Source organism: Kitasatospora sp. NBC_01539 (assembly GCF_045040525.1).
Taxonomy (GTDB): domain Bacteria; phylum Actinomycetota; class Actinomycetes; order Streptomycetales; family Streptomycetaceae; genus Kitasatospora.
This window is the reverse complement of sequence record NZ_CP109390.1, coordinates 1,830,891-1,886,596: the sequence shown is the minus strand read 5'-3', so window position 1 is coordinate 1,886,596 and position 55,706 is coordinate 1,830,891. Positions and strand designations below refer to the sequence as shown.

General features: G+C 74.2%; 55 protein-coding genes and 1 riboswitch (2 of these 56 cut by a window edge). Of the genes, 32 read left to right on the top strand and 23 right to left on the bottom strand.

Features of this window, described 5'->3' with window-relative positions:
- On the top strand, nt 1-419 hold the 3' portion of the coding sequence (locus OG335_RS08005; protein WP_405010329.1) for a hypothetical protein. Its footprint begins 205 nt before the window's first position; the window shows 419 of its 624 coding nt (coding positions 206-624); its start codon lies beyond the left edge, outside the window; its stop codon occupies nt 417-419.
- Between the two features lie 55 nt (nt 420-474).
- Here the strand turns inward: OG335_RS08005 and helR are convergent, their stop codons facing one another.
- The gene (gene helR / locus OG335_RS08000) at nt 475-2,622 is read right to left on the bottom strand and encodes an RNA polymerase recycling motor ATPase HelR (RefSeq protein ID WP_405010328.1); all 2,148 of its coding nucleotides are present in this window, start codon (nt 2,620-2,622) and stop codon (nt 475-477) included.
- A 518-nt stretch (nt 2,623-3,140) separates the two neighbouring features.
- Between helR and OG335_RS07995 the strand changes: the two genes are divergently transcribed.
- Nucleotides 3,141-4,577, top strand: a complete 1,437-nt coding sequence (locus OG335_RS07995; protein ID WP_405010327.1) for a GuaB1 family IMP dehydrogenase-related protein — start codon at nt 3,141-3,143, stop codon at nt 4,575-4,577.
- A 145-nt stretch (nt 4,578-4,722) separates the two neighbouring features.
- On the opposite strand, the gene OG335_RS07990 is transcribed toward OG335_RS07995, so the two are convergent.
- The 5 genes from OG335_RS07990 to OG335_RS07970 form a co-directional block, all read right to left on the bottom strand.
- Complete coding sequence (locus OG335_RS07990) at nt 4,723-5,415, bottom strand: DUF5995 family protein (protein WP_405010326.1); 693 nt, start codon at nt 5,413-5,415, stop codon at nt 4,723-4,725.
- Nucleotides 5,416-5,597: 182 nt separating this feature from the next.
- A complete protein-coding gene (sulP, locus tag OG335_RS07985) occupies nt 5,598-7,331 on the bottom strand; it encodes a sulfate permease (RefSeq protein ID WP_405010325.1) in 1,734 nt (577 codons plus the stop codon).
- A 634-nt stretch (nt 7,332-7,965) separates the two neighbouring features.
- Nucleotides 7,966-8,697, bottom strand: coding sequence for a hypothetical protein (locus OG335_RS07980; protein ID WP_405010324.1), 732 nt, complete (start codon nt 8,695-8,697; stop codon nt 7,966-7,968).
- Nucleotides 8,698-8,857: 160 nt separating this feature from the next.
- The gene (locus OG335_RS07975; RefSeq protein WP_405010323.1) at nt 8,858-10,966 is read right to left on the bottom strand and encodes a hypothetical protein; all 2,109 of its coding nucleotides are present in this window, start codon (nt 10,964-10,966) and stop codon (nt 8,858-8,860) included.
- Nucleotides 10,963-12,783: an HSP90 family protein gene (locus OG335_RS07970; RefSeq protein WP_405010322.1), complete on the bottom strand. Its 1,821-nt coding sequence runs from the start codon at nt 12,781-12,783 to the stop codon at nt 10,963-10,965. Before OG335_RS07970 ends, OG335_RS07975 begins: the two co-directional genes overlap by 4 nt.
- Before the next feature lie 233 nt (nt 12,784-13,016).
- On the opposite strand from OG335_RS07970, the gene OG335_RS07965 reads away from it, so the two are divergent.
- Nucleotides 13,017-13,772, top strand: coding sequence for an SDR family NAD(P)-dependent oxidoreductase (locus tag OG335_RS07965; RefSeq protein ID WP_405010321.1), 756 nt, complete (start codon nt 13,017-13,019; stop codon nt 13,770-13,772).
- A gap of 1 nt (nt 13,773) precedes the next feature.
- A complete protein-coding gene (locus OG335_RS07960; RefSeq protein WP_405010320.1) occupies nt 13,774-14,838 on the top strand; it encodes an S-adenosylmethionine:tRNA ribosyltransferase-isomerase in 1,065 nt (354 codons plus the stop codon).
- Here OG335_RS07960 and OG335_RS07955 read toward each other — a convergent pair.
- Nucleotides 14,816-15,400 (bottom strand): HPP family protein, encoded by a 585-nt coding sequence (locus OG335_RS07955; RefSeq protein ID WP_405010319.1) that lies wholly within the window; start codon nt 15,398-15,400, stop codon nt 14,816-14,818. The two genes, OG335_RS07960 and OG335_RS07955, sit on opposite strands and share 23 nt — an antisense overlap.
- A gap of 5 nt (nt 15,401-15,405) precedes the next feature.
- Complete coding sequence (locus tag OG335_RS07950) at nt 15,406-16,275, bottom strand: universal stress protein (RefSeq protein ID WP_405010318.1); 870 nt, start codon at nt 16,273-16,275, stop codon at nt 15,406-15,408.
- 628 nt (nt 16,276-16,903) lie between these two features.
- On the opposite strand from OG335_RS07950, the gene OG335_RS07945 reads away from it, so the two are divergent.
- Complete coding sequence (locus OG335_RS07945; protein ID WP_405010317.1) at nt 16,904-17,611, top strand: Type 1 glutamine amidotransferase-like domain-containing protein; 708 nt, start codon at nt 16,904-16,906, stop codon at nt 17,609-17,611.
- A 95-nt stretch (nt 17,612-17,706) separates the two neighbouring features.
- Here the strand turns inward: OG335_RS07945 and OG335_RS07940 are convergent, their stop codons facing one another.
- Entirely contained in the window at nt 17,707-18,129 is a 423-nt protein-coding gene (locus tag OG335_RS07940; protein ID WP_405010316.1) for a nuclear transport factor 2 family protein, read from the bottom strand.
- A 94-nt stretch (nt 18,130-18,223) separates the two neighbouring features.
- Between OG335_RS07940 and OG335_RS07935 the strand changes: the two genes are divergently transcribed.
- Nucleotides 18,224-18,802, top strand: coding sequence for a TetR/AcrR family transcriptional regulator (locus tag OG335_RS07935; protein ID WP_405015334.1), 579 nt, complete (start codon nt 18,224-18,226; stop codon nt 18,800-18,802).
- On the opposite strand, the gene OG335_RS07930 is transcribed toward OG335_RS07935, so the two are convergent.
- Nucleotides 18,793-19,458 carry an MSMEG_1061 family FMN-dependent PPOX-type flavoprotein gene (locus OG335_RS07930; RefSeq protein ID WP_405010315.1) on the bottom strand — a complete coding sequence of 222 codons (666 nt, stop codon included), beginning with the start codon at nt 19,456-19,458 and terminating at the stop codon, nt 18,793-18,795. The genes OG335_RS07935 and OG335_RS07930 overlap by 10 nt on opposite strands.
- A gap of 420 nt (nt 19,459-19,878) precedes the next feature.
- On the opposite strand from OG335_RS07930, the gene OG335_RS07925 reads away from it, so the two are divergent.
- The gene (locus OG335_RS07925) at nt 19,879-20,220 is read left to right on the top strand and encodes a hypothetical protein (protein WP_405010314.1); all 342 of its coding nucleotides are present in this window, start codon (nt 19,879-19,881) and stop codon (nt 20,218-20,220) included.
- A gap of 116 nt (nt 20,221-20,336) precedes the next feature.
- On the opposite strand, the gene OG335_RS07920 is transcribed toward OG335_RS07925, so the two are convergent.
- Nucleotides 20,337-20,915: a dihydrofolate reductase family protein gene (locus tag OG335_RS07920; RefSeq protein WP_405010313.1), complete on the bottom strand. Its 579-nt coding sequence runs from the start codon at nt 20,913-20,915 to the stop codon at nt 20,337-20,339.
- Between the two features lie 118 nt (nt 20,916-21,033).
- Nucleotides 21,034-21,363, bottom strand: coding sequence for a divalent-cation tolerance protein CutA (cutA, locus tag OG335_RS07915; RefSeq protein ID WP_405010312.1), 330 nt, complete (start codon nt 21,361-21,363; stop codon nt 21,034-21,036).
- A gap of 270 nt (nt 21,364-21,633) precedes the next feature.
- Nucleotides 21,634-21,761, top strand: a riboswitch (FMN riboswitch).
- A gap of 161 nt (nt 21,762-21,922) precedes the next feature.
- On the opposite strand from cutA, the gene OG335_RS07910 reads away from it, so the two are divergent.
- From OG335_RS07910 to OG335_RS07870, 9 genes are all read left to right on the top strand, one after another.
- Nucleotides 21,923-22,585 (top strand): riboflavin synthase, encoded by a 663-nt coding sequence (locus OG335_RS07910; protein ID WP_405010311.1) that lies wholly within the window; start codon nt 21,923-21,925, stop codon nt 22,583-22,585.
- A 56-nt stretch (nt 22,586-22,641) separates the two neighbouring features.
- Nucleotides 22,642-23,229 carry a nicotinamide riboside transporter PnuC gene (locus OG335_RS07905; RefSeq protein WP_405015333.1) on the top strand — a complete coding sequence of 196 codons (588 nt, stop codon included), beginning with the start codon at nt 22,642-22,644 and terminating at the stop codon, nt 23,227-23,229.
- Entirely contained in the window at nt 23,226-24,488 is a 1,263-nt protein-coding gene (locus OG335_RS07900; RefSeq protein ID WP_405010310.1) for a bifunctional 3,4-dihydroxy-2-butanone-4-phosphate synthase/GTP cyclohydrolase II, read from the top strand. Before OG335_RS07905 ends, OG335_RS07900 begins: the two co-directional genes overlap by 4 nt.
- 61 nt (nt 24,489-24,549) lie before the next feature.
- Entirely contained in the window at nt 24,550-25,035 is a 486-nt protein-coding gene (gene ribH, locus OG335_RS07895) for a 6,7-dimethyl-8-ribityllumazine synthase (RefSeq protein WP_405010309.1), read from the top strand.
- Between the two features lie 76 nt (nt 25,036-25,111).
- Entirely contained in the window at nt 25,112-25,384 is a 273-nt protein-coding gene (locus OG335_RS07890) for a phosphoribosyl-ATP diphosphatase (RefSeq protein ID WP_405010308.1), read from the top strand.
- A 59-nt stretch (nt 25,385-25,443) separates the two neighbouring features.
- The gene (gene hisG / locus OG335_RS07885) at nt 25,444-26,292 is read left to right on the top strand and encodes an ATP phosphoribosyltransferase (RefSeq protein ID WP_405010307.1); all 849 of its coding nucleotides are present in this window, start codon (nt 25,444-25,446) and stop codon (nt 26,290-26,292) included.
- A 93-nt stretch (nt 26,293-26,385) separates the two neighbouring features.
- On the top strand, nt 26,386-26,844 hold the full coding sequence (locus OG335_RS07880; RefSeq protein WP_405010306.1) for a PH domain-containing protein: 459 nt from the start codon (nt 26,386-26,388) through the stop codon (nt 26,842-26,844).
- A 188-nt stretch (nt 26,845-27,032) separates the two neighbouring features.
- Nucleotides 27,033-28,391: a hemolysin family protein gene (locus OG335_RS07875; RefSeq protein ID WP_405010305.1), complete on the top strand. Its 1,359-nt coding sequence runs from the start codon at nt 27,033-27,035 to the stop codon at nt 28,389-28,391.
- Nucleotides 28,388-29,431 carry a hemolysin family protein gene (locus tag OG335_RS07870; RefSeq protein WP_405010304.1) on the top strand — a complete coding sequence of 348 codons (1,044 nt, stop codon included), beginning with the start codon at nt 28,388-28,390 and terminating at the stop codon, nt 29,429-29,431. Before OG335_RS07875 ends, OG335_RS07870 begins: the two co-directional genes overlap by 4 nt.
- 99 nt (nt 29,432-29,530) lie before the next feature.
- Here the strand turns inward: OG335_RS07870 and OG335_RS07865 are convergent, their stop codons facing one another.
- The 3 genes from OG335_RS07865 to OG335_RS07855 form a co-directional block, all read right to left on the bottom strand.
- Complete coding sequence (locus tag OG335_RS07865) at nt 29,531-30,247, bottom strand: YoaK family protein (RefSeq protein WP_405010303.1); 717 nt, start codon at nt 30,245-30,247, stop codon at nt 29,531-29,533.
- A 76-nt stretch (nt 30,248-30,323) separates the two neighbouring features.
- Nucleotides 30,324-32,348 (bottom strand): AAA family ATPase, encoded by a 2,025-nt coding sequence (locus OG335_RS07860; protein ID WP_405015332.1) that lies wholly within the window; start codon nt 32,346-32,348, stop codon nt 30,324-30,326.
- A gap of 400 nt (nt 32,349-32,748) precedes the next feature.
- Complete coding sequence (locus OG335_RS07855) at nt 32,749-33,336, bottom strand: uridine kinase (protein WP_405010302.1); 588 nt, start codon at nt 33,334-33,336, stop codon at nt 32,749-32,751.
- A 174-nt stretch (nt 33,337-33,510) separates the two neighbouring features.
- On the opposite strand from OG335_RS07855, the gene OG335_RS07850 reads away from it, so the two are divergent.
- Entirely contained in the window at nt 33,511-34,674 is a 1,164-nt protein-coding gene (locus tag OG335_RS07850; protein ID WP_405010301.1) for an acyl-CoA dehydrogenase family protein, read from the top strand.
- A gap of 40 nt (nt 34,675-34,714) precedes the next feature.
- Here the strand turns inward: OG335_RS07850 and OG335_RS07845 are convergent, their stop codons facing one another.
- Nucleotides 34,715-35,131, bottom strand: coding sequence for a hypothetical protein (locus OG335_RS07845; RefSeq protein WP_405010300.1), 417 nt, complete (start codon nt 35,129-35,131; stop codon nt 34,715-34,717).
- 240 nt (nt 35,132-35,371) lie between these two features.
- Here OG335_RS07845 and OG335_RS07840 point away from each other — a divergent pair, with 240 nt between their 5' ends.
- The 6 genes from OG335_RS07840 to fxsA all read left to right on the top strand — a co-directional run bounded on the left by OG335_RS07840 (nt 35,372) and on the right by fxsA (nt 41,480).
- A complete protein-coding gene (locus tag OG335_RS07840; protein ID WP_405010299.1) occupies nt 35,372-35,812 on the top strand; it encodes an Lrp/AsnC family transcriptional regulator in 441 nt (146 codons plus the stop codon).
- A 31-nt stretch (nt 35,813-35,843) separates the two neighbouring features.
- Nucleotides 35,844-37,442 carry an amidohydrolase gene (locus tag OG335_RS07835; RefSeq protein ID WP_405010298.1) on the top strand — a complete coding sequence of 533 codons (1,599 nt, stop codon included), beginning with the start codon at nt 35,844-35,846 and terminating at the stop codon, nt 37,440-37,442.
- Between the two features lie 150 nt (nt 37,443-37,592).
- Entirely contained in the window at nt 37,593-38,183 is a 591-nt protein-coding gene (locus OG335_RS07830; RefSeq protein ID WP_405010297.1) for a TetR/AcrR family transcriptional regulator, read from the top strand.
- A 38-nt stretch (nt 38,184-38,221) separates the two neighbouring features.
- Nucleotides 38,222-39,031 (top strand): phosphatase PAP2 family protein, encoded by an 810-nt coding sequence (locus tag OG335_RS07825; RefSeq protein WP_405010296.1) that lies wholly within the window; start codon nt 38,222-38,224, stop codon nt 39,029-39,031.
- Nucleotides 39,032-39,255: 224 nt separating this feature from the next.
- Nucleotides 39,256-40,863 (top strand): apolipoprotein N-acyltransferase, encoded by a 1,608-nt coding sequence (gene lnt / locus OG335_RS07820; protein ID WP_405010295.1) that lies wholly within the window; start codon nt 39,256-39,258, stop codon nt 40,861-40,863.
- A gap of 50 nt (nt 40,864-40,913) precedes the next feature.
- Nucleotides 40,914-41,480, top strand: a complete 567-nt coding sequence (gene fxsA / locus OG335_RS07815; RefSeq protein WP_405010294.1) for an FxsA family membrane protein — start codon at nt 40,914-40,916, stop codon at nt 41,478-41,480.
- Between the two features lie 201 nt (nt 41,481-41,681).
- On the opposite strand, the gene OG335_RS07810 is transcribed toward fxsA, so the two are convergent.
- The 3 genes from OG335_RS07810 to OG335_RS07800 all read right to left on the bottom strand — a co-directional run bounded on the left by OG335_RS07810 (nt 41,682) and on the right by OG335_RS07800 (nt 44,183).
- A complete protein-coding gene (locus OG335_RS07810; RefSeq protein WP_030276069.1) occupies nt 41,682-42,056 on the bottom strand; it encodes an RNA polymerase-binding protein RbpA in 375 nt (124 codons plus the stop codon).
- Nucleotides 42,057-42,298: 242 nt separating this feature from the next.
- On the bottom strand, nt 42,299-43,900 hold the full coding sequence (locus tag OG335_RS07805) for an FtsK/SpoIIIE domain-containing protein (RefSeq protein WP_405010293.1): 1,602 nt from the start codon (nt 43,898-43,900) through the stop codon (nt 42,299-42,301).
- Nucleotides 43,901-43,988: 88 nt separating this feature from the next.
- Nucleotides 43,989-44,183 (bottom strand): hypothetical protein, encoded by a 195-nt coding sequence (locus OG335_RS07800; protein ID WP_405010292.1) that lies wholly within the window; start codon nt 44,181-44,183, stop codon nt 43,989-43,991.
- A 310-nt stretch (nt 44,184-44,493) separates the two neighbouring features.
- Here OG335_RS07800 and OG335_RS07795 point away from each other — a divergent pair, with 310 nt between their 5' ends.
- Nucleotides 44,494-44,898 (top strand): ankyrin repeat domain-containing protein, encoded by a 405-nt coding sequence (locus tag OG335_RS07795; RefSeq protein WP_405010291.1) that lies wholly within the window; start codon nt 44,494-44,496, stop codon nt 44,896-44,898.
- 33 nt (nt 44,899-44,931) lie between these two features.
- Entirely contained in the window at nt 44,932-45,417 is a 486-nt protein-coding gene (locus OG335_RS07790; RefSeq protein WP_405015331.1) for a GNAT family N-acetyltransferase, read from the top strand.
- 443 nt (nt 45,418-45,860) lie between these two features.
- Here the strand turns inward: OG335_RS07790 and OG335_RS07785 are convergent, their stop codons facing one another.
- Entirely contained in the window at nt 45,861-46,391 is a 531-nt protein-coding gene (locus OG335_RS07785; protein ID WP_405010290.1) for a DUF3761 domain-containing protein, read from the bottom strand.
- A 184-nt stretch (nt 46,392-46,575) separates the two neighbouring features.
- On the opposite strand from OG335_RS07785, the gene OG335_RS07780 reads away from it, so the two are divergent.
- The gene (locus OG335_RS07780; RefSeq protein ID WP_405010289.1) at nt 46,576-46,941 is read left to right on the top strand and encodes a DUF6059 family protein; all 366 of its coding nucleotides are present in this window, start codon (nt 46,576-46,578) and stop codon (nt 46,939-46,941) included.
- A gap of 152 nt (nt 46,942-47,093) precedes the next feature.
- A complete protein-coding gene (locus OG335_RS07775) occupies nt 47,094-47,465 on the top strand; it encodes a hypothetical protein (RefSeq protein WP_405010288.1) in 372 nt (123 codons plus the stop codon).
- Nucleotides 47,466-47,519: 54 nt separating this feature from the next.
- Here OG335_RS07775 and OG335_RS07770 read toward each other — a convergent pair whose 3' ends face one another.
- Nucleotides 47,520-48,293, bottom strand: coding sequence for a GntR family transcriptional regulator (locus tag OG335_RS07770; protein ID WP_405010287.1), 774 nt, complete (start codon nt 48,291-48,293; stop codon nt 47,520-47,522).
- 218 nt (nt 48,294-48,511) lie between these two features.
- Between OG335_RS07770 and OG335_RS07765 the strand changes: the two genes are divergently transcribed.
- Genes OG335_RS07765 through OG335_RS07745 form a run of 5 tightly spaced genes read left to right on the top strand, consistent with a single transcriptional unit; the run spans nt 48,512 to nt 54,690 of the window.
- A complete protein-coding gene (locus OG335_RS07765) occupies nt 48,512-49,780 on the top strand; it encodes an extracellular solute-binding protein (protein ID WP_405015330.1) in 1,269 nt (422 codons plus the stop codon).
- 15 nt (nt 49,781-49,795) lie between these two features.
- Nucleotides 49,796-50,707 carry a carbohydrate ABC transporter permease gene (locus OG335_RS07760; protein ID WP_405010286.1) on the top strand — a complete coding sequence of 304 codons (912 nt, stop codon included), beginning with the start codon at nt 49,796-49,798 and terminating at the stop codon, nt 50,705-50,707.
- A complete protein-coding gene (locus OG335_RS07755) occupies nt 50,704-51,639 on the top strand; it encodes a carbohydrate ABC transporter permease (RefSeq protein WP_405010285.1) in 936 nt (311 codons plus the stop codon). Before OG335_RS07760 ends, OG335_RS07755 begins: the two co-directional genes overlap by 4 nt.
- Before the next feature lie 35 nt (nt 51,640-51,674).
- A complete protein-coding gene (locus OG335_RS07750; RefSeq protein WP_405010284.1) occupies nt 51,675-53,198 on the top strand; it encodes a beta-N-acetylhexosaminidase in 1,524 nt (507 codons plus the stop codon).
- 55 nt (nt 53,199-53,253) lie between these two features.
- Complete coding sequence (locus OG335_RS07745) at nt 53,254-54,690, top strand: cellulose binding domain-containing protein (protein ID WP_405010283.1); 1,437 nt, start codon at nt 53,254-53,256, stop codon at nt 54,688-54,690.
- 133 nt (nt 54,691-54,823) lie between these two features.
- Here OG335_RS07745 and OG335_RS07740 read toward each other — a convergent pair whose 3' ends face one another.
- Together OG335_RS07740 and OG335_RS07735 are read right to left on the bottom strand one after the other, a co-directional pair.
- Nucleotides 54,824-55,099 carry a DUF2087 domain-containing protein gene (locus tag OG335_RS07740; RefSeq protein ID WP_405010282.1) on the bottom strand — a complete coding sequence of 92 codons (276 nt, stop codon included), beginning with the start codon at nt 55,097-55,099 and terminating at the stop codon, nt 54,824-54,826.
- Between the two features lie 46 nt (nt 55,100-55,145).
- A protein-coding gene (locus tag OG335_RS07735; RefSeq protein WP_405010281.1) for an SDR family NAD(P)-dependent oxidoreductase crosses the window boundary here: on the bottom strand, nt 55,146-55,706 show its 3' portion. It continues 294 nt past the right edge of the window; only the last 561 of its 855 coding nucleotides appear in the window; its start codon lies off the right edge, out of view; it ends in the stop codon at nt 55,146-55,148.

The window sequence follows — 55,706 nt, the reverse complement described above, 5'->3', positions numbered from 1 at the left end:
TCGGCGCCGGGCTGCGGGTGGAGCGACGGCTGCGCGGGGTGCGGGAGCACGCGCCGCACGCACCGCGGGCGGTGCTGCGGGTGCACGCCGTGGTGGTGACGGCCGTGGCGCCGTTGTGCGCGCTCGTGCTCTTCACGGGCGCCGACGTCCCGCCGCCCGCGGTGGTGCCGTCGGTGCCGCCGGGGTTCACGCTCGGTGAGCAGGGCGTGGGCTGCGGTTCGGGCTCCTGCTGGCGGGAGGCGGCCGTCGCGGGGCCGGCGGGCATGCCGTCGGAGGAGGTCGTCCGGCGGCTCGGCCTGCAGGACGACCACTGCCACGCGAACGGCTGGCTGCTCGACCGGCGCCCGCTCTGCACCGGCGCGGTGATCAACGGCGGCAGCATCCGGCTGTACGTCTCGCTGGGCGACCTGATCGGCTGAGGGCGGGGACGGATCCCCCGCCCCCGCCCCCATTCTCCCGCCCCACCGGCAGCCGTCAGGGGCTCGTGAGCACCACGAGCTGACGGGTCGCCCTGGTCATCGCGACGTACCGGTCGACGGCGCCCTCGACGCCCGTGCCGAACGACTCCGGGTCGACGAGCACGACCAGGTCGAACTCCAGGCCCTTCGACAGCTCCGGGGTCAGCGACCTCACCCGGGACGTCGCCCGGAACGAGGGGTCGCCGATGACGCACGCGATCCCGTCGGAGTGCTCGGCGAGCCAGGTGCCGAGGATCGCGTCCAGGTCCTCGGTGGACCCGTGGACGACCGGCAGGCCGCTGCTGCGCACGGAGGTCGGCACGTTGGCGTCCGGGAGCACGGCGCGGACGACCGGTTCGGCCTCCGCCATGACCTCCTCCGGCGTCCGGTAGTTGATGCTCAGGGAGGCCACCTCGATCCGTCCGAGCCCGATCCGCCCGAGCCGCTCCTGCCACGACTCGGTGAACCCGTGCCGGGCCTGGGCGCGGTCGCCGACGATGGTGAAGCTGCGGGACGGGCAGCGGAGCAGCAGCATCTGCCACTCGGCGTCGGTCAGCTCCTGGGCCTCGTCCACGACGATGTGCGCGAACGGGCCGGCCAGCCGGTCCGGGTCGGCGGCGGGCAGCGCGGTGTCGTCGACCAGGCTGTCCTGCAGGTCCTGCCCGCGCAGCATGGTCACCGCGCCCTCGCCGTCGTCGTCCGCCTGGAGCAGCCGGTCGATGACGTCGGCCATGCGATCGCGTTCCGCGGCGACGGCGGCCCTGTGCCGGACCTTCCGCCGGGCCGCCTCCGGGTCGCCGAGCCGCTGCCGCGCCGCGTCGAGGAGCGGCAGGTCGGACACCGTCCAGGCCTGCGGCTCCTTGCGCCGCAGCTTCCGCACCTCGTCGGGGCTCAGCCAGGGCGCGCACATCCGCAGGTAGGCGGGTACCTCCCAGAGGTCCCCGACGAGGTCGGCCGCGTCGAGCAGCGGCCACGCGCGCTTCAGCGTCGTGACCAGCTCCGCGTCCCGCTGCAGCGACCTCCGGAACTCCTCGGGCGAGTCGTCGCCGTCGTACCTGTCGTGGAGGATCGTGACCAGTTCCTCCCAGATCTGCTCGCGCGCCTCGTTGTGCGGGGTGCCCGGCTCCGGCGCGTCGAACGCCTCGGCCCAGTCGTCGGCGGTCAGCCTGATGTCGGACCGGTCCGTCGAGACCGTCATCCCCTTGGTGGGCGGCTCCTCGTAGATCCTGACGGCCGCCTCGATCGCCTTCACCATCACCGCGGACGACTTCAGGCGGGCCACCTCCAGGTCCGTCTCGACGGCTGCTCCGGCGCCCTCGGCGACGAGGTCGCGCACGGTGCAGGTCTGCACGCCCTCCTCCCCGAGGCTCGGGAGGACGTCGGCGACGTACGCCAGGTAGGGCTGGTGCGGACCGACGAACAGCACGCCGCCCCGGCGGTGCCCGAGGCGCGGGTCGGAGTAGAGGAGGTAGGCGGAGCGGTGCAGGGCGACGACCGTCTTGCCCGTGCCCGGACCGCCGTCGACGACCAGGGCGCCGCGCGATCCGGCCCGGATGATGGCGTCCTGGTCGGCCTGGATGGTGCCGAGCACGTCCCGCATCCGGGACGACCGGGTGGTGCCCAGACTCGCGATGAAGGCCGACTGGTCGTCGAGCGCGGCGTGCCCCGCGAGTGCGTCGGCGGTGAAGACCTCGTCCCAGTAGTCGCCGATCCGGCCGCGGGTCCAGCGGTACCTGCGGCGGCTCGTCAGGCCCATCGGGTCGGCGTGGGTCGCCGCGAAGAACGGCTCGGCCGCGGGCGAGCGCCAGTCGACGAGCAGCCGGCGGCCCGCGCTGTCGGTGAGGCCGAGCCGTCCGATGTACAGCGGCTCGGGGTCGTCCGCGCCGACGATGTGCCCGAGGCACAGGTCCAGGCCGAAGCGGCGCAGCGCGCGCAGCCGGGTGGTCAGCCGGTGGATCTCCACGTCCCGGTCCATCGCCGCCCGGCCGAGGCCGCCGGGTGCCCTGCGCACCTCGTCGAGGTGGTCGGAGAGTTCGGCGATCGTCTGCTCCAGGCTCTCCGCGATGGCCGCGAAGTGCCGCTCGTCGCCGGCGATCAGCGCCGGGTCGGCCTTGGCGGCGAGGCGGTCGGGCAGGTCGAACGCACTGGTGGCCAGGGGGCTCATGTCATCGGATCCGGACGGACGTGCACGCAATTCGTGAATCTCCCATTTCGGCTGCTTCTCGGCTCAGGCAGTGATTCTGGGGTACGGCGGGGGCCTTGCCGCAAGCCCCCCGGTGCGCTATACGTTAAGAGTGGCAGGAGGTGGGTTCTTCCCTCGTGCCCTTCCCCGTGCCCTTCCCCCCGCTGCTCGGGACACTCCTCCTGCCGTCAGCGCCGCCGACACCCACCGGGCCTGCCCACCCGCCGGGCTCGCGGAGCCACGCCCCCCCCCGGGGCCTGCGGATGCCCCGGTCCACGCCGACGGCGCCGTGCACCGGCACCTTTGGACGTTCCTCCATGCCGCGCCGCCACCTCGCGGCCCGGGCTTGTGCGGACCGTCAACAATACGACGCGGGCTGGCTTCCGCCGCGCGGATCGGTGAACATTGACGGTTGGGTGCGGGGCGCCCGACCGGAGCCCCGCGGCCTCGCCGCAACCACGCCCGAGGTGTACCCGCCGCCCAGCCAGAGAGCCCATTCCATGCGTTTCCTGAACGACCTCAAGCCCGCGTACGACCTCACGTACGACGACGTCTTCATGGTCCCCAGCCGCTCCGCCGTGGGCTCCCGGCAGGGCGTCGACCTCTCCTCGCAGGACGGCACCGGCACGACCGTGCCGCTGGTCGTGGCCAACATGACGGCCATCGCCGGGCGCCGGATGGCCGAGACGGTCGCCCGCCGCGGCGGCCTGGTGGCCATCCCGCAGGACATCCCGATCGAGGTCGTCTCCGAGGTCGTCGGCTGGGTCAAGCAGCGCCACCTGGTGCACGACACCGCGCTCACCCTCGGCCCGGGCCACACCGTCGCCGACGCGCTGTCGCTGCTGCCCAAGCGCGCCCACGGCGCCCTCGTGGTGGTCGAGGACGGCCGCCCGGTCGGCGTCGTCACCGAGAGCGACTGCCACGCGGTCGACCGTTTCACGAGCCTCGCCGACGTGATGTCGCGCGACCTCCTGCTCCTCGACGAGGCCATCGAGCCGCGCGCCGCCTTCGACAAGCTCAACGAGGCGCACCGCAAGCTCGCCCCGGTCGTCGCCGCGGACGGCTCGCTGGTCGGCATCCTGACCCGCCGCAACGCGCTGCGCGCCACGCTCTACACCCCGGCCGTCGACGCCGCGGGCCGTCTGCGGGTCGCCGCGACCGTCGGCATCAACGGCGACGTCGCCGGGCGCGCCAAGGCGCTGCTGGAGGCCGGTGCGGACGTCCTCGTCGTCGACACCGCGCACGGTCACCAGGAGTCGATGATCAGCGCCCTGCAGGCCGTCCGCGGCCTCGACCCGCAGGTGCCGATCGTGGCGGGCAACGTCGTGTCCGCCGCGGGCGTCCGCGACCTGGTCGCCGCCGGCGCGGACATCCTCAAGGTCGGTGTCGGCCCGGGCGCGATGTGCACCACCCGCATGATGACCGGTGTCGGCCGTCCGCAGTTCTCCGCCGTGCTGGAGTGCGCCGCCGAGGCGCGCCTGCTCGGGAAGCACGTCTGGGCCGACGGCGGTGTCCGGCACCCGCGCGACGTCGCGATGGCGCTCGCCGCCGGCGCGTCCAACGTGATGATCGGCTCCTGGTTCGCCGGCACCTACGAGTCGCCCGGCGACCTGCAGACCACCGCCGACGGCCGCCAGTACAAGGAGAGCTTCGGCATGGCCTCGGCGCGCGCCGTGCGCAACCGCACCTCCGAGGAGTCCGCGTACGACCGCGCCCGCAAGGCGCTCTTCGAGGAGGGCATCTCGACCTCGCGGATGTTCCTCGACCCGGCCCGCCCGGGCGTCGAGGACCTGATCGACTCGATCGTCGCGGGTGTCCGCAGCTCCTGCACCTACGCGGGAGCCTCCTCGCTGGAGGAGTTCCACGAGAAGGCGATCGTCGGCGTGCAGAGCGCGGCCGGCTACGCCGAGGGAAAGCCGCTGCACTCCAGCTGGTGACGGTCCGGGGCCCGCTGCCCGTCCGTCCGGTCCGCCCCCCGTCCCGCGCCGTGCGCGCGGGGCGGGGGGCGGTTGCGTGCACGGCACCGGGAGAGGGGCGCGGCCCGGCCGGGACGGGCGTCACCGGCGGCCGCTCACCCGGCACTCACCGGATCGGCGCCGACTCGACCGGGGTGAGCAGCGCCCGGCTCACCATGCCGACCGACCGCGACAGCGCGGAGACGACCGCGTCCTCCACCGCGGGGGCGTGCCGCAGCTCCCACAGGGCGAGGACGGAGGCCCAGGCGGCGTCGCGGGCGCGGTCGATGCTCCAGGAGCCGGCCATGTGCAGCAGCGGCTCGGCGGCGTCCAGCGCGTCCGGGCAGGGCAGCAGCTCCTCCCGTACCTCGGCCTCCACCTGGGCGAGCAGGTCGTTGATCCGGTGGTAGTCGCCGCGGACGTCCTCCGGGGTGCGGCCGAGGAGGACGCAGGCGTCCAGCACGGCGATCGGCAGGTCGTGCTCGATGTGGGCGTTCATCCCGGCGAGGGCGTACTGCAGCGGGTGGATGCCCGGGCGGTCGCGCAGCTCGAAGAGCGGGCGCCAGCAGTGCGCGGGGCGGCGGCCCTCGGCGACCGCCGCGACGGCGTCGAGGTAGCGGGCGGCGAAGACCGCGTCCAGCTCGGCCATGCCGTCCGGGTCGGCGAAGTGGCCCTCGGCGAGCCGTTCGCGGACGAGCAGGGTCACCCGCAGGTACATCCGGTTGAAGACGGCGACGCCGTCCGCGGGCGGGAGGGCGCCCTGCAGCACCTCCATCCGGTCGATGACCTGGTCGACCGTCAGGGCCTCACTGATCGTCATGGGCGTACGCAGCCTTCCACGGCGGGCCGGGCGGATCGTCCGATGATAGGTCGGTATGCGGTTGATGCCGGAACGCCGCGCAGACGGCACGGCCGCGCGCCCGGCCGGGCGTGCGGTGAACGGCGGGCCGGCCCGCCCCGCGGCTCCGGGCCCTACGTCTCCGCCCCGCGGCTCCGGGCTCCCTACGTCTCCGCCCCGCCCGTCGTACCGCCCCGGGAGCGGTAGGAGGCAACGGCCGCAGCCAGGGTGGGGAAGATCCGCTCCTCCCCGACGGAGGCGCTCAGCCCGTACGCGTCCAGCTCCGACCGCAGGTCCTGCTTGACCCTCGCCAGGGCGAACACGCAGCCGCGGCCGACCAGTTCGTCCCGCAGCGCCTCCACCGAGTCCAGTGCGGTGATGTCCACCTCGACGTTGGCCTCGGTGTTGAGGACGAACCAGCGCACCGGCTCCGGCTGCTCGGCCACCGCAGCCAGGGCCCGCCGGCGGAAGTCCTCGGCGTTGGCGAAGAACAGCGGCGAGTCGTAGCGGTAGATCAGCAGCCCGGGGATGGTCCGCGCCTCGGGATAGTCGTCGACGTCGTGCATGCCGGGCACCCCCGGGACCAGGCCCAGCACCGCATCGTGCGGCCGGGCCACCCGGCTGAGCAGCTCGGCCACCGACAGCGCCACGGCCACCAGCACCCCGTAGAGGATGTCCAGGGCCAGGACGCCGACCAGGCATCCGAGCGCCAGCAGCAGCTCCCGGCGCCGGAACGACGAGAGCCGCCGGAAACCCGCGACGTCGATCATCCGGACGGCGGCGAAGACGACCAGGCATCCCAGGACCGCCGACGGCGTGAGCGCGAGCGCCGGGCCGAGGAACAGCAGCACGGCGACGACGAGCACGTCCGCCGTCAGCCCGTACACCTGGGTGTGCCCGCCGGCCGACCTGGCCAGCGTGGTGCGGCTGGCACTGCTGCTCACCGGGAAGCCGTGCAGCATGCCGGCACCGAGGTTGACCACGCCCAGCGCCAGGAGCTCCTGGTTGGCGTCCAGGCGTTCTCCGCTGTCGCGGGACTCGAAGGCGCGGGCCGTCAGGATCACGTCGGTGTACCCCACCAGGAGCACGCCGACGGCGGGCAGCACCAGCTCCCGGAAGTCGTCCAGGGACGGGAACGAGGGCCGCGGAAGCCCGGTCGGGATCTCCCCGATCACCGAGATGCCGTACTGCTCCAGGTCGAACACCGCGACGACCGCGGTGCCCAGGACCAGCGCGAGCAGGGTGACCGGCACGCTGCGCGGCAGGAACGTGGCCGCCACGAAGAGGAAGAGCAGCGTGCCCGCGCTGAGGACCACGGTGGCGACGTGCGCCTCCGGGAGGTTCCGGAAGAAGGAGATCAGCTGCGGGAAGAAACCCGAACCCTCCGTCTCGACACCGGTGAGCTTCGTCAGCTGGTCCACCCCCATGATCAGGGCGACCCCGGCGAGGTAGCCGATCAGGACGGGCTGGGACAGCAGATCGGCGACGAACCCCAGCCGGGCGATCCGGGCGACCAGGAACATCATCCCGACCACGACCGCGAGCGCCGCCGTGAGCACGGCGTAGCGGTCCGCGTCCCCCGCCGCCAGCGGTCCCACCACGCCGGCCGTCATCAGCGCGGTCGTCGACTCCGGGCCGACCGACAGCAGGCGCGACGAACCGAGGAAGGCGTAGACGGCGAGCGCGGGCAGGATCGCCCAGAGCCCCGCGACCGGCTGCAGACCCGCCACGCTCGCGTACGCCATGACCTGCGGCACCAGGTAGGCGGCGACGGTGACGCCGGCCAGCAGGTCGCCGCGCACCCAGCTGCGGCGGTACGACCGGAGCACGCCGAGCCCCGGGACGAGCCCGGTGACGCGACGCCGGAGACCGCCGACCGGGTCGGTTGACTGTCCCATCGGTCTCCTTCCGCAGGGCCGACGGCAGCCGGAACCGGCTCACCGGGCCCGGCGGGGATCGTGCCGGGAGCGGAACGCGGGGCCGTGCGGGACGTCGGATCCCATCGTCGGGGCGTCCCCGGGCCGCCGCCAGACGTCCCACCCGAAAGGGTGAACCGAAGGACGGGGCCCCTGCGGCGGTCGCCGTACGGTGCGCGCCTCGGCCGTGACCGCCGACGCGGCCGGGAGGAGCCCGCGGGAACGTGACGGGACCCGGGAGCGTATCCAGCTCCCGGGCCCCTGAAGTGCCACCCAATTGCGCACACCGGCACGTTGAAGGGTGCGGATCATTCTGAGATCGACGTGTTCTCCCGTTGAACTACCGCGCCACGTGAGAGGCGCAGGCGGGACTTGAACCCGCATCCGTCGATGATCGTCCGCGCCCGGTCGATCCGGTGATCGGCGGCGGATACTGAGACTGGAGCGAGAGTCTGAGATTCAGGGGATGTGCCTCTGCCGCTTGGGCCACCCCGGCACGATGTGGTGCCGGGGGAGGGATTCGAACCCCCACCGTCATCCCGTGGTCAGCTTCAACATCAGTTTCAGCTTGCGCCCTTCGGCGCGCCCCCCGCTCGAACAGGGGGCGATCATGGGGCTACCGGAACAGGTAGCCGAACACCGCGTCGCCGACCCGCTCGTCGGTGACCTCGGTGCCGTTGGCCTCCTCGCGGGCGAACTTGACGGCCTGCTGCAGCTTCTCCAGGCGTTCCGTCAGCTCGTTGACCCGCCGGGCAGGCAGTGCGCCGGAGAACTTCACGGTCGTCCAGTAGCCGACCGGGACGTCCTCGTAGTACACCTCGACCTGGGCCGGGTGCTTCTCGGTGGCCTCGGCCTTCACGTGGTTGCGCGGCACCTTCCTGGTGCGGATGGTGCGGACCGGGTCGGTCTTCCAGGAGTCCGTGGACGGATCCAGGTTCCACGACTCGGCGGCGTCCAGCACCGGCAGCTTGCGCACGAAGGTGTACAGGTCGGTGAGCTGCTTCTCCAGGAAGAGCAGGTACGGCACCGGGACGTCGGCCAGCAGGACGGTGCCGTCCACGACCACGTCCGCGGCGGCGGTCCGGTTCGCCCGGTCCTTGGTGGCGGTCACGTCGAACAGCCGGGTCAGCGTCGCGGCGGTGCTGCGCAGGATGTCCTCGGCCTTCACCTGCACCCGGGTGGACTCGGGCGGCAGCTGCTCGCCCTCCTCGTCCTTCGGCTGGTAGGTCCGGGAGATGCCCGCGAGCAGCGCGGGCTTCTGGACGTCCTGGTGAGCCTGGGTCAGCTCCTGGAACGACTTGGACTTGACGCCCTTTTCGACGGCGATGATCTGGTTCAGCTTCGGCACGACACGGAAGCTATCAGCAATCGTTCGAACGTTCCGTCGATTATTCGGGACTGCCCGCGACGGCCCTCCGCGACCGCCGACCGCGCGGGCGCCTCAGGGAGGCACCGGGCGGCACCGGCCTGCGGCAGCCGCGGCAGGCCGGTGCGTGCGTCCCGGCGCGTCAGTCCTCCTCGCCGTCGAAGCCGTCCAGGTCGTCCTCGTCGAGGCCGTGGTCGGCCATCACCGCGGCGGCCTCCTCGTCGGCACCGCGGGCCTGCAGGGCCCGGACCAGCACCAGGGCCTCCTCCCAGGCCTCCTCGGGGTCGTCCAGCAGCGCGAGGGCGGCGCGGGCCGCCTCCTCGGCGGCCGCGGGGTCGCCGAGCCGCAGACGCAGCAGGCCGAGTTCGGTGAGCACCTCGCCGAGCTGCGGGGCGACCTCGGCGGACTCCTGCTGCTCCAGCAGCGCGCGGGCGGTCTGCAGCCGGGCGACGGCGGCCTCGGCCTGGCCGGACGACCGCAGGTGGCCCGCGTAGCCGTGCAGGACGTCTGCGGTCGCCGTGCCGAGCGCGCCCTCGCCGGACGGCAGCCCGGCCGCGAGGAGCTCGTCCAGGACGCCGCGGGCCTCGGTCAGCAGGTCCGGGAGGACTCCGGACGCGGCGGCGTCCTGAGCGGATCCGGCACCGCCGCCGCAGGGGTGGCGCCGCAGGGCCTGGCCGAGCGCGGACATCCGGTCGGCGGCCCGGCCCGCGGCGGCGAAACCGCGCGCCGCCGCGAGGTACCGGGCGGCCGCCTCCGGGCCGTGGCCGAGCCATCCGCCGAGGCGGGCCTCCAGTTCGGCGCGCGGCGGCAGCGACGGTGCGGCGGTGTCCGGCTTCCACGCGTCCAGCAGTTCGCCAAGGGCGGCGCTCGCGCGGCGCCACTCGCCGTCCTCGCGGTAGGCGCGGGCCAGCACCCAGCGGGCGGTGGCGGCCTCCTCCTCCAGGCCGAGGCGGTCCAGTTCGCGGACGGCCTCCTCGGACGCCTCCACCGCATCCGCGAAGCGCTCGTCGGCCAGCAGCGCGTCGGCCGCCGCGGCCCGGCCGCGGGCCGCACCGACCCGGTCGCCGGCCGCGGTCAGCGCCGCGACCCGGTCGACCAGCCGCCGCACCCGCTCGCCCGCGCGGGACTCCAGGTCGCGCTCGAACACCGACAGCGGCGCGGGGTCGCCGATCGGCCCCGCGCCCGACCACTCCCGCATCCGGGTGCTCTGGTAGGCGTTGCCGTTGCGCGCGTCGAAGCGGGCCGCGATGCCGAGCGCCCGTTCCCGCAACTCCCGCGCGAGCCCGGCCACCCGGGCGTCCGGGCGGCGGACGCCGTCCGCGGCGGGGAAGCGCAGGAGCCGCTCGCCCTCGCCGCGGGCCTCCACCGCGGAGAGGACGGCCGCGGCGGCCGCGGCGAACTCCATCTCCGTCAGCGGGGTGCGCGGCCGGTCCAGCCACGACAGGTGCCGCTCGATCAGGTCCAGCCCCCGGCCCAGGTTGCCGCTGTGCACGCAGAACAGCAGATTCGACGCCAGCTCGCCCAGGTGGTGCGGATTGTCGCGGATCCGGCGGTACGCGACGCGGTGCGCCTCGACCGCCTGCTCGCCGCGGCCGGTCCGCACGTACGGCAGCAGCAGCTCGGAGTTGATCCACTGCGGCTGCTCGGTGCACCCGGAGCGGACCGCCGGCTCGCCGATCCGGATCGCCTCCTCGTCCCGGCCGAGTGCCACGAGCGTCCGCACCTGGCTGCTGGGGACGCAGCCGGAGCAGTCGGAGAGCCCGTCGCGGCGGGTGACGGCCATCTGCTCGTAGAAGTCCTGCGCCCGCGCCAGCTCGCCGGTGCTCTCGGCCACCAGGCCGCGGTGCTGGAGGACGGCGTGCAGGCTGTGGCCGCCGCGCCGGTAGCGGCGCTCCATGTCGGCCAGCAGGTCCGTCGCCCGCTCCAGCGGGATCTCCGGGAACTGGTAGACGCTGTAGATCATCCACTTGAACTGCCACAGCAGCGTGTGGTCGTGCCGGCCGCCGAAGCGGTCCGGTTCGCGGTCGTACGCGGCCAGGCACCAGGAGAAGGTGAGGAACGCCTTCGCCGGCACCCAACTGTGCTGGAACACCGAGGTGGCCGACATCCGCACGTCGAAGGCGAACTCGACCAGCCCCAGGGCGTCGGCGTGGCGGATCACCTCCTCCAGGGCGGCGAACTTCGCCGGCCCGGACGGCATGCCGTGGCTGGCGCGGTAGAGGTCGCGGACCTCCTGCTCGGTACGGCTCACTGCGCGGCCCCGGAGACGGCCCGGCCGATCAGGCCGAGGAAGGACTGGTTGAGTGCGGCCGTGTCGGCCGGGCGGAGCGGGTGGTGGCCGAGCAGCAGGGCCTGCACGTAGAGGCCCTCCAGGCACGTCGCCTGCAGCTCCGGGTCGGTGAGCGAGAGGACCTGCCGGGCCAGCGGGTTGCGGTGGTTGAGCACCAGGCGGGGCCGGGGCTCGGCGGCGGCCTGGAAGCTGCCGAGGATCGCCGACCAGGTGTCGTCCACCTGGTCGCGGGTGCCGCGGAGGTCGAGCTGGAAGGCGGTGTCGTCGTCCAGCAGGTACAGGGAGGGCAGCCCGGACGGCTCGAAGGAGCGGACCAGCAGGTCGCAGCCCAGCCGCGCCAGCACCCGGTCGGCCACGGCCATGAACGGCGCGAGCGCCAGCTCGTCGGCCGTCTCCAGCCGCTGGAGGTGGGTGGTGAGGTCCGCCGCGCGCAGCTGCTCGACCTCCGACTTCCGCTCCACCGTGGCGAACCGGTCGATCAGCTCGGCGTCGTAGACGTAACCCGCGTTGACGACGGCGAGCCCCTGCGCGGCGGCCACCGGCGCCAGTTGCCGGAACTCGTCGAGCAGCGGGGTGAACCGCAGCAGCCCGTAGCGGTCGGTGAACTCGGCGAGGGTGAGCGGTCCGACGTTGGTCTCCATCGGCCAGAAGTCGGCGACCAGCCGCAGCATGTCGTCGTCGTGCAGGGCCAGCGCCTTCACACCCAGGTGGTGCACCCGCAGGAAGGCCCGCAGGCGGGCCGGCTCCTGCTTGCTCAACCGCACCAGCCAGCCGCGCAGTTGGTCGCCCAGGGCGTCGCGGGTCGCTTCCAGCAGCGAGTCCTCGTAGAGGGCCTCGCGGCTCGCGGTGGGGCGCAGCTCCGCGGTGTCCACGACGCAGCGCACGAAGAACGCCCACTCGGGCAGCAACCGCTCGGCCCCTTCGGACAGCAGCATCTGCTTGAGGTAGACCCGGTGGGCCGCCGGGACGGCCGGGTTGGCCGGCATGGGCAGCACGAAGGCGACCCCGCGCAGGCCCGCCTCGGCGGTGGCGACGTCGACGACGTCGAACGGTGCGAAGCCGAACACCTCCTCGCAGTACGCCTCCAGGCGGGCCCGGCGCTCGGCCGCGCCTTCCCCGTCGGGGCGGTCCCACGGTGCGGGGCCGCCGGTGACGGGCTCGCCGTCCACGGTGACCGGGTGCGGCAGCCGGGCGCCGTAGTGGCTGACCAGGGCGGTCACCGCGCGGCGGGTGAGGAGGTGTTCGCAGCCCGGGCGCGGGCGCAGGGTGACGGTGGTGCCGGTCTCCGCGCGCTGCCCGTCGGCGGGTGCGGGCTCCACCGCGTAGCTGCCGTCGGCGCGGCCGCGCCACAGCACGGTGGGCTCGCCGGCCCGGCGGGTGGTCACCTCGATGGCGTCGGAGACCATGAAGCAGGACAGCAGGCCGATGCCGAACTGGCCCATGAACTCGTGCCGGGCGAAGCCCAGGTCGTCACGCTTCGAGCTGCGCCCGATGGTCGCCAGCAGCTCGTGGACCTGGGTCTCGCTCAGGCCGATCCCGTTGTCGCCGATGGTCAGCGAGCCGTCGCCGTTCGCGTCGCCGGAGGAGATCTCGATCCGCGGGGTGCGCGGGTCCGCGGCTCCGTCCTGGCGCAGCGCGGTGATCGCGTCGACCGCGTTCTGCAGCAGCTCGCGGGCGTACACCTGCGGGCTGGTGTACAGGTGATGGCTCAGCAGGTCGACGATGCCGCGCAGATCGACGCGGAAGGTTTGGTTCACGGGCTCTCCCAGATCGTGCATGGCAGGCACCCTAGAACGGGAGTCCGACACGGGGCAGCGAATATCGGCCGCGGGGTCCGCGGGCCGCCGCGGCACGCCCGCCGCCGTCCGCCCGCCGCCGCGGCACGCCCGCCGCCGTACGCCCGGGGGCGGAGGGCTGCAGCCGTAGGGCCGTCGCCGTAGGGCCAAGGGACCCGTGCCGCACCGGCCGGAGGCCGATCCGCCGGGCGGGTGCGCGGCGCCAGGGTGGACCCATGGACACCACTTCGCAGCACCCCGGGGTCGCCGTCGTCACCGGTGCCTCCCGCGGCCTCGGCCTCGAACTCGCCCGCGCGCTCGCACTGGAGGGCCGGCCCCTGGTGATCACCGCCCGCGACGCGGCCGGACTCGCCGCCGCCGAGGCCGAACTCGCCGCGCTCACCACGGTCGCCGCGCCCGCCGGTTCGGTGGTCGACGACGCGCACCGCGAGCGCCTCGCCTCGGCGGCCGCGGCCCTCGGCGGCGCCACCCTGCTGGTGCACAACGCCTCGACCCTCACCGGCTACGACCTGGCCGGCGCACCGCTGCCCTCGCTCGCCGACTTCCCGCTGCCGGGCCTGCTGGAGACCTTCGAGGTCAACGTGCTCGCCCCGATCGCCCTCACCCAGCTCCTCCTGCCGCAGCTGCGGGCCCGTCGCGGCGCGGTCCTCGCCGTCAGTTCGGACGCCGCCGTCGAGGCGTACGCCGGCTGGGGCGGCTACGGCGCCTCGAAGGCCGCGCTCGACCACGCCGCCGCCGTCCTCGCCGCGGAGGAGCCGGACCTCGCCGTGTGGTCGGTCGACCCCGGCGACATGCGCACCCGCATGCACCAGGAGGCGTTCCCCGGCGAGGACGTCTCCGACCGGCCGCTGCCCGCCACCGTCGTGCCGGCGCTCCTCGCCCTGCTGCACGGCCGCCCCGCCTCCGGCCGCTACCGGGCCGCCGACCTGCAGCCCGCCGACCCGCGCGACGCCGTACGGGCGGGGGTCTGAGATGACGGCCGCCGTGGACCCCGGCTACGACTTCACCGTGCCACCCGAACTCTCCGCCCGCGCCCCGGCCGAGGCGCGCGGCCTCGCCCGGGACGGCGTCCGCCTGCTCGTCGGCCACCGGGACGGTCCCACCGTCGCCCACCACCGGTTCACCGACCTGCCGGACCTGCTGGAGCCCGGCGACCTGCTGGTGGTCAACAACTCCGCGACGCTGCCCGCCGCGCTCACCGGCACCCTGCCCGACGGCACCTCCGTGGCGGTGCACCTCTCCTCCGCGCAGCCCGACCCGCGCGGCCGGCACCTGGTGGAGCTGCGCCGCCCGGCGACGGGCGCGGCCCAGCCGTACCCGCCGGGGCAGTCGCCGGCCCGTGCCGGCCTGCGGGTGGCGCTGCCGGGCGGGGCGTCCGCCGGGCTGACGGCCCCGTTCACCCCCCGCCTGTGGCACGCCCACCTCACCCTGCCCGGGGAGCTGATCGGGTACCTCGCCCGCCACGGCCGCGCGATCCGCTACGGCTACGTCGACCGGGACTGGCCGATCGAGGCCTACCGCACGGTCTTCGCCGCGGTGCCCGGCAGCAGCGAGATGCCCAGCGCCGCACGGCCGTTCACCGCGGAGACGGTGGCCCGGCTGGTCGCCCGCGGCGTGCTGCTGGCGCCCGTCACCCTGCACACCGGTGTGGCCTCACCGGAGGCGCACGAGACGCCCTACGCCGAGCGTTACCGGGTGCCCGGGGCGACCGCGCGGCTGGTCGGGCACGTGCGGGAGGGCGGCGGCCGGGTGATCGCGGTCGGCACGACCGTCGTCCGGGCGTTGGAGTCGGCGGCCGACGGGTCGGGCGGCGTGCACGCGGCCGACGGCTGGACTGACCTCGTCGTCACCCCGGGCCGCGGTGTGCGTGCCGTCGACGGCCTGCTCACCGGCTGGCACGAGCCGCAGGCCTCCCACCTGCTCATGCTGGAGGCCGTCGCGGGGCGCCCGCTGCTCGCCCGCTGCTACGCCGAGGCGCTCGAACACCGCTACCTGTGGCACGAGTTCGGCGACGTCAACCTGCTGCTGGCTCGCTGACCACCGGGGTCCTCGGGGCCCGCCACCAGGGGTAGGGCAGGCCCGCCAGCCGGTTGACGACGAGCCCCTGGGCCGCGAGGAGCGCCACCGCGAGCATCATCACGGCGAGTTGGCCGGGCGTGCGGAGCAGTCCCAGCGCGACGATCAGCGTGGTCGCCGCGGCGGGCGGGTGCGCGACGCCCAGCAGCGGCATCAGGCCGCAGGTCAGGCCGAGGGCGATCGCGGACGCGGCGAGCCGGGCCCAGGTGATGTCGGTGAGGTCCGGCGGGGTGTCGAGCAGGCCGGTGGCGGCGAGCGCCACGTAGCCGGAGACGCAGCCGACGAGGTGCCCGAGCACGGTGTTGCGCGGCGAGGCCGGCGTGGTGAGCGGCGTGTAGAACAGCAGGAAGGCGGTCGGTCCGAGGGACGGGAAGAGGAACGGCAGGCCGCTGACGTGCGCGACCAGGGCCATCACGGCCAGCGAGACGAAGGAGTTGACGGCCGAGTACGCGGCCTTCACCAGGCTCGGGTCGTGCGTCTCGACCAGCTGCGGCAGCGCGACCCGGTCGAGGAGCCGGTTCACGGTCCTCACCGCACGCCCGAGGGCACGGTCACGACCGGGCATTCGGCGTGCCGCAGCAGCCCGTGCGGCACCGAGCCGAGCCGCAGCCCGGTGAACCCGCCCCGGCCGCGCCGTCCGACGACGACCGCCAGTGCCTCGGCCGACGCCTGCGCCAACTGCTCCACCGGGTGTCCGAGCACGACGTCCTGGGTGAGCGGCACGTCGGGGTAGCGCGCGGTGCGTCCGGCGGTGGCCTCGTGGAGCTGACGACGGACCTCCTGCACCGCGGTGTGCTCGTCGATCGGCAGGATCATCGGCGCCTGCCAGACCCACACGGCCCGCAGGGCGGCACCGCGCCGGGCCGCGGTGTCGAACGCGTGGTCGACGGCGGCCGCCGAGCCGGGGCTGCCGTCCACGCCGACCACCACGTACGGCGGCCGGCCGGTGGCGGGCTCGTGCTGCCGCACGACCACGACCGGGCAGTCCGCCTGGGCGCTGACCGGCACGATCACCGAGTACGCGCTGAGCACCTCCTCCACGCGGGAGAGGTGGCGCGAGCCGAGCACGATCATCTCCGCGCCGGCGCCGCGCCGGCACAGCACCTGGCCGGGATGCCCGTCGGCGAGCACGAGCGTGGTCTCCAGCCCGGGGTGGCGCTTCTCGACGGCGAGCCGCGCCTCGCCGAGGGCGGCGTCGCCGAGCTCGTGCAGGGAGGTGCGGTACATGCCTTCGTCGAATCCGCGCAGGTCGCGGGCGGTGGGCGGGACGGCGTGCACCAGGCGCAGCGCCAGCCCGCGGCGGGCCGCCTCGTCGCCGGCCCAGGCGAGCGCGAGCGAGGCGGGGTCCTGGGCGTCGATGCCGACCACGATGGCGCGGCGTCCGTCGGCTGACGTCATGGCTCCTCCACGGCGGCCCGAGCAGGGCCCTCGGCCCGGTCGCGGGCCCCGCGCCCTGCGGCGGGCCGGACCGGCGGGTACGGACGTGCGGGGACGGGAAGGGGCTACCCGCTTCTCGCGGATCCTGATTGCGCGGTGCACGGTCTTGCGGCCGCTACTCCGCGTCTTCCTGGGGCCCTTCCCGTCCTCTCCAGCAGACCACCACCGGCGTCGTTCCGCGAGCCGCCACGCCCGGCCCCGCGGGGGGCGGCCGCGGCGTAGCCTCACGGGCATGGCGACGGAGCAGGACGCGGAGCGTGACGGGCAGGCCCCGGCGGAGCGGGCGGGGAGCGGACGGCCGGCGGCGGGCCCGCCCGAGGAGGGCGGCGAGCCGGCCTGCCTGCTGGCGATGCTGTGCCCGTCCTGCGACGCGGTGCCGGAGAGGCGTTCCTCCGCACCGTGTCGGCGGTGCGGTGCCGCGCCGGAGGCGTAGCGCGGTCGCGTCCCGCGGCCCGGGGGGCGCCCCGGGAACGAAAAGCGCTGGCCCGTGGGCGGCCGGGCCCCTAGGTTCGGTCCGGCCCGACACGGCCCGGCGTGCCGTCGGGTCGGCGGCACGAGGAGTCCCTTCCGAGGACTCCGAGGGGGAGCGATGACGATCCATCTGGTGGGCGGCGGCCGTGACGCGAGGTTCCACGCCGAGCTGTACGGGCCGTTCCTGGCGGAGGCCGGCCCCGACCCGGTGGTGGCCTGCCTGCTGCTCGACGAGGGCGAGCTGCCCGAGCAGTCCGAACGCTGGACCTCCGCCCTGCGCGCCGCCGCACCCTGCCGCCCGCGGGTGCTGCCGGTGGTGCCGGGAGAGGACTTCGACCCGGCGGGGATCGACGGCGCGGACGCCGTCTTCGTCGGCGGCGGGCTCACCCCCGCCTACGCCGCCGCCCTGGCCGGCCCGCTCGGCCGGCGGCTGGCGGAGCGGCCGCTGCCGTACGCGGGCTTCTCGGCGGGCGCGGCGATCGCCGCCGAACGGGCACTGGTCGGCGGCTGGCTCTCCGACGGCGTGCCGGTCTGCCCGGAGGACGCCGCCGAGGACCTCGACGAGCTCGCCGTCGTGGCCGGGCTCGGACTGCTGAGCGCCGCGGTCGACGTGCACACCGCCCAGTGGGGCACTCTGCCGAGGCTGGCCGAGGCGGTCGCGCGCGGCGCGGTGCCGTACGGGCTGGCGATCGACGAGAACACCGCGCTGGCCGTCGACGGGCGGACGGCGGCGGTGCGCGGCGCGGGCCGGGTGCACCTCGTCCGTCCGGACGGCGACGGGGTCGCGCTCCGCTCCCACCGGGCGGGTGCGGTGCTCACGTTGTGACGCACCGGCGGCGGGCCCGGCGGCGGGGTGCCGGGCCGTCGGGTGCCGGACGGTTCGGGTGCCGGACGCCGGTTCCAGGGCGCTGGTTCCAGGGCTCAGGGGAGGGCGATGCGGCGCTCGTCCGCGGTGATCGCGAGGTCGTTGATGCTGGCGAAGCGGCGGCGCATCAGCCCGTCCGCGTCGAACTCCCAGTTCTCGTTCCCGTAGGCGCGGAACCACCGGCCGTCCTCGTCGTGGTACTCGTACTCGAAGCGGACGGCGATCCGGTCGCCGGTGTGCGCCCAGAGCTCCTTGCGGAGGCGGTAGCCGAGCTCGCGGCGCCACTTGGCGGTGAGGAAGTCGACGATCGCGGGGCGGCCGGTGAGGAAGACGTCGCGGTTGCGCCACTCGGAGTCCTCCGTGTAGGCGAGGGCGACGCGGTGCGGGTCGCGGGTGTTCCAGGCGTCCTCGGCGGCCTGGACCTTCTGCCGGGCGGTCTCCTCGGTGAACGGCGGGACGGGCGGCCGGGTACCGGACATCGGGGGCTCCTCGCGGCAGGGGGAGAACGGTCGTTCTCTGCTTGTTCGCTACGATAGGAGAACGATGGTTCTCACGCAAGGAGGCGGCGTGTCCGTGGAAACCGACGAGGCGGCGCGCACCCGTGCGCTGGACGCAGCCGAACAGCTCTTCTACGGCCACGGCGTCCAGGCCGTCGGCATGGACGCCGTCCGCACCGCCTCCGGGCTCCCGCTCAAGCGCCTCTACCGGCTCTTCCCCTCCAAGGGGGAGCTCGTCGAGGCCTACCTGCGGCGCCGCGACACCCGCTGGCGCGCGGACCTCGCCGCGTACGTCGCGACGGCCACCGCCGACCCCGAGGAGCGCCTGCTCGCGGTCTTCGACTGGCTGCGGCAGTGGTTCGAGGAGCCCGGGTTCCGCGGCTGCGCCTTCGTCAACGCCTTCGGCGAGCTGGGCGCCGACTCACCCGCCGTGGCCGCGGCCGCCCGCCACCACAAGGCCGAGTTCCGGCGCTACCTGGCCGGCCTCGCCGGCGCCGCACGGCTGCCCGCGCCGCTCGCCGGGCACCTGCTGCTGCTCGCGGAGGGGGCGATCGCCACGGCGGCCGTCACCGGCGGGGCCGCCCCCGCCGACAGCGCCCGTGAGGCCGCCGCCGTGCTGCTCGCGGCGGTCGGCGGCCGGGCCGCTCACTCGTAGCGGTGCAGCAGCGACTCCCGCTCCGACTGCTCGATGTGGGCGATCGTCAGCGCCGGGTCCTGCAGGTGCGAGAGGGTCACCTGGGCCGAGCTCGGCTGGGCGTCCCGGGCGAGCCACTGCTCCGGCTTCCACGCGCCGCCGCGGAGGAACGCCTTCGGGCAGTGCCCGTACACCTCGTCGACCTCGACCACGATCGCGCTGCTCGGCGGCTTGCCGACGGCGGTGAGCTGCTTCAGCAGGTGCTCGTCGGTGGAGACGCAGGCCCGGCCGTTCACCCGCAGGGTCGTGTCGCGCCCGGGCACGACGAACAGCAGGCCGACACGGCCCGTCTCGACGATGTTGTGCAGGCTGTCGAGCCGCTTGTTGCCGGTGGCGTCGGGGATCGCCAGCGTCAGCTCGTCCAGCACGGCCACGAAGCCGGGCGGGCCGCCGCGCGGTGAGACGTCGCACCGGCCGTCGGCCCCCGCGCTGGCGACCAGCACCAGCGAGGAGCAGCCGATGAGCTGCCGTGCCACGTCGTGGATGCGGTCCACCTGCTTGCGGACGACGAGGTCCGAAGGCTGCTCGTAGCGCTCGCGCAATCCGGACACCTCCCGCACCGCGGTGGCGTTCAGGGCGTCGAAGAGGCGGCCGGGCGCCTCGGATGGGGTGATCACATGCCAGGAACCTAGCCCAGCCGGACGCCCGGCGGAACGCCTTTTCCCCGCGCGTACGGGCTCCGGCCTGCCGCGGCGCCGCTCGGCCGGGGGCGGGCCGGGCGTGCGGAGCCCGGGTCCGCGGGCGGTGCCGAACGGGCACGCTTATGTCCCGCTCCGGAGGGTGGTGCTCCCGTGCGGGCTCCGTATCGTTCCCGGTGAGGGACGGCGGCGGTGGCGGACCGGGGACCACCGGCTCCGCGGGCCGTCACCCGGGTCGCCCTCGGCTCCCATCCCCTCCTCTCTCCCCGTGCTGTGTCACGGCCCGCGCTCTGATTTGTTTTTTGCGTTACATGGTGGATTTCTTGCGCAACATTCGTATGCTTGGCAGCAATCGACGGTCGCCGTCGCTGATCGGAGTACGTCATGACGCTGGGACTCATGCCTTTCGTTGCGGCCCCGGGTGCCGCGAAGCCCGAGCTGCCCGCACGGCCCGGGCCCTCCGCGAGGTCCGCGACGGTGGGGGCGCCGGGGGGCTCGGCGGTCCGCGCGGTCGCCGGGTTCGCCGCCTTCCCCCCTGTGGAGGCGCCCCTGTGGCTGGTGTCGGCCCCCACCGTCGCGCCCGACGGCCGCGCGGGCGAGCAGTCCTTCGTCGTCCCGGCCGTCACGCTCGGCGAGGCCCTCGTCGCGGCGGGGCGGCGCGCGGCGACCCGGGCCGCCGCCGGGCGCCGCCGCGGTGCCCGCATCGACCTGGACCGCGCCACCGCCGTCCGTCACCGCTGAGCCGTCACCGCCGAGCCGTCACCGCTGAGCCGTCACCGCCGAGCCGTCACTGCCGAGCCGTCACCGCCGAGCCGTCACTGCCGTCCGTCACCGCCGAGCCGTCGGGCTCCGGCCGGTCAGCGGGCCGCCTCCGGGCGGACGCGTGCGTACCGGAGCAGCACGACGCCGTTGCCGAAGGTGCGGTTCTCGACCGGCTCCAGCGCCGTGTGGTGATCGGTAGGAGTGAACAGCGGGGTGCCGCGGCCGATCAGCACGGGGTGGACGTACACCCGGTACTCGTCGATCAGGTCGTGCCGGCGGAAGGTCGCGCCGAGGTTCGCACCGCCCACCACGAGGTCGCCGCCGGGCCGGGTCTTCAGCTCCCGGATCTCCTCGGGGTCGACCTCGCGGCGCAGTTCGGCGTTCCGGTCGACGTGCTGCAGGGTCGTGGAGAAGACGATCTTCGGCGTCTCCCGCCAGATCCGGGCGAACTCCCGGACGGTGGCGGGGCTCGCCGGATCGGCGTCGGCGGTCGGCCAGTACGCCGTCATCAGCTCGTAGACGACCCGCCCCTCCAGGAACGCCCCGGCGGTGGCGAGGTAGTCGTTGAAGTGGTGGTGCAGCTCGTCGTCCACGCGGTGCCAGTCGAGCGAGCGGTCCGCGGCTTCGATGAAGCCGTCGAGGGAGATCGACATCATCAGGACGACCTTGCGCATCGCGAGCCCTCTCCGTCCGGCGCGGCGGCCGCCGACCGGCAGCCGGGCGCCCCGCATCCCGCGTCCCGGGCCGTCCCGGGCGCCAGCCCATGCTGGCACGGGCTGCGGTGACGAGCCGTCAGGCGTGGCCGGAGGTCTCCGCGCGGAGCCACTCCAGGTAGGCGGCCGATCCGGTGACCACGGGCACGGCGACGATCTCCGGGAGGTCGTAGCCGTGGCGTTCGCCGATGAAGGCGACGAGCCGGTCGGCCAGTGCGGCACGGGTCTTGAGGTCGACCCGCCACTCCGCGTCGGACCGCACCTCGCCCTCCCACCGGTACACCGAGCTGACCGGGTGGACCTGCGCGCACGCGGCGAGGCGCTCCCCGACGGCCGCTGCGGCGAGGGCGCGGGCCTGCTGCTCGTCGTCGTAGGTCGTCGTCACCACGAGGAATTCGGCGTCCGTCATGGGCGCCGAGCGTACGGGACCCGTGCCGGGCCCGGGGTGCGGTCGCCCCGGTGCGACGCGTCGCCGGTGCGGTGCCGGCGCGGTGGTGCCGGGGTGTCGTCGGGGTGTTGCCGCCCGCGCCGGCCGGTGGGGCGGCCTGCCGGGCGGTCCGCATGCGGAGTTTCGCTATTCCCCGTGATCGGCCGGTGGCGGAGTGAAACAGGCCACAGGGAGGCCCTCTGCTCAACGGCGGCCGATCATGGCAGAATGACGGCAGAAGTAGTGACGTTCAGCGCACTCCGGGGTCGGTGAAAATCCGAACCGGCGGTTACAGTCCGCGACCCGTCCGCAGCCAGCGGGCGGTTGACCAGGTGAAATTCCTGGACCGACGGTTAAAGTCCGGATGGGAGGCGTGCGCGGCGGACGAGCAGTGCCACGACCCGGAGACGGGTGGTGGTGTGCAGGCACAGGAGGGCTCTCTCCCGGCGGCAGCGCAGGGGCGGGTTCCGCCGGGCCGTGCCGTCCGCGTCATCTCCCCTGCCGCCCCGGAGTCCGCGCCCCAAGCGCGAGGAGAACCCGGGTGTTCACCGGCATCATCGAAGAGCTCGGCGAGGTCGTCTCCATCGAGGAGATCGGCGACTCGTCGCGGATGCGCCTGCGCGGCCCGGTGGTCTGTTCCGGTGCAAAGCACGGCGACTCCATCGCGGTCAACGGCGTGTGCCTGACCGTGGTCGACAGCCCCGAGGAACTCGCCGCCGACACGGGTGAGTTCAGCGCCGACGTGATGGCGGAGACGCTGCACCGCTCCAGCCTCGGCGGGCTCGCGCCCGGCTCGACCGTCAACCTGGAGCGCGCGATGGCGCTCGGCGCCCGCCTCGGCGGCCACCTCGTGCAGGGCCACGTCGACGCCACCGGCGAACTCCTCTCCCGCGAGCCCGGCGACCTCGACGCCGAGGGCAGGCCCCGCTGGGAGGTCCTGCGGTTCTCGCTCCCGCAGTCCATCACCCGCTACCTGGTGGAGAAGGGCTCGATCACGGTCGACGGCGTCAGCCTCACCGTCGTCGACGCCGCCCTCGACTCCTTCAGCGTCTCGCTGATCCCCGCGACCCTCGCGCTGACCACGCTCGGCGCCAAGACCGTCGGCGACCCGGTCAACCTGGAGGTCGACGTCCTCGCCAAGTACGTCGAGCGGCTGCTCGACACCCGCACCCTGCCCGACCACCTCACGAAGGACGTCTCGTGAACGCACTGACCGGGGTGGCCTTCACCGCCTTCGGCGAGCCGGTGAAGTGGGCCGACATGATCGGCAACCTGCTCGGCCTCACCGCCCTCGCCCTGGGCTGGCGGCGCTCGGTGCTCAGCTGGCCCGTCCAGCTCCTCTCCGGCGCCGTCCTCGTCACCGCCTACCTCGGCGGCCACGTGCCCGGCCTGATCGGCAAGCAGCTGATCGTGATCGTCGCCGCGGCCTGGGGCTGGACGCAGTGGCAGCGCGGCCGCCGCGCCACCGGCGGCATCGCCGTCCGCTTCGCGACCTGGCCCGAGCGGGCCGTCCTCGTCGCGGCCACCGCCGCCGGCACCACCGCCCTCGCCCTGCTCTTCCAGGCCTACCCGGAACTCTCCTGGAGCCCCTGGTCGGACGCGTACATCTTCGTCGGCACGCTCGCCGCGATGTACGCCCAGGCCCGCGGCTGGCTGGAGTTCTGGTTCGCCTGGATCGCCGTCGACGTGGTCGGCGTGCCGCTCGCCTTCAACAGCGGCTACGCCTTCTCCGGCCTCACCTACAGCATCTACTTCGTGCTCGTGCTGCTCGGCCTGCGCTCCTGGTGGCTCAGTACCCGCACCGCCCGCCCCTCGCTCACCAAGAACCCCCAGGGAGTCACGGCATGACGATCCAGCACTCCGACGTCGACCTCGTCCTCGACCCGGTCGAGCGTGCCATCGCCGACATCGCCCTCGGCCGCGCCGTGATCGTGGTCGACGACGAGGACCGCGAGAACGAGGGCGACATCGTCTTCGCCGCCTCCGCCGCCACCCCCGAGCTGCTCGCCTTCACCATCCGCTACAGCTCCGGCGTGATCTGCGCCCCGCTCACCGGCGAGGAGCTCGACCGGCTCAAGCTGCCCCCGATGACCGCGATCAACGAGGACCGCAAGGGCACCGCGTACAGCATCTCGGTGGACGCCCGCGACGGCGTCGACACCGGCATCTCGGCCGCCGACCGGGCCCGCACCATCCGGCTGCTCGCCTCGTCCGGCACCGAGCCCGGCGACCTGACCCGCCCCGGCCACGTCTTCCCGCTGCGCGCCGTCGACGGGGGCGTCCTCGTGCGCCCCGGCCACACCGAGGCCGCCGTCGACCTGGCGCGCCTGGCCGGCCTCACCCCGGCCGGCGCCATCGCCGAGGTCGTCAACGACGACGGCACCATGGCGCGGCTGCCCGAGCTGGTCGCCTTCGCCCGCGAGCACGGCCTCGCGATCATCTCCATCGAGGACCTGATCGCCTACCGCCGCCGCACCGAGCTGCACGTCGGCCGCGCCGCCGTCACCGCGCTGCCCACGGAGTACGGCGACTTCACGGCGGTCGGCTACAAGGGCACCATCGACGGCGTCGAGCACCTCGCCCTGGTGGCCGGCGGCCTCGACGCGGACGGCCGTCTCCCCGAGGGCGAGGACGTGCTCGTGCGCCTGCACTCCGAGTGCCTCACCGGCGACGTCCTAGGCTCGCTGCGCTGCGACTGCGGCCCCCAGCTGCAGGCCTCGCTGCGGCAGGTCGCCGAGGCCGGCCGCGGTGTCGTCCTCTACCTGCGCGGGCACGAGGGCCGCGGCATCGGCCTCGCCCACAAGCTGCGCGCGTACGAGCTGCAGGAGCAGGGCCGCGACACCGTCGACGCCAACCTCGACCTCGGCCTGCCCGCCGACGCCCGCGACTACTCGATCGGCGCCCAGATGCTCGCCGACCTCGGTGTGCGCTCGCTGACGCTGCTCACCAACAACCCGCACAAGCAGGCCGCGCTCACCGAGCACGGCCTCAAGGTGAAGGGCCGCCTCCCCGTGGAGGTGCAGGTCGGCGAGCACAACGAGCGCTACCTGCGCACCAAGCGCGACCGGATGGGCCACGACCTGCCGTGGCTCGACACCGACTCCTGATCACCGCCCCCTTCCACCCGCACGACCACCCGCACGACCCAGAGACGAAGGAAGTACGCACGTGAGCGGCCACGGAGCCCCCGAGCTGACCATCGAGACCCCCGCCGGCCTGAAGGTCGCGGTGATCGCCGCGCAGTGGCACGAGCAGGTGATGAACGGTCTCCTCGACGGCGCCGACCGTGCCCTCAAGGAGCTCGGCATCGACGGCGCCACCGTGCTGCGCGTGCCCGGCACCTTCGAGCTGCCGGTCGCCGCCAAGCGCCTCGCCGAGGCCGGCTACGACGCCGTCGTCGCCCTCGGCGTGGTCATCCGCGGAGGCACCCCGCACTTCGACTACGTGTGCCAGGCCGCCACCGTCGGCCTCACCCAGGTCAGCGTCGACACCGGCGTGCCGGTCGGCTTCGGCGTGCTGACCTGCGACGACGAGCAGCAGGCGCTCGACCGGGCCGGTCTGCCCGACTCCGCCGAGGACAAGGGCCACGAGGCCGTCACGGCCGCGGTCGCGACCGCGGCCGTGCTGCGCGCCGTCGCCGGAGCCGGCGCCTGACGGTGTCCCGCCGGACTGTCCACGGTCCGGAATCGTTTACCGCCGGTCAGCCCGCACACCGTAAGGTGAGGTCATCATGGCTTCGAAGACATTCGAGGAGCTGTTCACCGAGCTCCAGCAGAAGGCCGCCACCGGCGACCCCTCGTCCTCCCGTACCGCGCAGCTCGTCCAGCAGGGCGTCCATGCGATCGGCAAGAAGGTCGTCGAGGAGGCCGCCGAGGTCTGGATGGCCGCCGAGTTCCAGTCGGACGACCAGACGGCCGAGGAGATCTCGCAACTCCTGTACCACCTCCAGGTGATGATGATCGCCCGCGGGCTGACGCTCGACGACGTGTACGCGTACCTCTGACCGCCCGGCCGACCGACCCCGTGTCAGCCGCCCCTCCCACAGCGAAGGAAACGTCCTCCATGCTCCGCATCGCCGTTCCCAACAAGGGTTCTCTCTCGGGTCCCGCGGCGGAGATGCTGCATGAGGCCGGCTACCGCCAGCGCAAGGACCCCAAGGAACTCGTCCTGGTCGACCCGGAGAACCAGGTCGAGTTCTTCTTCCTCCGCCCGCGTGACATCGCCGTCTACGTCGGCTCCGGCCGCCTCGACGTCGGCATCACCGGCCGCGACCTGCTGCTCGACTCCGGCGCGGACGCCGAGGAGGTGCTCGCCCTCGGCTTCGGCGGCTCCACCTTCCGCTTCGCCCGCCCGGTCGGCGTCGAGGTCGACGACGTGCAGGGCCTCGAAGGCCTGCGGATCGCCACCTCGTACACCGGTCTCGTCGAGCAGCACCTCGCCGAGCACGGCGTGAAGGCCACGGTCACCAAGCTCGACGGCGCCGTCGAGACGGCCGTCCAGCTCGGCGTCGCCGACGTGATCGCGGACGTCGTCGAGACCGGCACCAGCCTGCGCAACGCCGGCCTGGAGGTCTTCGGCGAGCCGATCCTGGTCTCGGACTCCGTGGTCGTCCGCCCCAAGGGCGCCGGCGAGGACGCGCGGGTCGAGCAGTTCCTGCGCCGCCTCCAGGGCGTCCTGGTGGCCCGCCGGTACGTGCTGATGGACTACGACATCCGGGCCGAGCGGGTCGGCGACGCCGTGTCGCTCACCCCCGGCCTGGAGTCGCCGACCGTCTCGCCGCTGCACACCGAGGGCTGGGTCGCCGTCCGGGCGATGGTGCTCCGCAAGGAGGCCCAGCGGATCATGGACGACCTGTGGAGCATCGGCGCCCGCGCCATCCTGGTCACCAACATCCACGCCTGTCGCCTCTGACGCCCCGGGCGTTCCCGGCGGCGCCTGCCGCGTACGACCGATCCCGAGGGCGGGGGCCCGCCGGCCCCCGCCCCCCGCACTGGAGCCACCCCGTTGTCGACCCCCGCCCCGCCGCCGGCGCCCGTCCTGCCGCTCACCTGGTCGCCGCGCCGCAACCGGTACGTGCTGCTGCCGCTCTGCGGCGTGATGGTGATCGTCTTCACGGTGCTCGCGTTCGCGCTGCCGGCCAACTGGCACACCAACGACCGGGCCGCCATGGTCGTCTGCGGCCTGATCTTCGCGGGTGTCGCGCTGATGCTCGCCCGGCCGCGGGTGAGCGCCGACGAGACCGGCGTCACCGTCGTCAACTTCGTCCGCAGCCGCCGTCTCGCCTGGGCCGAGATCGTCCGGGTCAACCTGCGCGCGGGCGACCCCTGGGTGATCCTCGACCTCGCCGACGGCACCTCGCTCGCCGCGGTCGGCATCCAGCCCGGCGCGGGCCGCGCGCAGGCGGTCACCGCCGCGCGGACGCTGCGCGACCTCGTCGACGACCGCGGCACGGCGCGTCGCTGACCCCGCCGTCGAAGCGGGATCCCTACACTCGTTCGGTATCGTCTACGCTGGTTACGGCTGGTAAAGCCGGGGCAAAGGGCCCGACAACCCCCGTACCGACCTGAGGAGTGACTCTCCCCGTCCATGGACGATCCGTCCGGTAGTACCTGCGCCGCCTCGCGTCCGACCTTCGGAAGGCAGGCGGCACCGTGATCACCGCCTGGCTGCTGCTGCTCGCGGCCGTGCTTCTCATCCTCGCCAACGGCCTCTTCGTGGCCGCCGAGTTCGCCTTCGTGACCGTGGAGCGCGGCAGCGTCGAACGCGCCGCCAAGGCCGGCGACCGCCGCGCGGAGGGCCTGCTCGCGGCACTGCGCCACCTCTCCTTCCAGCTCTCCGGCGCCCAGCTCGGCATCACGATCACCTCGCTGGTGGTCGGCATGCTCGCCGAGCCCGCCCTGTCGGTGCTGCTCGCCCCGCTCTTCGAAGCGGTCGGCCTCTCCGCGTCCGCCGCCCGCGGCACCGCCCTCATCACCGGCATGGTCGCCGCCACGGTGCTGCAGATGGTGATCGGCGAGCTCGTCCCCAAGAACTGGGCGATCTCCCGGCCGCTGCAGGTCGCGTACGCGGTCGTCGGACCGCAGCGGGCCTTCTCGGCCGCGTGCCGCCCGCTCATCAGCTTCCTCAACGGCTCCGCCGACCGCATGGTCCGCGCGCTGGGCATCGAACCGCAGGAGGAGCTGGGCCACGCCCGCACCCCTGCCGAACTCGTCTCGCTGGCCCGGCACTCCGCCCGCGAGGGCGCCATAGACCAGCAGTCCGCCGCGCTGTTCGTGCGGACCTTCGGCCTCGGCCGGCTCACCGCGGAGAGCGTCATGACGCCGCGGGTCGACGTCGTCGCCCTGCACCACGACGCCACCGCCGCGGACGTCCTCAACCTCGCCCGCGCCACCGGCCTCTCCCGCTTCCCGGTGTACGTCCACAACCTCGACGAGATCACCGGCACCGTCACGCTGAAGGACGCCCTCGCGGTGCCCGACCAGCGGCGTGCCGGCACCCGGGTCGCCCGCCTCGCCGTCGACCCGCTGCTCGTCCCCGAGACGCTGCCCGCCGAACAGCTCCTCGACCGGCTCCGCCGGCAGCAGCCGATGGCCATCGTCGTCGACGAGTACGGCGGCACCGCCGGTGTCGTCACCGTCGAGGACATCGTCGAGGAGATCGTCGGCGAGGTGCAGGACGAGCACGACCCCGACGACGTGCCCGACCTGCGGCCCATGCCCCCCGAGCGCGGCCTCCCGGTGTGGGACGCCGACGGCCTCACCCGCATCGGCCAGCTGGAGGTCATCGGCCTCCAGGCCCCCGACGGCCCGTACGAGACGCTCGGCGGCCTGCTCGCCGACCTGCTCGGCAAGTTGCCCGCCGTGGGCGAGCAGGCCGAGCTGCCCGGCTGGCGCTTCACCGTGCTCGCGGTCGACCGCCACCGCACCGGCCGGGTCCGCATCCAGCGCACCGACCCCGGCCTGGCCGGCGACGAGGAGACCGGACCGATGACCACGGGGGAAGGCCGATGACCGCCCTCCAGCTCGCCGCCGCCGTCCTGCTGCTGCTCGGCAACGGCTTCTTCGTCGGCGCCGAGTTCGCCGTGATCTCCGTACGCCGCAGCCAGATCGAGCCGCTCGCCGAGGCCGGCAACAAGCGGGCCCGCACCGTGCTCCACGCGCTGTCCAACGTGTCCGCGATGCTCGCCGCCGCGCAGCTCGGCATCACCGTCTGCTCGCTGCTGCTCGGTGCGCTCGCCGAGCCGACCATCGCCCACCTGCTGGAAGGCCCCTTCCACGCCCTCGGCGTGCCCGAGTCGCTGATGCACCTGCTCAGCTACGTGGTGGCGCTGGCCGTGGTGGTCTTCCTGCACATGGTGGTGGGCGAGATGGTGCCGAAGAACATCGCCCTGGCCGGCCCCGAGAAGGCCGCGCTCTGGCTGGGCCCGCCGCTGGACCGCCTCGCCCGCGTGCTCTCGCCGGTGATCGCCTTCCTCAACGCCTTCGCCAACGCCGTGCTGCGGCTCTTCAAGGTCGACGCCAAGGACGAGGTCGAGTCGGTCTTCGACAGCGAGCAGCTGCTCCACCTGCTCGCCGACTCCGCCGACGCCGGACTGCTCGACGAGCAGCGCCAGGAACGGCTGGAGGACGCGCTGGAACTCGGCCGTCGCCCGGTCACCGAGGTCCTGTTGCGACCCGCGCAGCTCGTCACCGTGCCCGCCGGGGTGACGGCCCGGGAGATCGAACGGCTCGCCGTCCGTACGGGCTTCTCGCGCTTCCCGGTGGTCGACGGGGAGGGCGTCGTCCAGTGCTACCTCCACGTCAAGGACATCCTCGACCTGGAGGACCAGGACGCGCCGATGCCGGAGCGGCTCCGCCGCCCGGTCCCCGTGCTGCGCCCGGGCCTGCCGCTGGACGACGCGCTCGGCGCGATGCGCCGCGCGGCCGCCCACCTGGCGGCGGTGGCCGACGCGGACGGCCGCCAGCTCGGCCTGGTCGCCCTGGAGGACGTCCTGGAGGAACTGGTCGGCGAGGTGTACGACCCCGACCACCGGCGGGCCGCCCTGCAGTAGCCCGCGGCACCCGCCACGACGCCCGCCCGCACCGGCACCGACTGCCGCCGGGCGGGCGTCCGCGCGTTCCCGGCGGCGGGGTCCGCGTCGTGGCGGCGGCTACGGCCGGTCGTCGCCGTCGCCGTCGCCGTCGGGGCCGCGGGACGCGGCGGGGCGGGCGGCCCCCCGTCGGAAGAGTTCCGCCGAGAGCAGTTCGACCGCGGCCGCGGCGAGCAGCGGGACGGCGGGCCGCAGGTGCAGCAGCAGGGCGCCGGCGATCGCCCCGGCGGTCATCGCCACGGCTGCCGCGACCTGCCGTTCGCGGGAGTCGAGGGCGGCGTGCACCCGGAAGAGGCCGGTGAAGCCGCGGGTGAGCACCGTGGTGGGCAGGCCGGGTACGGCCAGCCGCAGGGTGGTGGCGTTGCGCCAGCCCATGGCGAGCGCCAGGACGGCGATCACGAGCAGGTCGCGGGCGGTGGGGGCGCCGTTCTGCCGCGGCAGCCCGAGTGCGGTCAGCGCGGCCGCCAGCAGCAGGGCGGCGACCCCGGCCACCGCGACGGGTGTCCAGTGCGGGCCGCGCCGTTCGACGAGGCGGAGGTTGACGCGGTGCCCGCCGAACGCGCCGAGTGCGAAGGCGGCGACGGCGGTGCCCGACCCCACGACCGACAGGTCCTCGCCGGCGAGGCCGAAGCCGAGGAAGAGCACGTTGCCGGTCATCACGGCGGTGAAGACGTGGCCCAGCCCGAGGAGGCTCGCCGCCTCGACGATGCCGGTGACCGCGGTCATGAGCAGCAGGGGGACCGTCTGCGGATCGGGCCGCCGGGGGGTGGGGGTCACCCTTGTTGGTAGCAGCCCGGGCGGGGCGGGTGCCCGCGACCGGGCCGCACGGCGGCCCGTCCCTCACCGGGACGGGTCAGCCGGTGCGTCCGTCGATGAGCTCGCCGTAGGCCTGCAGCAGGTCGGGCAGGCGGAGCGTGGCGAGGTCCTCGCGGCTGGGCGGCTCGCGGTGGGTGCTGAGGCGCAGGTCGCGGTAGGCGCAGGACTTCTCGTACAGGGTACGGACGAAGCGGCCGTTGCCGAGGTCGTCTATCCAGCCCTCGGTGACGACGTGCCCGCAGATCGACGCGAGCTCCTCGCCGGCGTCGTCGTCCCAGCCGTCGCCGCCGGCGAGGGCCAGGCTGCGGCCGATCGCGGTGAGTTCGGCGGGCCGGTAGCTGGGGAAGTCGACGCGGGTGGTGAACCGCGAGTTGAGCCCGGGGTTGGCGGCCAGCAGCCGGTTCATGCCCTCGGGGTAGCCGGCGAGGATGACGACCAGCCGGTCGCGGTTGTCCTCGGCGCGCTTGAGCAGCACCTGCAGCGCCTCGTCGCCGTACGCGTCGCCCTTGCTGTAGCCGGAGTTGGAGAGGCTGTAGGCCTCGTCGATGAAGAGCACGCCGTCGAGGGCGGAGTCGATCAGCTCGTTCGCCTTGACGGCCGTCTGGCCGAGGAACTCGCCGACCAGGTCGGCCCGCTGGGCCTCCACGAGGTGGTCGCCGGAGAGCAGGCCGAGGGCGTGGAAGACCTGTCCGAGGATGCGGGCCACGGTGGTCTTGCCGGTGCCGGACGGCCCGGAGAAGACGAAGTGCCGTTTCGGCGGCTGCAGCGGGAGGCCGCGTTCGGCCCGCAGCCGGGACATCCGCAGTTGCGCGGAGAGCGCCCTGACCTGCCGTTTGACCGGTTCGAGGCCGACCATGCGCTCCAGTTGGTCGAGGGCGGCGTCGAGTTCGTCCTGCAGGCCGGGGCCCGGTGGTGCGGGGGAGGGCGCGGTGCCGCCGCCGGCCCCGGCGCTGGTGCGCGGGGGAGCGGCCGCGCCGGCCGCCCCGGCGGCGGAGCGCTCCGCGAGCGGTTCGGCGGGCGGCTGGGCGGCGGTGCCGGGCGTGCCGGCGGGTGCCGTCCGCCCGGTGGGCGCCGCGAGGTCGTAGGGCGCCGCGAGGTCGTACGGGCCGGGGAGGTCGCAGGAGCCGGGCAGGTCGTACGGCTCGGGGAGGTCGTAGGGCTCGTCGGTGGTGGGCCCGGGCGGCGGCTGGAGGGCGGGCGGGCCGGGGGTGGGGTCCGGCACCAGGTCGGCGAGCAGGTCGGGGAGGGGATCGCCGATCGGGCCCGGCAGGAGGTCGCCCAGCAGGTCGGTCGTCGCCGGTGCGGTGAGGGCGGTGTCCTGCCGGCCGTCGCCGTCGAGGAGTTCGTCGAGCACGCCGTCCTCGGCGGTGATCGCGGCGAGCCGGGCGGCGGTGTCCATGAAGGCGGGGTCGGCGCGGTGCACGGAGCGGTAGAGCGGCAGGGCGGCGGCGGAGCGTCCGGCGCCCTCGTAGGCCCGGGCGAGCCAGTAGCGGAGCTCCTTGCGCTGGGGCTGCTCGGAGCGGCAGCGGGCGAGGGAGGCGGCGAGCGGGGCCTGGGCCTGGGCGCACATGTCGAGGCGCACCCGGGCCATGCCGCCGAACAGGCCGGCCTCGATGCCGAGCAGCGGGTCGTCGAGCAGCCGGTCGGTGTCGCGGATCAGCTGCTCCCAGTCCTTGACGAGGTAGGAGCGGCAGGCGTGCAGGAAGCGGACGGACAGGTCCTCGTCGGCGGGCGGGCAGGCGGTGAGGGCGCGGTCGAGTTCGGCGAGGTGGCGTCCGTCGAGCCAGTGCGAGGCGTGGGCGAGGGCGAGGTCGCGGGCGTCCTCCAGGACGGGCTGCACCCACCAGCCGAGCCAGTACCAGGAGCTGAGGGGGCGTCGGTGGCGCAGGCGCTGCTCGCCGAAGCGATGGCGGTGCCGCTGCATGGCGAGCAGGGCGGCGGAGGTGTCGCAGCGCAGGGCGTGCAGGCCGAGCCAGGCGTCGGCCATGCCGGGGTCGAGCCGGACGGCGGCGCGGAACTCCTCCTCGGCGCCGCTGTAGGAGCCTGCCGCGTAGGCGTCCATCGCCCGTTGCCAGGCGCGGTCGGCCTGCCTGTGCGGTCCTGTGCCGCCGGAACCGTTGCCGCTGTCCACCGTCACCCCACGCCCCCCGCAGTGTGCATCGAGGCCCGGTCGGCCGACGGATCGCCGGACGGACCGTCCGTCAGTTCGCGCAGCCCCCGGGGCGCATGTGCGCCTGCAAGGAATCGTACCGGGGAGGAGCTGATCCGGAAGGGTGCCGCGCCGGGTCAAATATCCGTGGGCGTCGGGGCGTTGGGCCGGGGCTCGGGTGGCGCGCGCGGCCGGGGGAGGAGAGGCGGCATCTCCGGCTCACGGGGGAACAAGTCGGAGATGCCGCGTCTGTTGTTGCGCGATCAACGGATCTCGCGACGTCGAGAAACCTAAATCCTTGAGATACCCCAGGTCAAGAGCGTTGTGAGGGCTCACCGTGGGTGCCGCGGAGGATTCGTCCGGTGATGCCGTCGACGGTCAGATCCGCGTGCGGGCGGCTCGGATCGGCGGCGAAGTGCGCCCGCTCCGCACGGATCCAGCCCTGCCAGAAGGAGGCCAGCTCCGGACCGTCGCGCAGCAGTCCGCGCTCGTTGGCGGACACGGCGTCGAGCTCCATCCACAGCAGGTGGGCGAGGACCGGGCGTACCGCCCGCCGGCCGGCGCCCACGCCCTCGACGATCACCACGGGCGCGGCGGGCACGGTGCGGGGCGCGCCGAAGCGGTGGAGCGTCCAGTCGTAGGCGCGGTACGTGCCGTCCTCGCCGCGGGCGAACGGTGCCAGCACCTGGTCGTGCAGCCGCCCCGTCCAGCCGAACGGCTCCTCGTGGGTGGCCAGGTCGTCCAGATGGACGACCGGTGCGTCCCCGAGTGCGGCCGCCAGCCGGTCGGCGAAGCAGGTCTTGCCGGAGCCGGCGTGCCCGTCCACGGCCACCAGCCGGACCGGCCCCACCGACGGCGGCAGCGCGGTGAGGAGCGCCGCCAGGTCGCCGAGTTCCGTCATGTCGACAGCCTACGGCCGCGCGGGTGGCGGTGACGGGAGGCCGCGTTTCGGGCATACTCGCATCGCCGGATGTGAACGGCCGTTCACCGCGACCCGGTGGCGACCGCCCGACCGGCACTTTTCCCACGTGCCGCCCGCAGACCCGGGCCGGACCCGACCGAGGAGACGCCCGCCATGAGCCTTCCCGCCACCGAGCCGGTGGACCGCCAGCTGCCCAGCGACGAGGCGCGCGAGCTGCTGACCCTCACCCGCGACCTGGTGCAGCGCGAACTCCTGCCGCGCGCCGCAGCGGACGAGGCGGCCGACCGGTTCCCGCGCGAGGTCTTCACCACCCTCGGCAAGGCCGGGCTGCTCTCCCTCCCCTACGGCGAGCAGTACGGCGGCGGCGAGCAGCCGTACGAGGTCTACCTGCAGGTGCTGGAGGAGCTCGCCTCCGGCTGGCTCGCCGTGGGCCTCGGCGTCAGCGTGCACACCCTCTCCTGCCACGCACTGGCCTCCTTCGGCGCCGAGGAGCAGCGCGAGCGCTGGCTGCCCGCCATGCTCGACGGCGACCAGCTCGGCGCCTACTGCCTCTCCGAGCCGCAGTCCGGTTCGGACGCCGCCGCCCTGCGCACCCGCGCCGACCTCGACGGCGACCGGTACGTCGTCAGCGGCACGAAGGCGTGGATCACCCACGGCGGGCACGCCGACTTCTACAGCGCCCTCGTGCGCACCGGCGAGGACGGCGCCCGCGGCATCAGCTGCCTGCTCGTCCCGGGCGACGCGGCGGGCCTGACCGCCGCGCCCGCCGAGCACAAGATGGGCATGCGCTCCTCGCCCACCGCCCAGTTGCACTTCGACGGCGTGCTGGTCGACCGCGAGCGGCTGATCGGCCACGAGGGCCAGGGCTTCCAGATCGCGCTGTCCGCGCTCGACTCCGGCCGCCTCGGCATCGCCGCCTGCGCGGTCGGCGTCGCCCGCGCCGCCCTCGACCTCGCGGTCGAGTACGCGGGCACCCGGCAGCAGTTCGGCCGGCCGATCGCCGACTTCCAGGGCCTGTCGTTCATGCTGGCCGACATGGCCACCCGGATCGAGGCCGGACGGGCCCTCTACCTGGCGGCGGCCCGCCGCCGCGACGCCGGGCTCGCCTTCTCGAAGGAGGCGGCGATGGCGAAGCTCTTCTGCACCGACACGGCGATGCAGGTCACCATCGACGCCGTCCAGGTGCTCGGCGGCTACGGGTACACCCAGGACTTCCCCGCCGAGCGCTACATGCGGGAGGCGAAGGTGCTGCAGATCGTGGAGGGCACCAACCAGATCCAGCGGATGGTCATCGGACGCCACCTCACCGGGCGGTAGCGCCGGACCGGACCGTCCGGCGCTCTCCCTCCCCGGGCGGTCAGCGCCGGGCGGAGCGGGCGCGCTGCGCCGGGATCCGCGCGGCCTGGCCCTCGGCGGGGGCCCCGGCGTGCGAGAACGGCTGCCGGCGCCAGTCGAGCTCGACGGGCAGGGAGAGCAGGGCGGCGAGGCCGGTCCCCGCGTCCTCGGCGGCCTCCTCGCACTCGGCGAGCTCGTCGGTCAGGGCGCCGGTGCCGGGGCACAGCGCCGCGGAGAAGGGGTGCCAGGCGGTGGGCAGCACCGCGTGCTGCGGCAGCCGCTCCTCGTCGCCGATCAGCGCGATCGGGCGGTCGCAGTCCGGGCAGTGCACCCGGACGATCTCCCACGTGTCGGCCTCGCCCGGGTCGGCCCCCAGGCTGTACTCGGGCTCGGTGCGTTCCTCGTCCTCGCTGCGCGGACGCCGGTCAGTAGCAGGCATGTGATCCCCCTCGGATCGGGCCCGGCCTTCGTCGGCCCGGCCAACAGCAGCACTTCCCTGCCCAGGGGGGTCATAACCCTGCGGACCGGCGCACAGTGATGCACGGACTGTGGCCTTCGCCACATTCCGCGGGCATGTGCCCGGCCGGCTGCGCCCGTGCGCCCTTGACGGCCCCGCCCGGGGTGGCCCCGGAGCCGGTGGCGCAGACGCCGCCCTGCGGATCGAGTAGGTTTGCGCGTTGTGGAGGATCTCGACCAGCGCATCGTCCAGCTGCTCCTTGAGGACGGCCGGATGAGCTACACGGACCTGGGCAAGGCCACCGGCCTGTCCACCTCGGCGGTGCACCAGCGCGTGCGCCGCCTCGAACAGCGCGGGGTGATCCGGGGCTACACCGCCATCGTCGACCCGGAGAGCGTCGACCTGGCGCTGACCGCGTTCATCTCGGTCAAGCCCTTCGACCCGAGCGCCCCCGACGACACCCCGGAACGCCTGGTCGGCCTGCCCGAGATCGAGGCCTGCCACAGCGTCGCCGGCGACGAGAACTACATCCTCAAGGTGCGCGTCGGCGCCCCCGGCGACCTGGAGGACCTCCTCGCCCGGATCCGCACCGCCGCCGGGGTCTCCACCCGCACCACGGTCGTGCTGTCCACCCCGTACGAGGCGCGCCCCCCGAAGCTCTGACCGGCCCCTCCCGGGGTGCAGACTTGCCCCCATGACCGAACGCACCGACCGGACCGTGCTGCTCAGAGGCGGCAACGTCTACAGCCCCGCCGACCCCTTCGCCACCGCGATGCTGGTCGAGGGCGCCCACATCGCCTGGGTGGGCAGCGACGGCGCGGCGGAGGCGTACGCCGCCACCGCCGACGAGGTGGTCGACCTGAACGGCGCGCTGGTCACCCCGGCCTTCGTCGACGCCCACACGCACGCCACCTCCGCCGGCCTCGCCCTGACCGGGCTCGACCTCACCGGCTGCCCCTCGCTGGCCGACGCGCTGGACCGCGTCGCCGAGGCGGCCCGGGCCGCCGACGGCGTGCTGATCGGCCACGGCTGGGACGAGACCGGCTGGCCCGAGGGCCGCCCGCCGACCCTCGCCGAGCTCGACACCGCCGCCGGCGGCACCGCCGCCTACCTGTCCCGCACCGACGTGCACTCCGCGCTCGCCACGACCGCGCTGCGCACCCTCGCCGACGGGCTCGCCGCACAGCCCGGCTTCGACCCCGACGGCCCGCTCTCCCGGGACGCCCACCACGCCGTCCGCCGCGCCGCCCTCGCCCACCTGACGGCCGCCCAGCGCCGGGCCGCGCAGCAGGCCACCCTCGCCCGCGCCGCCGAGCTCGGCATCGGCGCGCTGCACGAGTGCGCGGGCCCCGACATCTCCTCCGAGGAGGACTTCACCGAGCTGCTCGCCCTCGCCGCCGAGGGCACCGGCCCCGAGGTCTTCGGCTACTGGGGCGAGCTCGGCGGGGTCGGCACCGCGCTGCGGCTCGGCGCGGTCGGCGCCGGCGGCGACCTCTTCGCCGACGGCGCGCTCGGCTCGCACACCGCCTGCCTGCACACCCCCTACGAGGACGCCGGGCACACCGGCGCCGCCTACCTGACGGCCGCGCAGATCGCCGACCACGTCACGGCCTGCACCGAGGCCGGCCTCCAGGCCGGGTTCCACGCCATCGGCGACGCCGCGGTCGACGCCGTCGTCGAGGGTGTCCGCGCGGCCGCGGAGCGGGTCGGCCTCCCGGCCGTCCGGGCGCTGCGCCACCGCGTCGAGCACGCCGAGGCCCTCGACGAGGCCTCGATCGCCGCCTTCGCGGAGCTCGGCCTGACCGCCTCCGTGCAGCCCGCGTTCGACGCCGCCTGGGGCGGCCCGGACGGCATGTACGTGCAGCGGCTCGGCGCGAAGCGGGCCGCCGCCCTGAACCCGTACGCCGCGCTGCTGCGCGCCGGCGTGCCGCTGGCCTTCGGCTCCGACGCCCCGGTCACCCCGCTCGACCCGTGGGGCACCGTGCGGGCGGCCGCCTTCCACCGCACCCCCGAGCACCGGATCTCGGTGCGAGCCGCGTTCACCGCCCACACCCGCGGGGGGTGGCGCGCCCTCGGCCGCGACGCGGACGGCGTGCTCGTGCCCGGCGCGGTCGCCAGCTACGCCGTGTGGGCCGTCGACGAGCTCGTCGTCCAGGCGCCGGACTCCCGGGTGGCCGGCTGGTCCACGGACCCGCGCTCGGGCACCCCCGGGCTGCCCGACCTCACCCCGGGGCACCCGTTGCCGGCCTGCCTGCGCACCGTCGTCCGCGGCCGCACCGTCCACCTGGCCTGACCGGGCGCGACCGCCCGTCGCGCCACCACCGGACCCCGGAACGGAAGGCACCTCCTCCGTTCCGGGGTCCGGTGCGTGCGCGGCCGGTGACCGGCGTAGTGTGCGTACGAAACCGTTTCGTTCAGCGCCGTTCGCCGGGAGGTCGCCGCCATGACACCGGACACCCCACCCGCGGTCCGCCGCGGCAGGCTCTCCGAGGACCGGGAGGCGCTCCTCCACGCCGCCGTCATCGACCTCCTCCGCGAGGCCGGCTACGACGCCCTCACCATGGACGCCATCGCCGCCCGCGCCCGCGCCAGCAAGGCCACCCTCTACCGGCAGTGGGGAGGCAAGGCCGAACTCGTCGCCGCCGCCCTGCGCAGCAGCCGCCGCGGCGCGGCCGAGATCGACACCGGCACGCTCCGCGGCGACCTGCACGAACTCGTCCGCCGGCGCTGCGGCAGCTCCGTCCACGACGCGGGCCTGCTGCGCGCCCTCGGCCAGACCCTGCACAAGGACCCGGCCCTCATGCGGGCCTTCCGCACCCAGGTCGTCGAACCGGAGAACGCCGCGCTCGCCGCGATGATCCGGCGCGGCGCCGACCGCGGCGAGATCGACCCGGACCGCCCCGCCGCCCGCTTCGTGCCCCACATGGTGCTGGGCGCGCTGGTCGCCCGTCCGCTGATGGAGGGCGCCGAGGCCGACCCCGCGTACCTCACCACCTACGTCGACGCGGTGGTCCTCCCCGCCCTCGGCCTCTGAGCGCCCCGCGCCCCATGACCCCGCCCGACAGGACACCCATGCCCGCCGACCAGCCCGTCCCCGCGGAGCCCGCCGCACCGGACGGATCCGCCGCCCGCCCGCCGCTGCTGCGCGAACTCCTCCTCGTGGGTGCGCTCTACACCGTCTACCGGCTCGGCCGGACGGCCGCCGAGGGCCACGTGCCGCGGGCGTTCCGCAACGCCACCGACGTGTGGCACCTCGAACGCCTCCTGCACCTGCCCGCGGAGGGCGACATCCAGCGGGTGCTCCTGCACAGCGACGTCCTGGTGCACGCCGCCAACGCGTTCTACGCGACCGTGCACTTCCCCGCCACCGTCGCCTTCCTGGTGTGGACGTACTGGCGCCGCCCGGCGTACTACGTGTGGATACGCCGCGTCCTGACCGTCCTCACCGGCGCCGGCCTCGCCCTCCACCTGCTGCTGCCGCTCGCCCCGCCCCGCATGCTGGAGGCCACCGGCCTCGTCGACACCGCCCGCGTCTACGGCCCCGCCGTGTACGGAGACCCGGCCACCGACAGCCTCTCCAACCAGTTCGCCGCGATGCCCTCCCTGCACGTCGGCTGGGCGCTCACGGTGGCCGTCGGCCTGATCGCCGCCACCCGCTCCCGGGGCCGCTGGCTCTGGCTGCTGCACCCCCTCGTGACCTTCCTCGTGGTCGTCGGCACCGCCAACCACTACTGGCTGGACGGCATCGTCGCGATCGCCCTCACCGGCGCCGCCCTGCTGCTGCTCCGCCCGCCGGTCCGCACCCCGGCGCCCCCGCACGGCCTCCCGCCCGCCGTGCCGGGCCCGCGCAGCCCGCTGGGCGTGCAGGCGCCCGCCCACTGACCGGGGCGCACCGGCACTGACCGGAGCGCACCGGCGGAGATCCCCCGAGGCCCGCCGAGGCCCGCCGAGCAGGGCCGATCGCCGCCCGACCCCGTCGCCCGCCCGTCCGCCGATCCGGGGTACCGTCTTCGCACGGCACCCGAACACGGGCGGCCCGACGACGTGGGCGGCACAGCCAGAGAGATGGTGCGCAGGTGGCACTGCCGGTGGAACAGGAGCGGCCGGTGGCTGACGAGGCCAGGGCGGAGGACCGCGCCAGGCCGGGGCTCCCGGCCCGGATCAGGGCCGGTCTGCCGCGGACGGGGCTCGCGCTGCTCGCCGGCCTCCTCATGGTCGCCGCCTTCCCCCCGTACGACCTGTGGCCGCTGTCGATCGCCGGTGTCGCCGCCCTCTCCCTCCTCACCCGCGGGCGCACCCTCCGGCAGGGCGCCTGGACGGGCTTCGCCTTCGGCCTGCCCTTCTTCCTGGGCCTGCTCGCCTGGCTGCGCGTGATCGGCTGGGACGCCACCGTCGGGCTCTCCGTCGTCGAGGCGCTGTTCGTCGCCGCCCTCGGCGCAGGCCTCGCCGCGACCTCCCGGCTCCGGGCGTGGCCGCTGTGGGCGGCCTGCCTCTGGGTGACCCAGGAGTGGGCCCGCGACCGGCTGCCGCTCGGCGGCTTCCCGTGGGGGCGCCTCGCCTTCGCCAACACCGCCAGCCCCTTCACCCCGCTCGCCGCGCTCGGCGGGGCGCCGCTGGTGACGTTCGCCGTCGCGCTGTGCGGCACCCTGCTCGCGTGGGGGCTGCTGCGGCTGCGGCCTGGCCCCCGCCGCTCCCCGCGGGCCGCCGCCCTGGCCGGGCTCGCGGCGGTGGCCGCGCTGGTCGCCGGGCTGCTCGTGCCGGTGCCCACGAAGGGCGACGACACCGTGCGGGTCGCCCTCGTCCAGGGCAACGTGGCCCGGCCCGGGATGGACTTCCTCGGCCGTCCGATGCAGGTGCTCGACAACCACGCCCGCGTCACCGAGCAGCTCGCCGCCGACATCGCGGCGGGCCGCGCCCCGAAGCCGGACATCGTCATCTGGCCCGAGAACGCCTCCGACCTCGACCCCTTCACCGAGCCCGAGGCCCGCGCCCGGATCGACGAGGCGGTCCGCGCCGTCGGCGTGCCCACCCTGGTCGGCGCGCTCGTCGACGGTCCCGACCCGCAGCACGTGCAGAACGAGGGCATCGTCTGGGACCCGGCGACCGGCCCCGGCGCCTCCTACACCAAGCAGCACCCGGTGCCCTTCGGCGAGTACGTGCCGTTCCGCGCCGAGCTCTCGAAGGTGATCGAGCGCCTCCAGCGGGTCGCCCGCGACTTCTACCCCGGCGACCACAACGGGGTGATGCAGCTCGGCCCCGCCCGCATCGGCGACGTGATCTGCTTCGAGGTGGCCTACGACGAGATCGTCCGCGACACGGTCAACGCCGGCGGGCGCGTCATCGTCGTCCAGACGAACAACGCCACCTACAACCGCACGGGCCAGCCCGAGCAGCAGCTCGCCATGAGCCGGCTGCGGGCCGTCGAGCACGGCCGGGCCGTCCTGATCGCCGCGACCAGCGGCATCAGCGCGGTGGTCGCCCCCGACGGCTCGGTGGTCTCCCGCACGAAGGAGCTCACCCCCGACGTGCTGAACGCCGCCGTGCCGCTGCGCGACTCCCGCACCGTCGCCGACCGGGTCGGTGCCGCCCCGGAGTGGGTGCTGGCCCTCGCGGGCCTCCTGGCCTGCGGTGCCGTCGCCGTGGGCGCCGTCCGCCGCCGCCGTCCCGGCGGAACACCGACGGCCGCCGAACCGTTGGACCGTACGGTGCCGTAGTCGCGGCCGGAACGGCCGGCCGGCGGAGAGCACCCCTGGAGGCCCCCGCCGTGACCGAGCAAGCGACCCCGGCCCGACCCGCCCGCCGCAGCACGCTGCGCCGTGTGCTGCCCCTGCTGATCGTCGGCTGGCTGGTGCTGGAGATCTGGCTGCTGACCGTCGTCGCGGGGGCCGTCGGCTGGTTCGCGGTCCTGGTGCTGCTGCTGGCCGGTGTGTTCCTCGGCGGCTCGCTGATCAAGCGCGCCGGGGTGAAGGCCTTCTCGGCGGCGGTCGAGCAGAGCCGCGACCCGAAGCCGCAGCAGACCGAGACCACCACCAGCCTGACCGTCCTCGCGGGCGTGCTGCTGATCCTCCCGGGCTTCCTCTCGGACGTCCTGGCCGTGACGCTGCTCCTCCCGCCGACCCGCGCGCTGTGGCGGGCCAGCGCCCGCCGGCTGACCGCGGGCGTGCTGCGGTCCACCGCGCCGGTGGGAGCGCACCCGTTCGCCGACGCCGCACGTCTCCAGGAGCAGTTCCGTATCCACCGCCCGGACGGCAAGGTCATCCAGGGCGAGGTCGTGGAGCCGGGCGAGGGGCCGCGCCCGGACACCGGTTACCGGCCGCCGATCAGCGGCTGACAGGCCGGACGGACACGCGCACGGCGCTGCGCCCGCTCACCCGCGAGCGGGTGCAGCGCCGTGCGATGCCCTGCGGTGCGGTGGAGCGGCGGAGCGGGCGAGGCGAAGCGGCGGAGCGGGCGCGAGCCGGGAACGCCGAAAGGCCCGGACGTGACGCCCAGGCCCTTTCGGTCACCGTCCCCGGCCGCACCGGGGACGATGTCACGCGCTCTTGCGGCTGTCCCGAGGGTGGACCGCCAGGTTCATCCCGCCGGATCGGAGCACGGCCAGTCGCTCGGCCAGTACCTCCTCCAGCTCCTCACGGGTCCGGCGCTCCATCAGCATGTCCCAATGGGTACGCGTCGGCTTGGTCTTCTTCTCCTCCGGCTCCTCGCCGTCGAGCAGCACGGCCTCCTGGCCGCAGAAGCGGCATTCCCACACCGAGGGGATCTCCGCCTCGACGGAGAAGGGGACCTCGAATCGGTGTCCGTTCTGACATGCGTACTCGACGGTCTGGCGGGGAGCCAGATCGATTCCACGGTCGGTCTCGTAGCTAGTGGCCCCGAGTCGCGTGCCGCGGAGAGCTCGCTCGCTCATGAATCGTGCCTCCCGGGCTTATGGCCCACAGGACTAGTGGTCGCTGTCTTCGTCGTTCGGTCAACGATCGGCCGTCGACGATGATTCCCGTCCGAGGACATGCGTCGCCTGTCGTGCCGCCCATGTTTGTACCCATTGGCGCCCGATTTGTCACATCTGATCGGGGATGTCACCCTCGGTGCCACCCCTGGAGCACACAGCGATCGGCCGAACGCCACATTCCGGTCACCCCGTCCGGGTGCTCACCACGCCGGTCGCGGGCGGACGCCGCCGGGCTCCTTGCTCAGCTGGTCACCGAGCTCGGCGACCAACTGCTCCGCCCGGTCGACGGGGGAGGGCGGGGCGGCGGGCGCGGCAGCCTCCGTCCGGGTGTCGCGGTGCGGCAGCAGGGCGATCACGGCGTCCCGCAGCGGGGCCGGCGCGTCCTCGTCGAGCGGGTCGACCGTGGCCGGCACCTGCAGGCGCACGGGCGCGGCCGTGCCGATCCGGGCGTAGCCGCGTCCGGCCGGGGTGTGGGCGGCGGGCGTGATGTCCAGCGCGGCGCCGAGTGCGGCCCGGCCCAGGTCGGGGCTGGTGGGGCCGAGCACGACCTTCGCCCGGGTCGCGGCGCGCACGGCGGGCCTGAGGCGGTCCAGCGCCTCGACGTCCTCGGCGACGACCACGGTCACCCGGGCGGCCCGGCCGTGGCGCAGCGGCACCTCCAGGAGGTCCTGCGGGTCGGTGCGGCCCTCGGCCTGGGCGAGCTCGCTCAGCTCGGTGGGGTGGTCGAGCAGCAGCCACAGCGGCCGGGTGGTGTCCTCGGGGGCGGCGATGCCGGACTGCCGGGCGGCCGTCAGCAGGGCGAGCCGCCGCTCGGTCTCCTTGGCCGCCCACTCCAGCGCGGCCACCGCACCGTGCAGGCTGGTCTCGACGGTGTGCACGCCGGGCCGGTTCACGAGGCAGGCGTGCTCGCCGGTGCCGGCGCCGTCGATCACCACGAGGTCGCCCAGCTGCAGGGCCTGCAGGGCGATCGAGCGCAGCAGTGTGGAGGTGCCGGAGCCGCCGGAGCCGAGTGCGAGCAGGTGCGGCTCGGCGGAGCGCGGCCCGACCCGCCACACCACGGGCGGCTGCTGGGCGGTGCTGCCCGCCTGGTTGACCGGGATGGTGCGGCTGCTGCCGAGCGCGTCGGTGAAGCCGAGCACGATCTCGCCGGGCGCGGTGACGAAGAGCTGTGCGGCGATGTCGGTGGCCAGCGGGGCGAGGGCGGTGACCCGCAGGCGGTTCGACTCCTCGTCCCAGTCGAAGCGGTACTCGCGGGCGCGGCCGGCCTTGCCCTGGACGACCTGTTCGATCCGGGCCCGGGCGGCCGGCTCGGTGTCGGTGAAGTACGGCGGGTAGGCGATCTCCAGGGCGGTCAGGCGGCCGTCGGCGTCGAACTCCCACCCGGCGAAGGCGGTCTTGTACTGCCCGTCGAAGCTGTAGAGCGGGCTCATGTCGTCCGGCCCGGCGAGGTAGGGCGTCAGGGCCGCGTAGAGTGCGGAGAGCTTGACGTCGGCGACGTCCGGTTCGGGGTCGGCGGCGGCCTTGGGGCGGCGTCCCGCCCAGGCGGCGCTCGCCATCAGGGCGATCAGGGCGAACAGCAGGCCGTGCGGCAGCAGGAAGATCCCGAGTGCGACGGCGGCGGTCAGGAAGAGCGTGGGGCCGCGCCGTTCCCCGGGGGTGGCGGCCCACTGCTTCCTCGCCCAGTCGGCGTGGTGCCGGAGCCCGCGCCCCAGGAGTGTGAGCGGGGCGAACATGTCGGCGGCGTGGTCGCCTGCGGTCCGGGCGAGGTCACGGCCGCGGCTGAGGTGGCGGGTGAGGGACAAGGCGGGCTCCCCGAGCGTGGGACGGCGGTGGAGGGGGGAAGGCCCGGGGCGGTGGGATCCGCGCCCGGGCCGTGGAGGTGCGGGCGGATCAGAAGTTGATGCCTCCGATGAGTCCGGCGAGACTCGCGCCGCCCGCCGTGATGCTGGGGGCGATCGAGGAGCCTGCGACGTAGAAGCCGAACAGCGCGCAGACCAGGGCGTGCGAGACCTTGAGTCCGTCCCGGCGGAAGAAGAGGAAGGCGATGGTGCCGAAGAGGACGATGCCGGAAATGGAGAGGATCACGTGGTCAGCTCCTCGTGGAGGGTGTGCGGGGGGACAGTGTTACGGAAAGCGTCATCATCGTGACAAAAAGTAAAAGACGATGGAATGTGGCAAATGGGTGGACCTGCTCCGGACCGGTACATCGGAGGTATGCGTACCGAGCCTCGGCCGTGCGCTCACAGGCGTCCCCCCACGGCGTGATCGCGTTCGGCGTACACGGCAAATTCGCTCGAACGGATGCGTGACCATCCGGCCCTGGCCTCGTCCGCTACCGTGCGTACGACACACCCGCGCAAGATCGGCACCCGCCGGCGACCCAGGGAGGCAGCTCATGGCCGACGACAGCAGGACGACGCCCGACGCCGAGGTCATCGCCCTCGCGGGCAGGCTCTTCGACGCCGCGCGGGCCGGCGACGCGGGCCTGCTGGCCGCCTACCTGGACGCCGGGGCACCCGCCGACCTCACCAACGACCGCGGCGACACCCTGCTCATGCTCGCCGCGTACCACGGTCACGCCGGGGCGGTGGAGGCCCTGCTGGCGCGCGGCGCCGAGGCCGACCGGGCCAACGACCGGGGCCAGACCCCGCTCGCCGGCGCCGTCTTCAAGGGACACGACGGCGTCTGCGCGGCCCTGCTGGCCGGCGGGGCCGACCCCGCCGCGGGCACCCCCTCGGCGCTCGACACCGCCCGGATGTTCGGCAAGGACGAGCTGGTCGCCCGGTTCGAGGAGCGCTGACCTGCACCCGTACGCTTGGTGACCATGTCGAACATGTCGGGCATCGAGATACGGACCACCGGCTACGGGCACCCCGACGCCGCGAAACTCGCCGCCGAGGTGCAGCAGGAGTACGTCCGCCGCTACGGGGACATCGACCACACGTCGATGCACGAGGACCACTTCGACCCGCCGTACGGCCTCTTCGTGGTCGGCTACCTCGACGGCGGCCCGGTCGCGTGCGGCGGCTGGCGGGTCAAGGAGAGCGACGCGGACGGCCTCCGCGACGGCGACGCCGAACTGAAGCGGATGTACGTCGTCGAGCACGCCCGCGGGCGCGGCCTCGCCCGGGCGGTCCTGCGGCACCTGGAGTCCGCCGCCGTCGGCGCCGGCCGCACCCGGCTCGTCCTGGAGACCGGCACCGAGCAGCCCGAGGCGATCGCCCTCTACACGTCGGAGGGCTACCGGCCGATCACGAAGTTCGGCTACTACAAGGACTCCCCGCAGAACGTCTGCCTGGGCAAGGTGCTCGACGCCTGACGCCGCGGCGGCCCGGCACGGGCGGGTGCCCGGACCCCTCCCCGTGACGTCCGGCGGCCGTCCAGTCGTCCGCGCCCCCGCCGGGCGGGGAACCGACGGCCCTCCGGGCGGAGACCGTACGGTACCCGGCGGCGCCGGGCGCGGCCATCGCGGCGCACGCCCGCCGGGAGACGCCCTTCGTGCCGGCCGGCGCCGCCGGGGTGCCGCGGGACACGGCCTGCGTGCACGGCTGCCTGTTCCGTACGGTCGGGCTGCCGACGCAGGCCCTGCGCGGGCCTGCGGGGCAGTGGCCGGTCACCGGGAAGGGCGCGGTGGAGGCCGCCGGGAAGCTGCCGGGTGCGCCCGAGTGCTTCGCCGGCCGTGCGCACGGACTCTTCCGCGCGGAGCCCGGCACGGCCCGGCCGACGCGGCCCGGCCAGCCGACGAAGCACTCGGGCCCGCGGTCACTTGAACCAGTAGCGGACGCCGCCGTGGTGCGAGCAGGTGCCGGAGAAGCTCGTGGAGTACGAGACCGTGCCGTCCTTGCACTCGGCCATCTCGGAGGACGACACCGGGGTGAGGCCGAGGTCCCAGCCGCAGGAGCCCACCGTGTGGTGCGCGCAGGAGCCCCCGGCCTTCGTCGTGGCCGGGGCCGCGGGCCTGGTGGTGCGGGCCGGGGCGGTCGTCCGGGCCGGTGCGGTGGTGCGGGCGGGTGCGGTGGTGCGGGTCGCGGGGGGTGCGGTCGTGGGCGGCGGCGGCGGGGCCGAGGACGGGGCGGCCGGGGTCGGCGAGGGGGACGCATCGGCGGAGGAGTCCGCCGGCTCCGGCACGGAGGGGGTGGGCGTGGGGCTCGCCGCGGCCGCCGTCGTGGCGGTGCGGGCCGGGGCGGCGCCGGTGGTCGGGGCGGCGTTCGGGTCGCAGGCCGCGGTGAGGAGGGCGAGGGTCAGCAGGGCAGCGGCGGGCAGCAGCCGCCGGCCGGTGTTGGGGGTGGTCACGGCCGGTCAACCTAGGGCACGCGCAGAGTGATACGGGCGGGTAATCGGATATCCGTACCGAACTGCGATCCGGGCGCCGCCCGCAGCCTCCCGTCGAGCCCCGCTGCCGTCGAACGGCGGAGATCCGCTCCCGACCGGAGCGCCGTACGGGCCCGTCCGCGGCCCGACCGGGCATGGTCGGCGGGTGCGCCTCCTCCTTGACCAGCCCCTCCTCGACCGCCCTCTCCTCGACCGCCTCCTCCGCGGCCTGGCCCGCGGCCTGGTCGCGTACGGCTGCAGCGCCGGGTTCGTCCCGCCGGCAGCCCCGGCTCCCGCACCGTCGGCCGGTCCCGGGCCCGGCCACCCCGAGCGGCTGTGCCCGGACGTGCCGCTGACGGCCGTCGAGGCGGCACTGGATCGCCGACTGTCCGGCCGCGCCCGGAGGTTCGGAGCGCGGACGGGGCGGCGGCAGGACGTCGGAGACACGGCATCCGGGCGCCGGGCCGGTCGCCCCGGCGTCCGCACACCGGTGCCACCCGCCACCCGATCGGGGGGAGATGCCTCCGGGTAGCCGTCCGGCAGGGCCTGTGTTCCGAACACCGGTCGACGGGACGTGACATGACGGGCCGTCGCCGAAACGGGGCCGGGCCGGAGGCAACCCGATCGGGTAGCGGATCGGCGGACCACGCCACGCGGGACCGGCCGTTCGGAGATGATCCGTACGTGACAGACGACTGGTGGGCCGGACGGCGCAACGACCTTCTCGCCACCATCTCCGCCGAGCTCCGGTTATGGGGCGAGGACGACCTCGACGACCCCGGCACGAGTGAACTCGCCGGTCTCACCGCGGTGATCGGCGCCGAGGCCGCCGCCGACCACCGCTGTCCCGCCCTCGCCGAGGCGGGCCTGCTGATCACCGCCGCGTCCGCCGAACTCGGCTGCGCGGACCGCTTCCTGGGCGCGTTCCTGCCGCAGGTCGTCCGCCACCTGCGGGCCGCGCACACCCTGCTCCGGCAGGCGCGCGACCGGCTGGCGGACCAGCCCGGCCCGCTGCCCGGCGCCCGGCGGGAGGCGCCCTGCCCGGCGCCGGACTGACGGCCGCCGCAGCACACCGCCGGACCGTCCGGGCGCCGCCCGGGACGCCCCGCGTCAGTCCGTGGGTCGCAGCTGGGGGCGGCCGGCGTCCTGGTCGGCGTCGCCGAGCGAGAGGTGGGAGACGATGCGGTAGCGGTCGCCGCGGTAGAGCGAGTGCACGTACTCGACCGGGCGGCCGGTGCGGTCGGTGGTGAGGCGTTCGACGTGGAGGGCGGGGGAGAGGACGGGCACGGTGAGCAGCCGGGCCTCCTTCTCGCTGACGACGGTCGGCTCCATGGACTGCTCGGCCTCGTGCACCCGCACGTCGTAGGCGTCGCGGAGGAGTTCGTAGAAGTCGCCGCTCTCCATGTCGGTGGACTGCAGCCCGCCGACGAGTGCGGCGGGGACGTGCAGGTACTCGATGGCCATCGGTTCGCCGTCGACGAGGCGCAGCCGGGCGATGTAGACGATCTCGACGGCGGGGGAGATGCGCAGCTTGCGGCCGACCCGGGCGCCGGCCTGCACCACGGAGAACTCCAGGACGCGGCTGGCCCAGATGCCCGCGGCCCGGGGGAGGACGAAGGCGTGGTCGTCGGTGGCGGCGGCGAGTTGCTGGGTGATCTTCGCGGGGGCGACGAACATGCCGCGGCCGTGCTCGCGGACGATCAGGCCGGTGGAGACGAGCTCGTCGACGGCCGAGCGCAACGTCGGCCGGGAGACTTCGAGTTGCTCACAGAGGGTGCGTTCGGAGGGGATCGGGTCGCCGGGCGACCGGGCCTCGACCAGGTCGCGCAGATAGTCGCGGACCCGGGTGCGCTTGTACGCGGGACCGGCGGTCTCCCCAGCCATGTCCACCTCTTCCTGTACTGGTGCCGGCGGAGCTAGCCAGCTGTTGACCAGTCTGCACCAATCTCCCCGTACGAAGCAAAGTGTTTGCGTTACCAGGTGGTTTCGAGCCTTGACGGCCCGACTGGTCTATGCCACCTTCTCTTACCAGTAGCAGGCCAGTCCGCAAGTGGTAAGTTTTCGCTCCCTTCCCCGAGGTGACCCCCTCCGTGAGACCTCCCATGTCCTTCCGCGCCTTCGCCGCCGTCGCCGCCCTCTCGCTCGCCGGGCTCACCGCGTGCAGCTCCTCCGGCGGAACCACCGGCGGCGGCGACGCCGCCGCCCCCGCCGAACTCACCGTCTGGATCATGCGCGACAGCGTGTCCGACGGCTTCCTCAAGCGTTTCGAGGCCGACTTCGAGGCCACCCACGCCGGAACCACCCTGAACATCCAGATCCAGGAGTGGGACGGCATCGGCCAGAAGATCACCAGTGCTCTGGCCAGCAAGGACGCACCCGACGTCATCGAGGTCGGCAACACCCAGGTCGCCCAGTACGCGGCCAGCGGCGGCGTCAAGGACCTCAGCGACAAGGTCACCGACCTCCAGGGCGCCGACTGGATCCCCGGCCTCGCCGAGCCCGGCAAGATCGACGGCAAGCAGTACGGCGTCCCGTGGTACGCCGCCAACCGCGTCGTCATCTACCACAAGGACCTCTTCGCCCAGGCCGGCATCACCGCCCCGCCGAAGACCCGCGACGAGTGGCTCACCGACACCGCCAAGCTCAACACCGGCGGCAACGACGGCATCTACCTCACCGGCCAGACCTGGTACGCCCTCGCGGGCTTCGTCTGGGACGAGGGCGGCGACCTCGCCACCAAGGGCGCCGACGGGAAGTGGGCCGGTGCCCTCGACACCCCGCAGGCACAGGCCGGCATCGACTTCTACAAGAAGCTCCAGGCGCTCGGCAAGGGCCCCAAGGACTCCGACGAGGCCAAGCCGCTGCAGGCCGAGGTCTTCGCCAAGGGCCACAGCGCGCAGGTCATCTCCACCCCCGGCGGCGCCAACGCCATCATCAAGGCCAACCCGGCGCTCAAGGACAAGCTCGGCTTCTTCCCCATCCCCGGCAAGACCGCCGACAAGCCCGGCGCGGTCTTCACCGGCGGCTCCGACCTCGTCATTCCCGAGGCCTCGCAGCACCAGGCCGCGGCCTACGAGGTGGTCAAGGCGCTGGCCGGCGAGAAGTGGCAGAGCGACATGGCCAAGGAGATGAGCTACGTGCCGAACCGCACGTCGCTCGCCGGGGTGCTCGCCGGCAACGACGGCGCGGTGGCCATGGCCGCGGGCGCCGTCAACGGCCACGCCACCCCCAACTCGCCCAACTGGGCGGCGGTCGAGGCCAACAACCCGATCAAGCAGTACATGACCCAGGTGCTCACCGGCGCCGACCCGGCCACCGCCGGCAAGGCCGCCTCCGACGCCATCACCAAGGCCCTCAACAGCACGTCCTGACGGGAGTACCACGCCGTGCCCACCGCCCCCCTGGCCCCGCTGCGCCGGGTCTGGCCGTATCTGCTCGTCGCCCCCACCCTGGTGGGCGCGGCGTACCTCCTGGTCTACCCGCTCGTCCGCAACCTGCTGATGTCGTTCCAGCACTTCCGGCTTGCCGAACTCATCCGTGGCGGTGCGCCGTTCGTCGGCACCGACAACTACGCCGAGGTGCTGTCCGACCCCGAGTTCTGGACCGTCGTGCGCCGCACCCTGGTCTGGACGGCTCTCAACACCGTGCTGATCACCGGGATCGGCACCCTCATAGCCCTCATGCTCGTACGCCTCGGCCGGCGGATGCGGCTCGCGGTGATGAGCGCGCTCGTCCTCGCCTGGGCCACCCCGGTGATCGCCGCGACCACCATCTTCCAGTGGCTGTTCCAGTCCCGCTTCGGGGTGGTCAACTGGCTGCTTGACCAGTTGGGGCTGCACGGGTACCGCGAGTACGCCTGGTTCGCCCACAGCAACGCGACCTTCGCCATCCTCGTGATGCTGATCGTCTGGCAGTCCGTGCCGTTCGCCGCCCTCACGCTCTACGGCGGGCTCACCACCATCCCCGGCGAGCTCTACGAGTCCGCCACCATCGACGGCGCCGGCCCCTGGCAGACGTTCCGGCTCGTCACCTTCCCCACCCTGCGGCCGCTCTTCGCCCTCGTCACCTCGCTGGAGGTGATCTGGACCTTCAAGTGCTTCGCCCAGATCTGGGTGGTCAGCCAGGGCGGCCCGTACGGCGCCACCACCACCCTGCCCGTGTACGCCTTCCAGATCGCCCAGTCGCTGCACAAGTACGACCTCGGGTCGGCGGTCTCCACACTCACCGTGCTGATCCTGCTCGCCGCACTGGTCTTCAACCTGCGCCGCATGTTCCGCCAGGAAGGGGAAGCCCTGTGACCGCACCCGCCGTCCCGGCCGCGCCCGCCGCACCGCCCGCCCCGGCCCCGTGGCCCGCCCGCGAAGCCCGTACCGCCAGGACCTCCGCGACCGCCCGCACCGTGCGTCGCGCCCTGCGCCGGCTGCCGCTCAACCTCGCCGCCCTCGCGGTGCTCGCGGTCTCGGCCTTCCCGGTCTACTGGATGGTCACCACCGCGTTCAAGCCGACCGCCGAGATCCAGGCGGACACCCCGACCTTCCTGCCGCTCCACCCGACGGTCGCGCACTTCCGCACCGCCGTCGACGCCGAGGGCTTCGGCACCTTCTGGCGCAACAGCCTCGCCGTCACCCTCGGGGCCGTGCTGCTCGCCCTCGTGGTGGCGCTCCTCGCCGCGTTCGCCGTCGGCCGGATGCGCTGGCGCGGCCGCCGGGCCTTCATCCTGCTCGTCTTCACCGCCCAGATGGCGCCCTGGGAAGCCCTGCTCATCCCGATGTACGTCATCGCCCGCGACACCGACATGCTCGACAGCCTGAGCATGCTCACCCTCGTCTACTTCATGACGACCCTGCCCTTCACCATCGTCACGCTGCGCGGCTTCCTCGCCTCCATCCCCGCCGAACTGGAGGAGGCCGCACTCGTCGACGGCTGTACCCGGCCGACCGCCTTCCGCCGCGTCACGCTGCCGCTGCTCGCCCCCGGCCTGCTCGCCACCTCGCTCTTCGGCTTCATCACCGCCTGGAACGAGTTCGCCTTCGCCAACACGCTCATCATCAAGAACCAGGACGCCCGCACCCTGCCCGTCTGGCTCTCCTCGTTCGCCAACGTCTTCGGCACCGACTGGGGCGCCACCATGGCCGCCTCCTCGCTCTTCATGCTGCCCGTCCTGCTGGTCTTCCTCGTCCTGCAGAAGAACGTCACCACCGGAATGACCGCCGGCGCCGTCAAGGGCTGACCGCGCCCGAACCCTCCCCGGAGAGAACCGAAACCGTGATCATTCCGACGCCCGTCCATCTCGCCGCCGGCACCGGCCGGCTCACCCTCGACCCCCGCACCACCCTGAGCGCCGACGCCGCCGCCGAGGGCGCCGCCCGCCTGCTGCGCACCCTGCTCGCCCCCGCCACCGGCCTCCCGTTCGTCCCCGCCGTCGAGGGCACCGTCGACCTCGCCGTCGACCCGGCCCTCTCCCCGGACTGCGGCGAGGAGGGCTACCGGCTCACCGTCACCCCCGAGCGGGCCGTCCTGCGGGCGGCCCGGCCCGCAGGGCTCCTCAACGCCGTCCAGACCCTGCGCCAGCTCCTCCCCGCCGAGGCGCTCGCCGACCGTCCGGTCACCGGCACCGCCTGGACGCTGCCCTGCGTCACGATCACCGACCGGCCCCGCTACCCGTGGCGTGGCCTCATGGTCGACACCGCCCGGCACTTCCAGCCGCTCGCGCACCTCCTGCGCACCGTCGACCGGATGGCCCTGCACCGGCTCAACGTCCTGCACCTGCACCTGACGGACGACCAGGGCTGGCGGATGCCCGTCGACGCGTACCCGCTGCTCACCGAGGTCGGGTCCGTGCGGGCCCGGTCGATGATCGGCCACGCCGGCTCCACCCGCTACGACGACACCCCGCACGGCGGCGCGTACACCAAGGACGAGCTGCGCACCCTCGTGCGGTACGCCGCCGACCGCGGCGTCACCGTGATGCCCGAGATCGAGATGCCGGGCCACGCCCGCGCGGCCCTCGCCGCCTACCCGCACCTCGGCAACCGGCCCGAGCAGCGGCTCGACGTCTGGACGGAGTGGGGCGTGTGCCCCACCGTCCTCGGCGTGCACGACGCGGTGCTCGACTTCTGCCGCACCGTGCTGGACGAGGTGATGGAGATCTTCCCGTCCCCGTACGTGCACCTCGGCGGCGACGAGTGCCCCACCGAGGAGTGGGAGAGCGGCCCCGCCGCGCTCGCGCGCACCGCCGAACTCGGCCTGCCCGCACCGAAGGCGCTGCACGGGTGGTTCCTCCGCCAGGTCGGCGCCCACCTGCTCGCCGCCGGGCGCCGCCCGGTCGTCTGGGCGGAGGACAGCACCTCCACCCTGCCGCCCGAGTTCACCGTGATGCCCTGGCGCGACGGCGACCACGGGCTGGCCGCCGCCCGCGCCGGCCACGACGTGGTGATGACCCCGCACCGCTCCACGTACCTCGACTACCCGCAGTCCGACCGTGCCGACGAACCGCTCGGTCAGGCCGGCGCCGTCGTCGACCTGCACACCGTGCACGCCAACGAGCCCGGCCCCGGGCACTGGACGGACGCCGAACGCGCCCACGTGCTCGGCACCCAGGCCCAGTTGTGGAGCGAGTTCGTCGCCACCCCCGACCAGTTCGACTACCTGGCGTTCCCGCGGCTCCTGGCCCTCGCCGACCGCGCCTGGAACCCGGCCAGCGACTGGACCACCGACTTCCTGCCGACCCTGCGCAGCCACGCACCCCGCCTGGCCGCGCTGGGGATCCACCGCACCGTCCTGCTGTAACCCCTGCACCGTGCAGCAGGAGTCCCGTACCGCCCCCACAGGAAAGGGATCCACCGTGTCAGGAAAGCTCCGCATCCCGCGCCGCACCCGCGCCGCGCTGGCCGTCTGCACCGCCGCCGGCCTCGCCGGCGCGGCGCTGGTCACCGCCCCCACCGCGTCCGCGGCCGAGGCACTGAGCGTGCAGTACCGCACCAGCGCCACCGGTGCCACCGCCGACCAGGTCGAGCCGTGGTTCGAGGTGGTCAACACCGGCTCCACCACCGTGCCGCTCTCCGACCTGAAGCTGCGCTACTACTTCAAGTCGGACGGCCCGTCGGTCTCCTACCGCTTCGCCTGCTCGTGGGCGGTCAAGGGCTGCGGCAACATCACCGGCACGTTCGGCACCCTGGCCAACCCCACGGCCACCGCCGACCGCTACCTGGAGATCGGCTTCACCTCCGGCGCCGGCTCGCTCGCCCCCGGTCAGAACACCGGCGACATGCAGCTGCGCTTCTACCGTGCCGACTGGCAGACCCTGACCCAGTCGGACGACTACTCGTTCAGTGGCGCGCAGACCGCGTACGCGAACTGGAACAAGGTCACGCTGCAGCGTGCGGGCGCGCTCGTCTGGGGCACCGCCCCGGCCGGGAACAACCCCACCACGCCGCCCACCACGCCCCCGACCAACCCGCCCACCACGCCGCCGACCGACCCCAACGCCCCGGCGCTGTTCGACGACTTCAGCTACACCAGCAGCACCGAGCCGGCCGTGCAGCAGCACGGCTGGACGGTGAAGTCGGGCCAGGGCGGCCCGGGCGTGCCCGGTGCGACGTGGTCGCCGGCCGACATCACCTTCAGCAACTCGATCATGAACATGCGGCTCACCACCAACGGCACCGCCGCGGGTACCAAGGAGACCGAACTCCAGAGCACCGCACAGAAGTTCAAGTTCGGCACGTACGCGGCCCGGGTGAAGTTCGACGACACCCCGACCGGCGGCCCCGACGGCGACCACGTCAACCAGACGTTCTTCGCCTTCACGCCGCTCAACGCGCCGATGGACCCCAACTACGGCGAGCAGGACTTCGAGTACCTGCCGAACGGCGGCTGGGGCGAGCAGAGCAACATCATGTACGCCACGTCCTGGGAGACCTACAACCCGGACCCGTGGAACGCCGTCAACACCCACACCGAGAGCCGGATCTCCTACGACGGCTGGCACGACCTGCAGATCACCATCGACTCCAACGCCATCACCTACTACATCGACGGCCAGGTCTTCGGCACCCACGGCGAGCCGTACCTGCCCGAGACCGGGCAGTTCATCGACTTCAACCACTGGCTGATCGACCTCAACGGCCAGACCAGCACCACCGCACGGTCGTACGACCAGCAGGTCGACTACGTGTACTTCGTCAAGGACCAGGTGCTCACCCCCGCCCAGGTGGCGGCGAAGGTCACCGGCTACCGCACGGCCGGCACGACGTTCACCGACACCGTCCCCGGTAGCTGACCCCCCGGCGGCGCCGTGCCGCCGGCCGCAGCTCCCCTCGGCCCGCCCGGCCTCCCTGCACCGCCGGGCGGGCCCCGGTGCGTCCGGGGTCGGTGCGTCCGGGCCGGGGTGACGGGTCCGGTGCGGGCCGGGTTCAGTCGGCCCGGTGGTACGCGGAGCCGTCCCGGGTACGGACCAGCAGGCCCGCCTCCACCAGGTAGCGGCGCAGCGCCGGGTGGTCGTCGAACACCGTGCGCAGCACGTCGTTGACCTCCGCCTCGCGGTACGTCCGGCCGGGCTCGAAGAGCGTCCCGGCGAGGTGGGCGAGCAGCTGCTCGCGGCGGGCCGTCCGGCGGGGCACGGCCGTCAGGCGGCCGTGCGAGAAGAGCGCCGCGATCTGCGGGGGAGCGGGGGAGAGGTGGTCGGACATGCCTCCGAGCCTGCCCCGGCCGGCCGCCCGCGGGCAAGGCGTTTTCTCAGGCCACCCAGCCGGCGGTCAGGCCGGTGACCGCGGAGCCGTCGAGGTCGGCGAGCTTGAGGCCGGTGAAGGCGCGGGCCCGCTCCGAGGTCTGCACCCGCAGGGGCGGGCGGTCCGCGCCGAGCACGTCGACGATCACGGCCGCCGCGTCGGCCGCCGACTGCGCCGAGGCGAAGACCTCCGCCGTGCGGGCCAGGTAGGCGCGCAGGGCGGGCCCGTACGGCCCGGACCGCTCGGCCCGTTCCTCCGGACCGTCGCCCGCCCCCGCGGTGCGCGCGAACTCGGTGGCGACGGCGCCGGGCTCGACGACGGTCACGGCCACGCCGAGTCCGGCCGCGACGGGGTGCAGCGACTCCATGAAGCCCTCGACGGCGAACTTCGCCGCGCAGTACGCCTCGTTGAACGGCTGGCCGACGACGCCGCCCACGCTCGTGACCGTGACGAGCCGCCCGCGGGCGGCCCGCAGGTGCGGCATCGCGGCCTCGGTGACGGTCAGCACGCCGAAGAAGTTGACCTCCATGACCTCGCGCACGCGGGAGACGCCGTCGAGCTCCAGGGT

Bases quoted from the DNA above. Each gene is read 5' to 3' on its own strand.
- helR (WP_405010328.1), bottom strand. From the start codon at position 2,622: ATGAGCCCCCTGGCCACCAGTGCGTTCGACCTGCCCGACCGCCTCGCC.
- OG335_RS07995 (WP_405010327.1), top strand. From the start codon at position 3,141: ATGCGTTTCCTGAACGACCTCAAGCCCGCGTACGACCTCACGTACGAC.
- OG335_RS07990 (WP_405010326.1), bottom strand. From the start codon at position 5,415: ATGACGATCAGTGAGGCCCTGACGGTCGACCAGGTCATCGACCGGATG.
- sulP (WP_405010325.1), bottom strand. From the start codon at position 7,331: ATGGGACAGTCAACCGACCCGGTCGGCGGTCTCCGGCGTCGCGTCACC.
- OG335_RS07970 (WP_405010322.1), bottom strand. From the start codon at position 12,783: ATGCACGATCTGGGAGAGCCCGTGAACCAAACCTTCCGCGTCGATCTG.
- OG335_RS07965 (WP_405010321.1), top strand. From the start codon at position 13,017: ATGGACACCACTTCGCAGCACCCCGGGGTCGCCGTCGTCACCGGTGCC.
- OG335_RS07960 (WP_405010320.1), top strand. From the start codon at position 13,774: ATGACGGCCGCCGTGGACCCCGGCTACGACTTCACCGTGCCACCCGAA.
- OG335_RS07950 (WP_405010318.1), bottom strand. From the start codon at position 16,275: ATGACGTCAGCCGACGGACGCCGCGCCATCGTGGTCGGCATCGACGCC.
- OG335_RS07945 (WP_405010317.1), top strand. From the start codon at position 16,904: ATGACGATCCATCTGGTGGGCGGCGGCCGTGACGCGAGGTTCCACGCC.
- OG335_RS07940 (WP_405010316.1), bottom strand. From the start codon at position 18,129: ATGTCCGGTACCCGGCCGCCCGTCCCGCCGTTCACCGAGGAGACCGCC.
- OG335_RS07925 (WP_405010314.1), top strand. From the start codon at position 19,879: ATGCCTTTCGTTGCGGCCCCGGGTGCCGCGAAGCCCGAGCTGCCCGCA.
- OG335_RS07920 (WP_405010313.1), bottom strand. From the start codon at position 20,915: ATGCGCAAGGTCGTCCTGATGATGTCGATCTCCCTCGACGGCTTCATC.
- cutA (WP_405010312.1), bottom strand. From the start codon at position 21,363: ATGACGGACGCCGAATTCCTCGTGGTGACGACGACCTACGACGACGAG.
- OG335_RS07905 (WP_405015333.1), top strand. From the start codon at position 22,642: ATGATCGGCAACCTGCTCGGCCTCACCGCCCTCGCCCTGGGCTGGCGG.
- OG335_RS07900 (WP_405010310.1), top strand. From the start codon at position 23,226: ATGACGATCCAGCACTCCGACGTCGACCTCGTCCTCGACCCGGTCGAG.
- OG335_RS07890 (WP_405010308.1), top strand. From the start codon at position 25,112: ATGGCTTCGAAGACATTCGAGGAGCTGTTCACCGAGCTCCAGCAGAAG.
- hisG (WP_405010307.1), top strand. From the start codon at position 25,444: ATGCTCCGCATCGCCGTTCCCAACAAGGGTTCTCTCTCGGGTCCCGCG.
- OG335_RS07870 (WP_405010304.1), top strand. From the start codon at position 28,388: ATGACCGCCCTCCAGCTCGCCGCCGCCGTCCTGCTGCTGCTCGGCAAC.
- OG335_RS07860 (WP_405015332.1), bottom strand. From the start codon at position 32,348: ATGGACGCCTACGCGGCAGGCTCCTACAGCGGCGCCGAGGAGGAGTTC.
- OG335_RS07855 (WP_405010302.1), bottom strand. From the start codon at position 33,336: ATGACGGAACTCGGCGACCTGGCGGCGCTCCTCACCGCGCTGCCGCCG.
- OG335_RS07850 (WP_405010301.1), top strand. From the start codon at position 33,511: ATGAGCCTTCCCGCCACCGAGCCGGTGGACCGCCAGCTGCCCAGCGAC.
- OG335_RS07845 (WP_405010300.1), bottom strand. From the start codon at position 35,131: ATGCCTGCTACTGACCGGCGTCCGCGCAGCGAGGACGAGGAACGCACC.
- OG335_RS07835 (WP_405010298.1), top strand. From the start codon at position 35,844: ATGACCGAACGCACCGACCGGACCGTGCTGCTCAGAGGCGGCAACGTC.
- OG335_RS07830 (WP_405010297.1), top strand. From the start codon at position 37,593: ATGACACCGGACACCCCACCCGCGGTCCGCCGCGGCAGGCTCTCCGAG.
- OG335_RS07825 (WP_405010296.1), top strand. From the start codon at position 38,222: ATGCCCGCCGACCAGCCCGTCCCCGCGGAGCCCGCCGCACCGGACGGA.
- OG335_RS07810 (WP_030276069.1), bottom strand. From the start codon at position 42,056: ATGAGCGAGCGAGCTCTCCGCGGCACGCGACTCGGGGCCACTAGCTAC.
- OG335_RS07795 (WP_405010291.1), top strand. From the start codon at position 44,494: ATGGCCGACGACAGCAGGACGACGCCCGACGCCGAGGTCATCGCCCTC.
- OG335_RS07790 (WP_405015331.1), top strand. From the start codon at position 44,932: ATGTCGGGCATCGAGATACGGACCACCGGCTACGGGCACCCCGACGCC.
- OG335_RS07770 (WP_405010287.1), bottom strand. From the start codon at position 48,293: ATGGCTGGGGAGACCGCCGGTCCCGCGTACAAGCGCACCCGGGTCCGC.
- OG335_RS07765 (WP_405015330.1), top strand. From the start codon at position 48,512: ATGTCCTTCCGCGCCTTCGCCGCCGTCGCCGCCCTCTCGCTCGCCGGG.
- OG335_RS07740 (WP_405010282.1), bottom strand. From the start codon at position 55,099: ATGTCCGACCACCTCTCCCCCGCTCCCCCGCAGATCGCGGCGCTCTTC.